Source organism: Roseiconus lacunae (assembly GCF_008312935.1).
Lineage (GTDB): Bacteria > Planctomycetota > Planctomycetia > Pirellulales > Pirellulaceae > Stieleria > Stieleria lacunae.
Window position 1 is genome coordinate 57,672 of the sequence record NZ_VSZO01000011.1, and the last position, 57,671, is coordinate 115,342.

Genomic DNA, 57,671 nt, shown 5'->3' on the forward strand with positions numbered 1-57,671 from the left:
AGCGGTTGTGACCGGGGAAGGGTCTGACGAATTGTTCGGCGGGTATCCGTTCTTTAAACAGGATTGGTTGGGCCGTGATGACGACGGGGGCGGGATCTTTGCCGGGGCGATTCTCGCCGAAGAGGATTTACAACATCCCGACTGGATGGATCTTTGTGGCTTTACACCGTCATGGATCCAGCCATGGATGTTGACTCTCAAACGTGTTCGTCCGCTGCTGTCGCAGGAATTGCAAGATTTGCTGGTCGAGTATGATCCGGTCGGTGAAGTCGCTCGGGCGATTGATGCCGATCAGGTTCGGGGGCGACATCGATTGGATATCTCCCAGTACACATGGAGCAAGACCATGTTGGAAGGTCAAATCCTGACTTGGGGCGGCGACCGAATGGACATGGCCAACAGCATGGAAGCACGTCCCGCGTTCCTCGATCATCATGTTGCCGAATACGCCGTGCAGATTCCGCCTGAGATCCGGATCCGCGATGGCGTTGAAAAGTGGGTGCTGCGTGAAGCGATGGTGAACGTCTTGCCTCGTGAGTTATACGAACGAAAGAAGTTTGCCTTTATGGCGCCTCCGGCACATACCGATCCGGTAAAACGCCAAGCGATCCAGGAGATGATCAGCCACTGGATGACACCCGAACGAGTGTCCAAACTGGGCGTTTTCGATGGCGACAAACTCAACCAGTTCATTGACGACGCGTGGAACGAAACCGATGGGACGATCGCTCGTCGAAACGACATCGTGATGAACCATGCCTTGCAGTTACACCTGCTGCATGGCCAGTATGTCGAAGGCCTTCCCTTGCCAGTGGTCGATTGATCGATGAGTGTAGACGTGACAGCGGACCTCCGAGTCAAGCTTGACCGGATCAAAACCGACATCCTTGAACTCGCCGAACTGGGCCGAGATCCCGCCGACAAAGGCATCTACCGGATGGCCTTTACCGATGCGGATATGCAAGGAAAGCAGTGGCTGAAAGACCGGATTGAAGATGCCGGTTTTGAGCCGCTGCAGGATGGCGCGCTCAATGTGTCCGCCGTCTTGGAATCTGGTAATGATCGACCGCGGATCCTGGTCGGATCGCATATCGATACCGTTCCCTGTGCCGGCGCGTTGGACGGGACGCTGGGCGTCGTCGTCGGCTTGGAATGTCTGCGATGCTTGAAAGAAAACGGCATCGTGCCCCAACGCGACGTCGAACTGATTGCGTTCAGTGACGAAGAGGGGCGATTCGGTGGCATGTTTGGCTCGCAGTCGGTGGCCGGGCAGATGAATCCGGGAGCCGTCGCGACGATGAAAGATCTCAACGGCATTCTGCTATCCGATGAGCTTAAACGGCATGGCTACGATGCTCGAGAAGCACTCGATGCCGCACGGGATCCGGAGTCGATCGCCGGATATCTTGAACTTCATATCGAGCAAGGTCCGGTCCTCGATCATGTCCAAAAGCCCGTGGGCATTGTCGACGAAATCACTGGTCTGTTCACCTGGGCGGTAAGACTGAGGGGCGAAGCAAACCATGCCGGGACGACTCCGATGGAACTGCGGAATGATGCCTTCATGGGACTCGCGGAGTTCGCCAATGAATTGCCGCGGATTCTCGAAGAGAATGGCAGTGATCGGAGTCGAGCGACGATCGGAAAAGCTCAGATTATGCCCGGTGCGGCCAACACGGTGCCCGGACTCGTCGAGTTTTCGCTCGATGTCCGTGACACCAGTGACGAAACGCTTGATGAGCTAGCGGCAGCGCTGCGGAAAGCCCTTTCGGCGATCGCACGGCGACGAAACCTGATGTTCGATTTCGAACAAATGAGCTACCTTCAGCCGGTCAAGTGCAGTGAGTTGATCGTCAATCAGTTGACGCAGCAAGCCAAACATCTTGGACTGGCCTATCAAACCATGCCCAGTGGCGCCGCCCATGACGCACAAATCATGGGCCGAATTGTCCCGGTTGGCATGGTCTTCGTTCCGAGTAAAAATGGGCAAAGCCATTCGCCCGCCGAATGGACCGCATGGTCGGACATCGAAGCGGGGGCGAATCTGCTTCTGCATGCAATCTTGTCGATGACCCGATAGGGGATCGGATTGCGGCTGCGGATCGACGAAAGTAGCCCGCATCGACCGAATCGAGCCTCGGTTTGCCAGACTTTCGGTCGGCCAATCAATGGGAATTGCCCTGATCGGGATTGCCGATGTGCCGGCAGGAGACTCCCAATCGGATCAACAAAGTCGGACCACACCACTACGACGAGCTCTTCGTCCTCCCATCATTGCTCTAGCGAGAAATCAAACATCGATGAATTCGGGCCAATCAAAGCCGGGTCATTTGGATCCGCTGAAAGACGTTTATCACGAAGCTTTCGTCGAGAACCCAGCCCAGGAAGCGTTTCTCAAGAAGGGCACGGTGGCGCTGTTGTGCATCGACTTGCAGTATCTCGATGCGGCCCGAGGTCACGGTGTTTTTCGTGATGCGACCCAACATGGCGTGTCGCCCGAAGCACAGGAGTACTACTTCAATCGACTCGAAACGATGGTGTTGCCTGGCGTTCGGCGAATGCAAGACGCGTTTCGAAAGCACCAACTGGAAGTGATCCATACACGAATCCAATCGTTGACGCGTGACGGCCGTGATCGAAGCAAGGGGCATCGACGTTTAGGCTTGCTAGCCCCTCCGGGATCACGTGACGCCGACTTCATCGAGTCGGTCGGTCCGGTCGAAGAACAAGATGAAATCGTCATCAACAAGACAGCCAGCGGTGTCTTCTCGTCAACCAACTTGCACTATGTTTTAAAGAACTTGGGGATCGAAGCCCTTTACGTGGTCGGCGTCTATACCAACGAGTGTGTCGAAACGACGGTTCGCGATGCGTGTGATCTTGGTTACTTGGTCACCGTGGTAGAAGACTGCTGTGCGACGGTCACACGCGAACTTCACAATGCCTCTTTGGCAACCCTGCGAGACCGCTACGCAAGAATTGTTCAGCTCGACGAGGCACTCGAAAATCTTTCCGAATATCACGAAGTCAATGCGTAAGCTCCGGTGTGCGAAGCCAAAAAATGATGGTTGTCCGTTCGCGCGATCGCCTGGAAATCGCCCTTGTCTTTGGCAACGATCAGTGTTCCAGAGCGAGGCATCCAATGAATGCGGCATCGATTAATCAGCAGTCAAACACGCGGCAGCGTTCGGGCACCGACCATCCGATGTCAGTCAATTGGTTTGACTCAGTGACTGCTTGCCTGACCGCGATCATCGTTTTACTGTCTTGCGGTACGTTGATCGTCTTGGTGCTTTGGCTTTGTACGAAGGCGTTACCAACGAGGATGACAACGGAAGTACGCTCTACGGTTTCTTCTGCGTCGATGGGCGTGAACGAATCCGAGTTTGAACTGCCCTCCATCGGCGAGGTAAGTTTTCTTTTGGAACCAAGTTTCGAACAAACTCTCCGGTCGGTTGCGGCAATCCCAACGTCTTCCGACAAACGAGATGCAACCATAGGTGACATCGACTTTGCACGTGTCATCAGCCGCAGCAGTGGCCCCGACGTAAATGCGTCTCCAGCGATCGAGCGTTGGCAACGCTGGGTACTGAGATTCGATAGCAAGAACAGAGACGATTACGCCAGGCAACTCGATTACTTCGGTATCGAGCTGGGCGTCTTCGGAGGCGGTCAGGCGGGAATTGAAAGTGTTGCTCAACTTTCGAAGATGCCCATTAGGAATTTCAACAGTCACCCCGAAAGCGAAACCCGATTGTACTTCTCTTGGGAACAGAAAAGCCCCTTCCAGGTCTTTGACCGTGACATTCTTAATCGCGCTGGCGTGTCCACTACGGGTCGAAACGTTGTTCGGTTTCTTCCAGCATCGCTCGAGGAAGAACTGCTCAAGCTCGAACGCAGCCACTGTCGGAAGCACTCTGCGCGAGTTCCCGATTCAATCGTAAAAACTGTCTTTGAGTGTCGTAAGTTCGGAAACACCTATCGGTTCGAAGTGATCGATCAGTTTTATCGTTGACGCAGGTGATCCTGAGACGTGGTAACTACGGTACGAATGTTTCGTCAATATTTTAGGTCAGTTAGGATTAGTCGATGGGCAATTACGCATGATTTCGGTGCGACAAAGAGGCGATTGCTGTTCGGCTGATGTGACGAACGCGAACATTCAATCTAAACGTGGCGACCAGTCGCGTCTGATCGTATTTAGCGACGTCACACCACGTTTGCGGGCATCGCTTCCTGAACGAAGAAAAGCTTCTAAGTTAGGGAGACACCGTCGCGGTGATGGGGTAGTGGTCTGAAGGGTAGCGATCATTGAATGAAGTCTGCACGATCGCAGCTTCCTTCACGACGGCATCTTTGGAGACAACGATCCAATCGATTCTCGGACCTTCCGACCTTCCTTTCCACGAATTGAAGGTCCCTTCATTCGGCCGAACATTGGGATTGGCGTCACGGTAACTGTCTTTAAGATCCGGTTGGCCAACCAAGGCATTGTAAGGTTCACTGTTTGCATCGCAATTAAAGTCGCCGGTCACGATGACGACAGGTGAGCTTGCGATGGAACGCAACCGGTTAATGCGTTCGGCCAACAAGCGTGCGGATTCAAGACGTGCCTGTCGACCTCGGTGATCAAAATGAGTGTTGACGAATAGAATGGGTTTGTCGGCACCTTTCTTGTCGTGAAGCAACACCCATGTCGCCATTCGCGGGAGCGAAGAATCCCAACTCTTTGATTCTGGAATTTCCGGTGATTCACTCAGCCAAAAGTGACCACCGGCCAACTTCGTAAACCGATCTGCCTTGTAGAAAATACCGCAATGCTCGTTAGGCGTATTCATACGAGAGCGACCGAAGTAATCGTATCCCTCAACCTGTTCGAGCAAAAAATCTTTTTGAAATGCGAGCGTCTCTTGGGTCCCCATCAAATCGGGAGCATAGTCGGAGACAACCGAGGCAACGTATGACTTGCGTTTGTCCCAATGGTTGTCACCATCATTCGCGGAACCGAAGCGTAGGTTAAAGCTCATCACACGCAGCGGTTCTTTTGCGGTCACGGGAAAAGTGATGGCGAGGCAGGCGATAGCAATCGCGGCTGAGATTCGTTTCATCGTTGGGTAGGATCGCGAGGTGGGGAATACCGATCGGCCGATTATAGCCGGTGCATCGTCCACATTGAATCAGTAGATTGAAGCGAACAGTCGCCGTGCATTTTCGCGGCGAAAACCGTTCCTCCGCCGCAGACGCCATGCGGTAAATCGTTGATCAAACCAAACGCTGTCTTAGTAGCCCGGCAGAAATCCGAAGCGGATCATGATCCCCAAGCCAATGCTTAGCGCCATCATCCCCCAGACAAAGGCAAGGCGATAAAACGGTACGGGGATCGACTGTGGTCGCGGGGGAAGCGTTGCCAGCAGATAAAGACACAACACTGACAGGAGTGGCGGAAAGATGATCAGCGTGCAAATCGACGCGAGGATCAGACGCCGCATCGCGTACTGATAGTTGGCGACCGATTCTTCCGTTTCTTCTCGGTTGATCACGGGATTCGCAAGCCCCGTCAAATCGGTCGCCTCGTACGGGTTCGCCGAATGTAAGATCGGTGAGCCTGATCGCTCGCTTGTGGAGAACGGTGCGAGTTCCTCATTGTTATTGACGCCGACGGTTGGCTGGCGAGCCGGAATTTGAGAACGTTCCGCGTCACAATTCCAACAGTACTCAAACGTGGGTTCATTCGGTTCGTCGCACCGTTCGCACTGCCACGCGGACTGGTGCTGTTTTTCTTCGTCATGAGCGCGAAGCAATGCCTGAGCCCGCGGGAGATCTTCCTCGGCGACTCGGACTCGAATCAAGCTATCAGTCGGGGCACCGCCCATACTTAGGGCTGTACTGGGGTCGGTACCGACCAAGTGCGATGAAATGTTCGCCGCGGACAACAAGCTTTGGATCGCAACGGCAGACCATTGATCGCCGAATTCGCGTAGGACACAAAACTGATTCTGAGTGGACATCGTGATTCACCAATAATGCTCTGTTGTTCCATGTTAATCACGTCGGTGGATAGATCTTCCGACGGGATTCGACCGCGTCCGACATCCCGTGTGGGCCAACTCGGGCTCCGGCGACCTTTGCGGTGATTTCTCGTTCGTTCCCAGTTTTTGCTGACGCAGGACCGGCTTTCTTGTATTTGGACCACCGGCTTCGAAGAGGCATTCGCCTAACCAGCATAGAGAGAGCGACAGGTTTCCGAGGCTCGAACGGATATGAATCAAGGCGCGAGTGACCGTTTTAAAGCGATTCTAACAAGCGGTGGGTTAGGGGATGCGGTCAATCAAACCTCACCGAGTCACGACTGGCAAGAAACAGCAACGATCTAGGACAAGTGCATCCGAAAGGATGCCGAGAACGTTCGCATCGCCTTCTGTTTCACCCTTTGAGTGCCACGCCATGTCGTTGGGCCACCCGATTTCTGTGGTTGTACTTGCGAAAAACGAAGCATCGATCCTCGGCACCTGTTTAGCTTCTTTGCGTTGGGCCGATGAAGTCGTCGTCGTCGATGATCAATCGACAGACAACACGGTCGCGGTGGCAGAACAATTCGGGGCTCGTATCGTGCAGCATTCGTTCGAATCATTCGCGACACAGCGGAATTGGGCACTCGCGAATGCTGAGTTGCAAAACGAATGGGTCTTGATGTTAGATGCCGATGAAGCCAGCACTCCTGCATTCGCCCAGCAGGTGCAGCGAAGTGCTGCCCGTGCAACTTCACAGACAGTCGCCTTTCGAACATGTCGCAAAACAATGTTCGCCGGACGTTGGCTCCGCTACAGCGATGGTTTTCCGGTGTGGATCATGCGCGTCGTACGAAACGGGTTCGTACAATTCACCGACCAAGGGCACGGGGAAGTTCCCGTGCCGAAGGTCAACGGGACGATCGGGGTGATTCCAGAAGCGTTTATCCACGCACCGTTCAGTCGTGGACTAGGTGATTGGTGGGGAAGGCATATTCGCTACGCCGAACGCGAAGCTTGGCTAGAGTGCCAAAAAGAAGCGAACCTAAATTGGCGACAATTGGTGTCGCAAGACGCAAGTCAACGAAGGGCCGCAGTGCGATCGCTCTCGCGTCGACTGCCGTTTCGAAGTGGCGCCAGATTCTTTTACCAGTACATCATCAAACGCGGCTTCTTGGATGGAACTGCCGGACTGCAGTTTTGCAGGATGATGGCCTGCTACGAGCAGATGATCGTGACCAAGAAGTGGGAGCGTCTGCGAACCCAGACACGAATCGCAACACCGGCGACTCAGACGGTTGCGATGCGGAAAGAACGACCTTCGGCTAAGTGGCCGACAGCGACGAGATAGCCTGGTGCTCCGGCTAGACCAAATGTTTCGGTTCGGCACATCAGCCGTTGGGTGTACGTCTCGGTTATTGCACCGAAGGCATGGCAAACGCCATGTGGCTAATCCCAATTCCAGATATTGACGAAACCTTAGTCAGATAAATCGGATTCGTCGTTGAGAACCGGACGCTGTTTAATCCAACGGGCAGGGTTTCCGCCGACAATCGTCCAAGGGACGACCGGGGAAACGGCGACCGCTCGCGCCGCGACGATTCCGCCGTTACCAACGGTGATTCCTGGGCCTATGAATGCGTCGGCACAGACCCAGGCGTCATCACCGATCACAATGGCTGATTTGATCAATGGCAAGCTGGTTTGGCGATAGTCGTGCGTTCCGCCACAAAGGTGCGAACGTTGCGAGATCGTCGTTCGCTTGCCGATTTCCAAGCGTCCCAGGTTGTAGATCAGGCAATCAAAACCGATGGACGACCAGTCGTCGATGGACAAGTTTCGTGGGAGAAAAATTTTGGCCGATGGGTGGATCCGAACATTTTTTCCGATCTTGGCTCCAAAGATCCGAAGCATACTTCGTCGCCAAGCCCAACATGGTTTAGGCGAAAAACGAAAAAGCGGCGAGGCGATCGACCACAGGACGCGGCCGATCTGTTCACGACGACTCCAATGACGAGTTTTGCGATTGGCGTCGATCCCGTTGACGGACTGTTTCATGTGTAGAAAGAAGGCTACGTCGTTGCCGAGCAGTTTATCCGGTGAAGATCAAGCCACACCCCAAGGCGTCGCCATGCCTGGCTTCGAATGTCGTATTGAGACTTGTGGTCGCCGGGGCGAGCGAAAGGTCAGCCGCGCCAGCGTGCCAATGCCAAGCGACATCCCCAGCAGAAGAAGAACGATGATGCCTGATGCCGGATCACCGCTGAATTGCTGGTGCGAAACGGTGAATGATGCCAAATTCGCGATCACGATGGCGACGAAACTAAGCTGTGACATCGCACCGTGCCAATTTCGCGGTACAACGGTCACCGCATCTGATACGCCGCGTAATAGATAGACGCCCGCGACGACAACGAACACCACGCCAAAGATTCCTAACTCCCGAAAGACTCGGCTGACTCCATCCTCTTGCCAACTTCCCATTCCCTTTTGGTTGACGAGGTGATAAGCGCCCTGCGTTGCTGTACCAATTCCGGCACCAATCACACCCGATTGGGCGACAGTCTGTTGGACAGAACCACCAACAAGTTCTTGGTAACGCGCGGCGCCACGAGTGAATAGTGTTCCCGCGAAGTTGGTGTATTCACTGCTGACGTATCGGTCGGTGGCCACCAAAAAGATCCCGCCCAGCAACATCGCCATCATCGCGACCGGTACGATCACGCGTTGAAAGCGAAGGATTTTTCGCCAGTAGCACAGTAGTACAAGCGACGCAGCATAGACCAGTGGCATTCCGAGCATCTTGCGGCGTCCGGAAAGCAGCAAACACAGGCAACCAAAGATCGCGAGCAGAATCCAGAAGGGAGATTTGTGTTTCTGCTGATGAAGTGCAAGTGTCAGTGAGAACATCACGACTTGGGCCGCATGCAATCCCATGATGTCCGGACTTCGGTACCATCCGGCAATCAGTTGAACGATTTCGCCGTCGCTGTAGCGAATCCAATGCATGCCACGCATTCCGCCAAACCCTGGCCAGCCCAACTGACAGTATTCACCGATGACGCTTACCAGGGCGATACCGTTCACGATGCAATAAAACTGGAAAATCTTGCCAAGTTCTTTCGGTCGTAGTGAAATGAGGTAGCCGAGCACGATCCCTGCGAAGGGAGCTAGGTAAGATACCACACCAAGAATCATCATCTTGTACCCACCTGGATACATGACCAGCGAAAGTACACAGCCAGGGATGATCGCGATCAAAAGCAGCCGAAATGCATACATGATCTTCGAATGTTCTCGCATTGCCCGACTGATTTCTTGATGCGATTGAGACCAAGCAGCGGCAGTGATGATGGCCCACAGACCAAGGACGCTGACGGTGATGAGTACCGGTTCGTCGGGAGTTAACTTACGTACCGGGTCGCGTAAGAAATCGAGCGCAATTGCCCAGTAAATCGCGCGTCGCCAGTCGGTAAGCGCGACCAAACATGCGATCCCCAGACAACCTAGGTAGGCGATCGGTATCATTGTGGTGACCTAGTCGAGACGTGGTTTAATGTGGCGCGATCGGATCGCCGACGGTGGCGTTTGAGGTCTTGGCCAACCTTTTCTTCGATTCGGGAACCGCAGCGGGCATCGGCGGAATCACAAATCTGCAACGCGCCGCGTGTCAATGAATCAACCGAAACACGTTTTCCAGAGCTTGCTCGGACCGCTTGTCGGTAAGCCTTTTCAAGTCGTTTCGCAAATTGATCAAGACTGAAGCGTTGGCTCCATTGATGTCCGCGTTGAATCAACGACGAACGATACGTATCGTCTGTCAACACCCTGAACAGCGAGTTTGCCATCGCCGAATGATCACCCACTCGGCAAACGCAAGCCGCAGTCCCGACTACTTCGGATAGCGAACCTCCGTCGCTACAGACCACAGGGCATCCTGACGCCATGGCTTCGATGGGAGGCCAACCAAATCCTTCATATATACTCGGGAAGATGAATGCGGACGCACAGCGATACAATGATCGAACCTGTTCGTCGGTCGGATCGTTATGGAACCGGACACGGTGAGAGATACCGAGTGTCTTCGCTAGCGAGATTAGATCCGCAGACGCCGGTGGGCCAGCCATTACCAATCGGTGTGGGATCTGATGACCGATTCTGGCAAAGACCCGCAATACGCCGGCCCGATTCTTGTAAAACCCATTGTTGCCTAGATGAAACACGAACGGCGCGTCGTTGTGCGGGATGGGCGATGACTGCGTCTGGATGAAACTTTCTTCGATCGGTGGATAGATAACCGATTCTGATGTTGGAAGGCCAACCGATAGCGAGTGACAATCGTTACGCGTGCAGTCGCTGTCAAAAATGAGATGATCGGCGTCGGGCAACCCGGAGATCGCTCTATCGATGATCATTCGTGACAGCAGACGCGGACGTGGGACATCAAAACGTCCCAAGCTCTGAAGCTTAGGAATGATATCGTGAACGGTGGCGATGATAGTTCGCTTTGTAAACGCTTGGGTGATGTATCCATGGCTACCATCGATCAAATGAAATAGGTCGATCGAATGGTCGCATGCCAATTGTTTCGCACCACACCAGGCGTACCAATGGTGAATCGGCGTACGAAGTTTTCGCGGCGTGGAGCTCGTGTCTTTGGTGATACAGCATCGTGAGATCGAAAACTCATCGTGGTTCCGCAACGACGATTCGACTAAATCTGCGTAACGGCGCATGCTGCCTCTCGTTCCCGGCATCGCGGTTTCAACTAGGCAGACGCGGATCACTAATTCGTGCTCCCGTGGGACAGCGCCCATCGCGCCGCGGAAACGATGCCATCGGCGGCTGATGAGGGAGAGTAGTCGCCGATCAAAGTTTGTGCGGCCTGTCCCAACTGACGTAATCGCGATCGGTCCGATGCGGCTTCAAGTATCACACGAGTCAACATGGGCCAGTCGCCAAAGTCAAAAACAAATCCCGTTTCGTGGTCACGAACTAGATCACTTTGGCATCCCACTTGAGAACTAACGATGGCCGGCATACCGCATGCCATCGCTTCATTGACGACCAGCCCCCACGTTTCCCCATGATCGGACGGCAGCACTAAGCAATCAGATGCGATGTAACTTGCGACGATTTCCGATTGATTCAGAAAACCGGTGAACGTGACTGGAAGCCGATATCGCTCCACGATTTGTTCGCATTCACTTCGTAATTCACCGTCGCCGACCATCAACAAATAGATGGGCCGATCGGAGTGATTTGAAAGGTACGCCTCGCGAAACGAATGGAGCAGTTCGATGGGGTGCTTCTTCGCCTCAAACTTTCCACAAAACAGAAAACAAGTTGCTCCGGGTGGAACCCCCCAAGATCGCCTTAGTTCAGCTCGCTGTCCCCGAAGAGATGCTGAAGCTTCAAAAAAACGTTCGTTCTCGACACAATAACGAGCGTCGAATAGGGACTGATCCGTCACGCCATAGCTCTGATAGAACTCGCGATTTGCGTTTCCGATGGAAAGATAGGCATCAAATTGGCGAACGAGTTTTCGTTGGGCAAGCCTTTTCCACCAAGGTCGAGGACGAAGATGATTCGACTCCCCACGAACGATGCAGGGGAGCTTGTTGCGACGGCAAGCACGAAGCGTTTGTAGGCAACTTTTGACAACCCATCCGTTAACGACGACCGCATCGATTTGTTGGTCGAGCAGTGTCTGAGCGATTCGCGGAGTGTCACATCCCGAGAAGTTGACCACACTGGGGCACTTCGAAACATTTTGAAGTACTTCGTAGTCGTAGCCTTCGAGAAGTGGAATGTCCCATTCGAAGTCAATTCCAAATCCAACGCCTTGACGACTCGCATCCGGCACCATCGCAAACATGGCGACAAATCTCATATCTTCGCGGGCAGCCAAGTGACGAAAGATCGGTACCTGGTACTGGATCGGGTGACTGGTCACGAATGCAATTTTCACGGATCAATCGCTAGGCGATGCGAGATGATGACCGAGGCGATCGGATGTCCGAGTCCGCATGTGGTGGCTTCGCGAGTGACCGCTGGACATCGATCGCGCGTGAATCTGAGGCCGGTGTCAGATGCTTTCGCTTTTGTCGCAGTAAACGCAACGCACCCAAAAAGGCTCGGCATTCACCGATAAGTTTGGCAGGGATCCACCACGGATGGCGTAGATGGAATTTGGTACGGATCTCTCTTAAAGTCCGCCGCGCACAATAAACATAGGCAGACAACGGGCTGGGCGAATGTAGTAGCGCGAAGTAGTGATCGCCGATCCCATGTCGAGGATCCATACTTGTCAGATGGCTGCCTTTGTCTCGCGTGCCACCATGATCGGCCCGCAAGTGGTCGATACCGGCGTCACCTAAAAAGCGGATTAGCCCACCGGCTTTGGTCAACCGATGGGCGAACTCGGTTTCGAAACGGAAGGCCGATCCGATAAAGTTTTCGTCAAAGCCGCCCAGGGCGATCGCGTGATGGCGTTTGACACATAGATTTCCAGCCATCACATTTTGCAAACTTGAATTGCGGCTGGAGTGAAATGGAAAGTCTTCGTCGACTCGGAGGCCACTCAGCTTTTTCGGGGCCGGTCGATCTTCGGGACTTTGCCATGGCTGGACAATTTGCCCGACGGTGGCCCAGAGATTTTCATCGGACACATGGGCGTCTCGATGAATTCGGACAAGTTCTGACCGGGGCTTGATATCATCGTCGAGAAATAGAACGAGCTTCGAACGCGCTTGACGCAATCCATCGTTCATCGCAGCCGTGATCGAAGGAGATCGACGTCGAATCCAGCGAATCGTCTGACCGTGTGCCCAGTCGGACAGTTGCCGCTCTGTCGGTTCGTCATGCGTCATCGATTGGTCAACGATCAGAATCTCATTCGCGGGATGTGCCAATTCCAACAACGAACAAATCGTCTGGATCAAGACAGCGTCGCGACCATAGGTAGGAATCACGATCGAAATCAGGCTCGAAAATTGATTTGCCACTTTGGTCGTCGTATCGATTGTTTAAATCTGGAAGACATGCGTCACTGCATCTGCAGGGCCGTCGTCTTTTCGTGTTCGCATTGCCGGAAAAACTGGACGAGCTGCCGCGCACAATTACGCCAGGTCAACGATCGACAGTATTGGATCGCATGGTTATTAAGTGGCGTCGACGAACGCGAATATTTCAAGATTTGACGACAGAAGGCGTCGACGTCGCCGATAGGGCAGCATCCATCGGGTTGGACACGCGAAAGATGGTCCCGCATGCCGCCGGTATCCGAGGCAACCACATTTAATCCGCGAGCGAGTGCTTCGATACAAGCTTTTCCCGCGCCCTCGAAAAATGAAGGGAATACGAAAATACCGTGTCGGTCGAATAGCGGAAGTAACCTCGATTGATCAACCCAACCATGCAACTTAACTCGATCGGAAACGGTATCCGATAGGCGATCCAAGATCCAACGATGAGCCTCTTCTGACGTCACCCATGTCATCGATAGGCCGGGAGACTCGGTGAGGACACGGTTCACGATTTCTACCAGTAGGTCAGGCCCTTTGATAAACGAATGCTGGCCGACAAACAGTAAACGCTGTCGGCGATCGTCGGTCATGTCTGGTCGTGGATGGTCCAAAAATAGATCGGGGACGCCATGATGAATCGTCGTCAAAACTTGGGGAAACCCGAGCAGGTGTTGTTCCAAGAAATCGCGATCGTCATGACTGGGAAGAACGACTCCGTCGAACCAACGAATTGATTCAGTCCATTGTCGTTTCAAAAACGGACGTAATGCCCGCGTCAACATCGGATGGCGAGACGCCGGGACTCCAAGTTGACGATGCCAAACCGGCAAGACCGAGTTGACTCGAAGTTCAAGGCCGTGGCTGCGATTGATGACGACGCCGGAAAAGCCACAATGACGCAGTGCCTTGGCAGCCAGATACCCCTGGGGCTGGCTGATCATGACGGCATCGTATGGTTTCTGTTCGGTCGCTCGGAGGACTGCTCGGCGATAGGCCAACGGTTGTTCGATAAGAGAGTGCAAATTTCCGTGGCGGATTCGTCGGGGACCGAGTTGGGCGTCCCATAGCTCGTCGACGTCATGCCCCAATTGACGTAATGCCACGTTGGTGTGATAGACCGTTCCTGCGGCACCGCTGTCGGGATCCGCCGGGACATTGGCTACCGTCAAGATACGCATTTTCGTATCCACGTTTGGTAGAGAAAGATTGACAGGTTGCTTCACGTTCTATCGTTGTGAACGATCGTTTGGCGGCCCAGACATCGGTTGGTGTACGATTGCAGTAATCGATACCAGGATCGTAAATGTGACGGATGTCGCCGCAGTACGCGTTTCAAGTAACACACCGCCCGCCCGTCACGATTGCGAACCAACTGTGATCCGATCAAGTAGTCGGTATTCACAGATTGAACATTCTTCCGCCAAGAGGACGCTGAAGCATCAAGCGTGAAGTCTCGTCGGACTTGAAGCGTTAACCGTTCTGCTTGCTCCAATATCGGTTGCTCGTCCTGCCCATTCTGCCGGGCCAAGCGACATTGTTGACCGAGGATACCAAAGCGTGCTTGGATGTCGCGACGGGTGCCGGTAATGCTCTCCGGACGGAAGGTGAAGCGGTACAAGACATCTTCGAGATAGCTGACGTGGGACACCTCCGCCATTCGTAGCCATAGGTCCGCGTCTTGCGCAAAGTAGAATGGGGCTCGATATCCACCGACATTAACGTAGGTTTGCCGGCGAAACATCACCGTCCCATGCGCCGGCGGCCCGACGCGGTCATTGAGCAACTGATGGGTCGCAACACAGTCGTCTTGCGGACGTCTCACACGACACATGAACTCGCCTTCTGGACCGACATAGTCGGTAAAACAGGAGACAAAACCGATTTTGGCATCACTCTGGATCCGATCGAGTTGTTGTTCGAGTCGTGCGGGGGCTGATTCGTCATCCGCGTCTTGCCTCGCGATAAACGGGGCCTGAGCCAGATCGCACCCGCGAATCAGGGCTCGGGTCAATCCAACGTTTGCTTGATGAACGACTCGTATACGCGCATCCAGGGAAGCCGCTTCGTCCAGGATCGTGCCACTTTGATCGGTCGATCCGTCATTGATCACGATGAGTTCCCAGTCCAGCAACGTTTGCCGTTGGATCGACCGTAACGATTTCTTGATCGTGGTTTCGTCGTTGAAGCAACTCATCACGACGGAAACACGGGGAGTTTTTATCTCGCAATTAGCAAGCATGGAAAAACGCTCGACTACCGTTTCTTCAAAGTTTCAGCGATCTTGACGGTCAATGTCCATCCAAACACTCGCCGTAGTTTTCGAAAGTACGTCGTCCGGCTCGGCTGTTGGTTGAGCGACGTCATTTGATCGGTGAGATCCAATGCTTCGTCGGCTTCCTCGGACAATTGGTGTCGACCACACATTCGCGCGATCCAAAACATCGTCCGGCTCAAGTCGCCTACATAGGACCAATCAGTCTTGCCGGCGTCTCGCATCAGGTTCCAAATCGATCGATGAGCAAGATAGAGGTCCAGGGTCCGTTCGCGAGTGAAACCGTCGTTCAATCCACTGGCACGATGTTCATCGTGATCGACAACCGTGCATAGTGCTTGTGGTACGCTGATGGCTTTGACGTTGCAGAGCCCAGCGCGGAGGTCATGTTCCCAGTCTTCCATCATTCGAAGTGGTTTCCATGGACCGATCAAATCACAAACGTGTCGTCTCCAAAGCGGAGTGAGCGTCGCCCAACCGCGTTTGGGGAGAAACGAAGGAAACAAGTTCTCGATCGTTTGGTTCGTTCTCGCCCAGGGACGCAACTGTCCTGACTTTGATTCACGCCGAAGAGTAACGCAGTAGCAAACATCGGCTTCGGAGACTGCCGTCAGGGCGCGGACTTGGACCTCAAACTTATCTGGATGCAACAAGTCATCGCTGTCGAGATACTGTATAAAATCGCCCTGTGCTAAACGAAGCCCTGCATTGCGTGCCACACCCGGTCCGGCATTGTCTTGTCGGATCCGGTGGACGACACCGGGATGATCGGATACCAGTCTTGACAACACTTCCGGGGTTTCGTCAGTGCTGCCATCGTCAACCAAGATCACTTCAGTCGATTGATAGGTTTGCGACAAGACTGATTCGACAGCCTTGGTGACCAGACGAGGCCGATTGAATACCGGAATGATCGTTGAAACCAGCGGAGGCGAAGTCGGGCTCAATGAATTAGTTCCGAGTCAGCAAGATTCTTTCGAACGGCTTCCACGCTTATCATCGAATTCGGAAACTTTTGCAGCGATGGAGTGCAGACTTTAATGTGAACAACATGTGTGCCGAATACTGAGCCGGGCGACTGAATTGCGGGCGGTAGCCGTTGACTTTCATCCATCGCCGAGATTGCCATTCCAATGCCGCAACAATCGGGGCAGAAAGTGTCTCACGATGACGTCCCATTCCGCCACCTTGGATATGATCGATGTGCAACAACGTTTCGGAATGAAACCGATTTCGACCCGATCCATCATCGGCCGCGTGTCGCCGAATCTTGGTTCGTTGTTGCTCCAGACAGTGCGCTTCAGCGATCGCTTGAGCTTGGGACTTCGACAGTCGAACTCCGAGAAACTTCGCGAGCCGGCTTGTTTCGGCAGGTAGGTCGGCAATCATCGCTTCGTATTTTGCGAGGTAGATCCCTTCGATAGAGGTCCAAGCCTCATATTCGTCCATCAATCGATCGAGGCCGCCATGGACAAAGGCAAACGCGGGGATCGAATACTTGGTGACAATCGAAGCAACGACATCGCGAAGGTCGCGGTAGGTGTAGACAATCTGGGCTTCTCCGGCGCGAGCGAGTTCAACAGCCTCTGGTAGGTACCGATGTGTCTTGGCGATGACGACGTGATCGGTGTTCCGATGGGTGCGTAGAAACCGTTGGACGGAGTCTTGTGAAACGAGCTGGACCGATGGTTGCCCAAGAATCGCGGCGACCAACTGCGACTGTAGCGTCGAGCCCCCACGACGCATTCCGACGCAAAAGACAAACCGGTGGCCTTTGTTGACGACTGCCTCCTTCACCGGAAGGGTAAATGAGCGATCGCACACATTGTGGAGATTGCGACCCGATGGATCGTGCAATTCGTGGAGTGTAGCGATCTGGGGCAGGCAGTCGCCTGATGGGGTCACGGCCGTTAGTTCGAGCGTGGAAATGAACGAGCTGCTAATGGACGGTTTGCCGATGCAGCAACGACTTGATTTTTCGCGAAAGTCGACGCATCGAGCTAACCTTTGTGACGACCGGTCGGGCACTGACGACACATTCCGGAAGTGCGGCGGCGACCCGGCGGAGTAAACCTCGATGAGAATGCCAATCTCGGGCGATCGCTTTTTGTTTATTCGCCAATAGATAGGGACGCATCGATTCGTACGTCGTGGGCGATAGGTGGGTGAGGCACTGCTGGAACGTCTTCTTGTTATCGAATCGCAACATGCCTCGTGGATCGAACAATAAGTCGATCGAGGGGCAGCCGAAGTAGATGGGAACGGTCTCTGACAAGAAACAGTCGATTAGCTTTTCGGAAAAGTAGAGATCCGAAGCGGTGTTTTCCATTGCGACCGAAAAACGATAGTCTCGAAGCGCTTCATCTTTACTCGTGATGGGATGAATGCCTTTACCAAAACAGTCGATCGCTTGATTGCGGATGCACTCCTCGGCTATCTGACGACGGAACTGGTACGCGCCGACATCGTGATGTTCGATGCTACCGATGAATGACGCTAGCTTGGTCTTTTTCGGATGATGCTGAAGGTTGGCGAATGCGTCTTCATCGTTTCGGACCCGAATCCAGTTAGTGCCAAAGTACAGCGGTTTGAAAACGGTGTCGCTGGCCAGCAAATCCGATTGATGCGTGTAGATCGTCGTAAATCGCTTCTTCAAGACTTCGACAGTTTCGAAACAAGGATTGATGGGACTTTCGACGAGGGCGCAGAAGCGTTGATCGATTGGGTAACGAAACACCGATTCGTTGTAGGCCGCTTGATTAAAAAAGAGACCGGCGTGGAATGCGGTCTTACGACGCCTTGAATCCGAAAGCACGAATTGGAACTTCAAGTCAGCTACCGACACCTCAATGGTCGTTTGGGGAAGTTTTAATCCCTGGCAATCGATTCGAATGACGTCGGAACTGATCATCGGCTAGTCCACACATGCTTCCAAGGCGGCGGAGCGGACATCCCAATGTTCATCCGATCGATAAATCGGCAAATCGAATTGGTTCCAAACATCGCGGATTCGGTCAACCGTTGATGGTGCGAGTTGCGATCGCCAACTATTCGCCATCGCAAGGCTGTTACGAGCGACGGCATGTGTTCGGTACAAGCGAGGATCTTTCGGGCCTTGGTGGCAGAGCGTCTCGTGTCGTTGCCGTGTCGCGTCGCTATAAGGCAAGCCAATCGCATCGAAAATCTCGCGAAATCGCTCCAATGGGTTGGCACATAGATCCTCGAAGAAATGGTAAGCGATCTTTGCATTCTTTTGAATTTGATTCCACATCACCGTGTTGAGTACACCGTGCAAAACAGTCGCTGCCGCCGCGTTGTCATCGTGCTGATGTTTTACCAGGAGTCCGCGATACGGCGATAGATGCTCAACTAGCAAAGACTCCCGAGAGGCAAAGTCCTGGAGAAATTTCCCTATCGGCCAGCGGAGGCGGAGGATGCTGGAGACAAAACCTGCGGGGTGTCGGAAGAGAACCAAAGGACACACGTCGAAGTTGGCGGCAAAGTATCCCGTCATCAAGCATGCTAAGGGATCTTTGATCATCATTCGCCGGATCGGTTGCCGAAAGAGTCGCAGTGGCATTAACGGATGATCGGTGTCGGTGTTTGCCGAAGTGTCGCGATGCTGGCCGGAAAGCAAACGCCGAAAGTAGGCGTCGACGTTTTGGTTTCGTTGATCAAACGCGAGCGACGTGAATTCTTCAGACCAATATCCCTTGTTGGGATTGAAGGGTTCGTGGACGTACCATAGTCCAGGTTCGGCTAGCATTTGGGCGAACCAAGTCGTGCCACTGCGATGTGTACCAGCGATGAAAATCGGTTTCCCAGGCGGGAACTGATACAGTTGACGCCGGACTTGGGGATATTTTGACCAGGCGTCACGCAGGCGACCGATCGTTAGTTTAAAGCCCACTGACGACCTCGTTGGAAGATTCGTATCTTTTGAGGCGAGTTATCTTTTGACTTTCCTTGGCGGCGAATTGTCCCGTCGTGCGTAGCTCGTGAATCCGTGTTTCAGCCGAACGCCGCATTTTGCGTTCATGAAGACTACGATTGCGATGTCCGGATACCTTTTTCCGGGCAGGCGGATGCCATAGATGAATGCCAAACGATGTTCCGCCTTCGATCACGTGGCCGGTACGCAGACGTGAGAGGAATTCGGTGTCCTCGCCACCCCACCCAGAGTAATCCTCGTCATGTCCACCGATTCTTTGGTAGGCGTTTGCCGTGACCGCAATCGGCGTCGGATTGTTCTCAACAATGGCTTCCAGCTCTAGGCAAGTCGACAACGATTGACGCTGGATAATTTGATCAGTCATCGATCGAGATGCGTGGAACAACAGTCGACAAGGCCGAATCCCGTCTGCATCACCGAGAAGGCCGAGGGTTTCGGCGAGATAGTTTTGTGGAACAAGATAGTCCGCATCATGGATAAACAGCACACGGCCTCGCGCAAGTTCGGCGGCACGATTAAGTGCCCGACTCTTATTGAATCCGTCCGTCGCGTTACGAGGTAGGTGGCAGTAGCGAATGCATTCAGGAAGCGAGTTTTGCAGGCTTGCCGTGGGGCCCGATTCGCAGACGACAATTTCGATTTCGGCGCGGACTTGCGATAACAAGGACCGCAGAACCATGCTCAGTAGTGGCAGTCGGTCGTCACCACCGATCGCAATGAGTACCGATGCTTCGAGATTGGATCCAGGCTTTCTCGCCGAAGTCTGCAGCGAAATCGGATTGAGCTTCAAACAGTGCTCTAGCAGACGGCTGGCGACTCTCGGGAAGACGCGCGCGATCGTAAACTTCGATGAATCTTGCCATTGGCAAATGCGTATTTCGGAATCCGGCAATCGAGTGAGGTGTTCTCGCCGATTGTGAAGATCCATCCAGGTCCAGCCCAGTCGCGCCGCCAAGTGAGGTGCCCGCAGAATCACTTCTGCACGCCAGCGTTCATGCAACCAGCAACCGAGCCGTTGTCGAAGACGATTCGGTGGTGTTGACGTCATCAATTGCTCGTGATGCTGGGCAGTCACAGCGATATCGGAATCTGTCGATGTCATCTGGAGGAGTGGCGATGGCTATTGACGCACGCCGATTTTTCTCGCTGGAACGCCGGCCCAAATTTCTTCCGCTGGCACATCGGAAACAACGACGGCTCCAGCTCCGATGACCGCCCCGGTTCGAATTTGAACCCCCGCCGTCACGGTGACTCCCGCACCAAGCCATACGTCGTCACCAAGGACAACGTCCCGTTTCTCTGCGGTCGGAGGTTGATTCCGAATCCATTGACCTTTCACGGTCGAATGATGGCTGGCTACCAAGGTGCAGAACTGGCTGATCAGACATCCAGATCCTATTTTGATTTCGCCGCCACCAGAACGCAGATTGTTGTAGGGGCCCAGCCAGGTTTGGGGGCCAATCGAGATTTTTCCGTGACCATTGTGAAGATCACCAAAGGAAAGCACGCATCCGTACCCGATTGAAACATCTTCATGTATCTGCAACGCGTCGGGCTGGTAGTGGTTGAGCACGATATCCGACGAGAGACGCAAGTTGATCGCTTTGGATCGAATCTCGTGGATGATGTTGAGGTGCGATTGACGCGATCCAAGGTCCGCAATCAGTTCCGGATGACGTAGTAAACGCAACCCGCGAGCCACATTCTTGAGTGCCTTAAGCATGGGAGATCACCTTTGTTCGCAATCGCGGGTGCGACCACTTTATCGGTGACTTACCCTGTACAAACCGTTTTTCGATCACATGGAAGAACGCCAAACCGCCGATGATCGATGTGCCTACAAACAGTATCAAACGCACAAGCCACTGCCATCCGATTGGTTGTAAAGTGACATACATCTCGAGGGTGTAGATGATCGGAATGTGGACCAAGTACACCGAATAGGAGACGCGACCAAGGTAAGCGAGGTACCGAGCCACACGATGTGTCGTCCAGCAACTACCTTCTTTTTCAATCAGCCAGTTCAAACCAATATAAAAGCCGAGTAGTGCAAACAATTCGCTCGTGGTGAATATCCATGGTTGCCACCAGCCCGCGATCAGAACTCCGTTAGAGATCGTTCCTTTCGTAGCGATGAAGAGTTCGACAAACTGACGGTTCAGCAACATTGCGATCAGCAAAGCGATACACGCGAGCGAAATCGAGGAACACCATCGTGGGACCGTTCGTATGCCCTCAGCCACTTCGACTGCGATCGCGCCGAGCGTCCAATGAAGCCAAAACATCAACGGCCATAGGTACCACTTACCCAGTTGAAATGGACCGAGGTTCAGGGGGCCGGCGACTGGCATCGACAGACGCCAACCAATGGTCACGATTCCGATGATGCACAGGAGCATCATCGTGGAGGATCGACGAAACAGCAGAATCAGTAGGACGTACCCGGCATACAATTGCTCCTCCATCCCTAACGACCACAACGATCCATTGCCCAGCGATGTGCCAAACTCTGTCAAGTTGTGAAGCATCGTGAGGTGTAGTAAAAGATCCCAGCCGATCTGCTCGTGGTTCACGACAAAACGTTGGTGAACCGTCGCGGCAACCAAACTGATAACAATCGCTACAACGTAGGGTGGGTAAAGACGCCAAATTCGACGTTTCCAAAACTTGCCCCAATCGAGTCGATACTCGCCAGTGTTCGCGACGCCAACCGCGGCTCGTCGGTGGATACAAAAACCTGAAATCAATACAAACAGATGGACACCCAAGTAGCCGTATCCGGCGAGGAAGCTTGGCAGGAACCAAATGTTTTCGCGAAACCCGCCGGGGGCATCGTGGGGACCATGTATCGCTAGGACTGCGAGAATTGCGAGTCCTCGTAGCATGTCGATACTTTGAAGGCGATCGTTCATGCAAATGTTGACGCAAACGCCTTCAAGTCACCGACTTCCCGTTCGCTCATCTGTCCGCTATTCGTTGGCCATTCGCTTCCCGGGCTTCGATGTTGAACGGGACGTCGGGCGAGTTTGCGTAATTGCGATTGAAGCGATATTGGGATTCCGAGTTTGGAGAGTCGGCCGGGGTGATGCTCTGGTGGAACGGTCACGTTTCCTCGCATTTTGGGTTGACGCAAACACTTCAGCAGCGTCTGGTGCCATCGCTCAATCGATCCATGAAACGAATAGTCGCCTTGTTGTGACACGGTCGCGCGTCGTGCCAACCGAGAATACAGCCGCGGATCAGCTAGCAGTCGCCGCACCCCGTCGACTGCCCGCAGCGGTTGCCCGACAGGGAATACGATTGAGTTCACTTCGTTTAGGAATTGGCCTTCGCAGGTGAGTCCCTCGAATCGTGAGATGATCGGGACGACGCCATGTGCCATCGCTTCGCGCGGCGCGATCGTCACACCTTCCCATGCCGCAAAGTGGATGAACAAATCAGCTCGCGGAAAGAACGATTGATAGAGTTCTTCACGATCGACCCAACCGTGAAAAGTGACTCGCCCGTCGACGACGTCCTGATGTAATCGCCGTCGTAGTTCTGATTCAACTGGCCCAGTTCCGACGAATCGCATTCGAAAGTCGATCGCTTCACGCTTTAGCTCAGCGAGGAATGGGAGGAAATCAAGGCAGCGTTTTTGTGATTGCTCCAATCGTCCCGCATAAATTAACTCCAACGGGCGATCGCGAAGACCTGATCTATTTCGATAGTTGTCAACTCTAGCGTCCAAGTCGATCGGGGGATGAATGCCGCCCGGAATACTACACACGCGAGCCGGATCAACGCCCGCCCATTGGGTACACGCGTTGGCGATCAGTTTCCCTGATGTGACACAGCAGTCGATTGCGTTTCGATAGCGCCGAGCATCGATCAGGTATCCGGGTTCGAAAGAGCGAATTCCCATGACGATTCGTGGACGGTACCGAGACCGTGATGCCGCGGTCAGGGCGTCGAACACCCGCATGATCAACACCAAGTCGGGTTTTTGAACATCGATCAATCGGTTGATTGCTTTCTGCCGATCGGAACGTGTACCAAGCGACCCATCAATTTCTTTGATCGGTAAACCCGGATGAACCTCGCGATAGGTTTCCGGTAGGTTATAGACACGACCTTTGGTGAGCCCCAGCGTTAGGTCCCAACCACGATTGGGAAGCTGCCGGCACAGGTCGGCGATGATTTGATCGGCACCACCGCGAGGCTGACTACATCGTGAAACGATTAGCAGTTTTGGCATACCGCTTCGACTTCCAGACGTCGGCTGGATTCAAGGATCTCGTCCAGACGGTCTTGAGTATGGTGTCGATGGAACAGCGGCCATTCTTGTCCGTCAATTCGCGTCGACTGTCCGACCTTCCTGCGGATTCTTCGGAACACATCGACCACGTTGGAAGGCAATGGCAAGCGGTCCAGTCGTCCGTTGTATTGCAATGGCGGATCTCCGAGATGGCTCGGCGGTTTTCGCGGCGCGACCGATTGCACACGAACGATCAACTCCCTCCAGGATGCGAGGCAGCGTTCCCACGTGTAGCACTTTCTCGCATGTTCCGCCGCATTGGTCGAAAGTCGGTGGAGCTGCTTCGGATCGACTGCCAATGCTTCAATGATCGCCGCCGCCGCTTCTGTATCGCCGACGGGGAACGACCGTCCATGGACACGATCAACGACCAATCGCTCGCTTTTAAATCCAAGATACCGCGCCGTCACCGGAACCACACCGTTCATCATTGCTTCGGCGAGAACGATGCCAAACGTTTCGGACGACGAAAATAGCACGAGAACGTCAAGATTGGGAAGCACTTCACGATCGATTTGCGCGGACGTTTGTGCTCCTAGCATCGTGACATTGGCAGAAAACGGCGTCAAACGCGAACGCAATTCCGCTTCGCACGGTCCACTTCCTGCAATGGTCATTTGAAAGTTCACACCACGACGAATCAAGGCGGCGCAGAAATCGGGAATATCCATGACCCGCTTATCGCCAGGCGTCAGACGACCGATGAAGCCCAAGCGAATGGGATGATCACCACGCGGAACCCGGTGCTCGCTAGCTGGGCGAGCTCCATTGGGAATGTGCGTGACTCTTTCCTTGTCAAATCCCGATTGCTCGATAAGAAAACGACGTGTCATCGCGCCGACGCAAACGACGTGATCGATGCCGTCTCGCAAATCCTGAAGGTCAGCCAACATCGGCGGCAAATTGCCCTGGGCTCGGCTAACAAGATAGATCGGTCGACGCCGTTTTTCACGGATCACCGCGGCGTTCGCGTCTATGACACCCAACGGTAAGGCCAACGTCGGTTGCGTCTTTCGGATCACACGCTGGCAAGCTCGGATACGAGATTCTCGAGTCAGCCCGCGGCCGTCGACGATCATCGACTCGATCCCCGGATGGTATTCCAAGTACCGGTCGGGGTCATGAGCCTGTTGTCCTTTCGCAAGTGCGATGATTAGATCGGCACCGTGATTCGCACAATCAGCAGCAAATTGGTCTAACCATGTCGCGACGCCACCAACCGGTGATGCGGTCGCCATGAATGCGATGATTCTCGGTCGAGGCATCAATCGACTTCCTCGATTCCGAGTAGCTGACGAGTTCCCGATGCGAATGCTTCGTAGGTTAAAACTTCCGTCGCAATGCGAACACTTGCTTGCGATTGATGTTCCACCTTCTGAGGATCTTGGACAAGCGGACGTAACGTTTCCAGAATGTCGTCGGGGGTCAATGATTGGCAAACCGTTCCGAATTGATTTCGCCGACAAAATCGTGCGACCGAACCATACGCTGGCGCATGCACAAACACAGGACGTCCGGTGGCGACGTAATCACTCAACTTGGTTGGAAACGAAAGTTCGGTAAGTTCTCTCGATCGACTCGAGAACGATTGGGGCAGGTACAGGCAATCGCACTCGGCAAGAAGAGAACGTAATTCGGTCTGATTGCACCAGCCACGAAAGGTGGCGGCGGCATTGGAGTTGGCCGAGAAAGTGATCTTATTTCCGGCGACGACCAGAACGATCCGGCGACCGTCGATGGTCCATTCAACTTGATCTAGGCTGCGTTGCAAGGCTTCCCAAGCATCGGTCGCGTACATCGATCCTGCCAACCCGATTCGAAATTCAGCTGGATCGTTACCTTGATCGCTGACATCTGGTGTCTGTTCTCCGGTGCCGTAACGCACGATCACTGCCGGTGCATTACTGAAAGGTCGATACGCCTTTTGAGCATCTTCACCGATCACACCAATGCGTGTGGAGCGATCTAGCAATCGCCGGAAACGTTTGTGTGTACGACTGCGGCTATAACGATCGACGTTCCTTTGCCGGCATAAGTGCGTCGGGTCGTCCCAGATCTGTGTGATGATATCACCTCTAAACGCGTTTGTTATTCGGTAGGCGACATCGATCGCTGCTAGGCTATTCAGAATCAACCAGAGTTGTTCAGGTTGTTGCGAGAGCATGTAGTGTTCGATCAGGTCGGCCTGATTTCGAACGTGCTGATCGTAATGCGTTCGGTGCACCAAGTAGCGTTTGATCAGGCCTGCGACTGAGTTGATTTGATCGGTGTACCATTCATTGTAAGGTGGGAAGATTTCAAAAGACTGAAGACGATCACGTTTTGATTCCGCGGCGGCCTTTTCGTTGATGATCCCTGCGAACGAGACTGGTTGAACGCCATCGACATTCAGCATCTGGTCAATCAGAAAACCTCCGACGCCTTGCAGCCCCGGAGCAGACGCAGCGACCAACAGAGTTTGTTTCACCGAACCGAAGCTCTTAGACGACCGGTTTTTCGAAACAGACCAACAAGTGATCTTTAAGGGAGATTGCCATCGGAGCTCGATCGCGATGTACTAACCCGTGCTGGCTGGGAAGACGCTGGATCAGACCAGCGACCGATTGCTTCCAGCCCTGGTGACGTCGTGCGGACCAGTGAACGGTTTCAACGCAATGACGAACTTTCTCACGCAGGCAGCGTCGCTTGTGGCTATGGCGAATAAGGCTCATGATTCTTAGGCCCTGTGTCTTTGCAATCCAGCGAAGGCTGCGCTGTGACGCAAAACACAAGTGCTGAAGTGTATGCAGATACCAATGTTGGCCACCGAGAAGACGCCAACTCCAGTGTCCGGAATTTCCAGTCGAAAGCAGTAACTTACCGCCCGGTCGCAGCAATCGAACCGCATCTCGAAGTGTTTCGGAGGGGGAGGGTAAGTGTTCAAATACATCGAATAGCGTTACGACATCAAATTGCTCGAAATGATCGGGAGGAACGTTTTCGACGAAGTCGGCGAGCCATTCGATTCGTCGCTCAGCTAACGATTGTCGAACGGACAGGCAGGGCTCGACTGCGGCTTTTGTCCATTGTTGCGGCAGCATTGATAGAAACTGGCCGTTGAAAGCACCGACGTCGACGATTCGGATTTGTGTCTGAGTTTGTGCTTGTCGCAGCAACAACTTCCGTGCAAGTCGCCAAGAAGTTATCTCATTGGGTCGGTAATTCCACGCATTCTCCGAAAGCTGTCGATAAACCTTATCGAGTATCATCCGGCTCGGCTGGGGAAACCGGTAACACGATCCACAATCCCGACATTCCATCAGTTCACACTGGTGAAAGCTGTTAATGGGCAGTTGTAAATCAGGTGTTGTCCCGGAACCGCGCAATTCGATCGGGAGCGAGCAATTGCCGAGTGACGTTCGATTTTCCGAACCACAAAGATTACAGGTCGGAGTCTCGAAAGTGGTACGGCTGGCTTCGATTTGTTGGCTGGCGTGTTGGATCACGAACGTTCGCAGATTTCAATGATCAAAAGGCGATGGAATTGTCTCTCGTTACGACTCGAAGACACTCGTCTGTGGCCGTGGGGTGTGACGAGTGCTTGGCAAAGGGCCCGCGAGCGGCGACATTTGGAAACTGTTTGCTGTCGCGGATCGTTGCAGTTCCGGCAAACGAATCGCCCCCCACCCGGCATTCCAGCCTCGAATATCTGATGCGGATAGTTCGACGCTAAACGGAAGGACTCCCGCGACGGAATCGTAGATCCGTTGGCCTTCTGAGTTTGCATCAGTGATCGAGATTGCGCAGTGATAACGTCCCGGAGCCAAATCGAATTTTGACTGGAAATGATACTCCTGGCTGGATCCAATTTTCGGCGGTGTGAGTTTTTCGGTAAACGTGCTCCCGATCGGTGTGTTGTCTTGTGCGTAGACCGTCAACCCAAGAAGGAAGTGCGAAGTCAATTCATTCGCACGAATGGTCGTATTGAGTTGAAAGTCGCGACCAACCTGGAGTGTGTCGCGGTCATGAAGTCCGCCGAGTTGCAGGCGTACGAATTCGAGATCCCGACTGAGCCCGGGAAACGATCGGGAAGCGTGCTCGACCGAATCGGTTTCATCGTTGGTTTGTAAATTCTCTTGAACGTAAACCTGTAGCGCTTCGTTGGTGTTTCCGTCAAAGGCCACCCGACCTTTGGAGAGCACGATACATCGAGTCGTCAAGTTGCGAATCGAAGTCAAGTTATGGCTGACGAACAGCACCGTTTTTCCAGATTCGGCGACATGTCGCATCTTGCCAAGACATCGCTTTTGGAACTCTACATCGCCAACGGCGAGTACTTCATCGATGATCAGAATTTCGGGATTCAAGTGTGCGGCGACGGCGAAACCGAGTCGAACTTTCATCCCGCTGCTATAACGTTTCACCGGGGTGTCGATGAACTTTTCGATGCCCGCGAAGGCGACGATCTCGGTCAACTGATGTCTGATTTCGGCTCGCGTCATCCCCAGAATGGTGCCGTTAAGAAAAATGTTTTCACGCCCCGTCAGTTCTGGATGAAAACCTGTGCCGACTTCGAGCAAGCTCGCCACACGGCCGTAGATTTCTGCCCTTCCGGAGGTTGGAGAGGTGATCCGGCTAAGCAGCTTTAGCAGCGTGCTTTTTCCGGCACCATTTTTTCCGATAATACCAACGACTTCGCCTTCACCAACTTGAAAGCTGACATCATTTAGGGCCCAGAAGTGATCGTCGCGCTTACGCCGTTGATCCTCACCAAGTTGTGCGACCTTGCGGTGGCGAGGGTTTGCGAACCGGGCGAAAAAACGATTGGCAAGTTCTCGAATACTGCCGTCATGTGTCAGTCCAAGCTTGTAGCGTTTGCAGAGTTGTTCGGCGTTGATCGAAAGGGACATCGTCGGTTCGGCTTCAAATTAAATGACGTCTGCAAACGTCGACTCGACTCGGCGGAAATAGAACAGCCCGCCGACTAGAACGACAAAGGTTGAGAAAAACGAGATGCCAATCATCGACCAATCGGGTGATGACGAATTGAGTAGACTCCACCTAAATCCTTCGATCACCCCGACCATGGGATTGAGTGAGTACAAGGCTTGGAATCGTTCGGGGACAAGAGAGATCGGATAGGCGATCGGGCAGAGATACATCCAAATTTGGACTAGGAATGGGACCGCCATCCCAATGTCACGGTACCTCACATTCAATGCCGTCAACCAAATGCCAAATGCCAAGGCCGTTACGATCGTGATCAAAACGAACATCGGAATGGCCAAGATGGAATACCCAGGCACAAATCGGTACCACACCATCAATCCGACGAGCACAAGGAACTGCAACATGAACTCGACGAGTCCGACTCCAACCTTGGCAAGCGGTAACACGAGTCGTGGGAAGTAAACTTTCGTCAGAAGCGCTGACCCACCGACAACACTTTGAGTGACTCCACTTAGCGATGTAGAGAAGTACAGCCATGGCATCAGGCCGGCAAAGGCAAAGATCGGATAGGGCACTGCGGTTTCGACTTTGACAAACACGCCGAAAACCAAAGTGAAGATCGCCGCGGTTAAGGCGGGTCTTAAGATCGCCCAGCCATATCCGATCACACTTTGACGAAAGCGAGCTGAAATGTCTCGCCAAAGAAGTAGCCACAAGAGGTCTCGGTACCTCCATAATTCGACCAGATTGAATGCTTGCCAGTGATTGGCCGGCTCAATCAACGTTCGATGGCGAGATGATTGCAGAACATGACCAGTGTCGTTGAGTGGTGTCATTGGACCAGCCATGTTCATTGTGATAGCTCGATCCAGTGTGGTTGTGTTTCTGCGAAGGCGGCGATTTCTTCAAGGATCTGCTCGGTGCGTTTTGCTGGTTTCCAATTCCAAACTTCGGTCGCCAATCGGGCATCCAGCACTACCCAAGGGAGATCGAATTGGCGTGGGGTTGGATCGCTCGTGACTGATCGTGGGCCCCACCGGTTTTCGCACCAACGGCTCAGGTTTTGAAGTGAGATTGCGGAATCGGGACCGCCCGAAACATTGACGATTCGAGGCTGATCGCCGTCGTTTGCTTTGAGCTGACGAATCAGCAATTCCGCCAAGTCGTGAGGGTGCAAACAATCACGAACTTGATGTCCTTGGCCGTCAAATCCGATGTAGCGCAGGGGCGTTTTTTCCTTCCAGCTGTGAAGCCAAAACGCAAAGATACCCTGATCACTTTTTCCAAACTGCCCGGCCCCCGCCATCACTCCACAGCGATTGATCCAGACCGGAAAGTCGAACGTGTAGCCGTACTCCAACGCCAATTGTTCGGAAGCCAATTTGGTCGCGCCGTAGAGCGAAATCGGGGCCGCAACTGAGAACCGTTCCGAGATCCCCATGTCGGTGACTCCGAGGGGGCAGTTGGTGGCGATCGGTTCGAAAGCGCCATCACATACGTTAACCGCAAGCCTAGCAAGCGGTGGAATCGAATAGACTCGGCTTGTGCTTAAATGAATGAATCCGGCGCGTTGGGATTTACAGTGTTCAAGTAGATTGATTGTTCCGGAAAGATTGGATTCCAAAAGCTGACGGCTACCTGATCGATGTCCCAGTCCGGCGACGACACTGGGATTGGCAGCCGCATCGATTACCCAATCGACTTTTCCGATCGTTTCGACGTCACTTTGCAACCGGATATCGCCATGGGAAACGTCGATGCCTCGTTGGGCAAGGCGTTCACGGTTTCTCCAACAACCTTTCCGCGAAAGGTTGTCGATGCCGCGAACGCGGAGGACGCTTTCGGGAAAGCGTTCGCGAAACGCGACAGCTAGTTCGCTGCCGACGAACCCGCAAATCCCGGTGATAAAAACTTCGGTACTCAACGGTCAGATTTTGGGGCGACGAGAGATTCGATCTCTAGCAGTGGCTTAAAACACTGATGCCAGGTTAGCTCGGAGGCTCGTTCACGACCGGCGAGACTCAGTTGATTCCAAAGGCCTCGATCGATCATCAAACGCTCGATCGCATCGGACATCCATCCCGGGTCGCCGACGGGGCCGAATAGGCCCGCCTGTTGGCAAACTTCAGAGATCGCACAAGATGACGTGCTAACGACGGGAGTACCGAATGCCATCGCTTCGGCGGCCGGTATTCCGAACGATTCGCACTGACTTGGTAATGCGAATAATTGATTCGTAGCATATTGCCGATGCAGTTCCTGATCGCTTACACGCCCCAGGATATCGACAGAATGGGTTAGTCCTAAAGCATGGATCTGTCGACGAACGGTGGCTTCGTAGTCGGAGTCAGGCCATGGTCCGACGAGTCGAAGCTTGGCCGGAATGTCGCGTTGATGCAACATCGCGACCGCAGAAACCAAGGTGTGGGCGCCTTTCCAATTCGCCATCGCCGAGACGGCTAGGATCGAATACGGATCACGAGGCAGGTGGGCTAACCGCTTGGCAGCCTCGTAGGTGGATTGGTTTAGGCCGACGAGGGCGACACGGTGACGACGCTCGGTCGAATTAGGATTGGCAGCGGTGTAGAGTTGGCGAAGGTGATTCGAAATGTAAATCATCAAGTCGGCGTCTCGAAATGCACTGCCATAACCGATCCGTTGAAGGCGGGCTTTGAATCGATCATGAGCATTGCGATGCACTGCCGGATGATAACACCATGGGTTTTGGCAAAGGACTGCTTGAGGAACCGGACAGCGAGGCATCAAAGCTCCCGAGACAGTTAGGGCGACGTCTACTCCATGCCGGCGAATCAAACCGGGGAGCCGCCATGCTTCCCAAAGCAGTCGTTTCAACCAGTGGCGAAAGCGGTCCGGAACCGCAATCGCTTTCACGCCTAGCCGCATCACGTCATCGGGTGGAGGGGCCGAGTCGTAATGCAAGACTGTCATCTGATGGTCGGGCAAAATCGCGTTGCCGAAAGGTTGCAGAAAGCCATAGACAACATGACGACCGCTCATCGACCCGATCGAGAGAGTATTGACCAATAGGTGCATGAGATCGTCGGCCAGCTAATTCAGTTGGCGCGATTGTAGATAGGCTTCCACAGCCGATCGCGTCTGTTCGTCGTCAGGGATAATCTGGTCGAGCGGTAGGTTGGCATAGCGTTTTGCCTTACCAAAAACCCAGCCAACTCGGTCGGGCGATAGCGTCAAGGCGCGTCGAAACGCGATGATTGCTTGGTCATAGTCACCGTGGTTGGCTAACGCCATCGCGGCTCGAAGCTGGAGTTCCGGAGTATTCTTGAAAAGCTGCGCCGATTGCTGCAACGCAAGTTTGCTTTGATCCGGGGATCGATGAACGAACTCGAGGGCAACGAGATGGAATCGGGGTTCGATGGCCAGTGGTCGATGACGCAATGATTGTTGGGTCAATCGCCATGCATTGCGATAGGCGGATTCGGCTTCGCTTGTTGGAGCGAGCGCCGGCAAGGGTTCAATCGCACGTCCACCGCGAGAGACATTAACGGAAGCACTGCGATCACTCCGCCATGCCAAGCGACGGTAGTTTTGCGAGGTATTCGCATAGCACATCTCGCGGCGCAGTTTGGGTAGACGCCCCGCTCCCCACATCTGTAGCTCCAACAATCTGCCTCGTTGGAATTCTAAATCGATATAGGCTTTTAGCAGTTCCGACGTGGGCGATTGATCGACGAGAGGCTTGGACTGTTGCGACAATTGTGAAAGCCGCGACAGATCGGTGGGGTATTCAACAAGGGCTTGGTTCATCGTTCGCGCTGCGGATTCGGAATTGCCGTCGTGGTAAAGCTTCGTCCGAGCGATCATCACGGTAGCTATGATCGCGGTCGTCGCTAAAACACCACGTGGGGCAACGCAGCTCCAACGGGTGACGCTTTGAATAACTCTGGTGGCCTGAGAATCAATTTTCGAATGGGAAAGAATTGTCGGACACGAACGTGACCAAACCGCTGTCAGAAGAAGCACCGCAACGATCGAGTTCGCAGGCAGGATTAGCCCAAAGTCCAAGGTCTGGCTGACGACTAGACAAGGAACTAAGAAAACGCCTGTTGCCGCATAAGCTTGATCGAGTGGACTCGCTCCGGTCTGCAATCGACGGGATGCGTTGACGAGCATCCACAGACACACCAAGATCGCCAGGAAGCCGAAAACAGATGTTTCAGCGATTACTTCTAACCAAAGATTTTCAGCGTGAGTAAACCACCGCCAAGAACTTGATTCTTGCCAAGGCAGGTAAGCGTATCCATAGGTCCCGACTCCGCTGCCGAACGGGAAGAACGCGATTGCCGTTCGCATCGCATCCGGCCAGTGTTGCAGGCGAGCGTCGCTGTTCAGTCGGTCGGTGATCGATGCGGACGTTGTCGGCAGACCCCAGCGTGAGCTCAACGAATCATGCGAAAAAAAGTAATCGAAGGCGATCATCCCGATCAGACCAACGAAAGCGATTGATGCCGGGAACGTTAGCGGCTTGATTGCCGAGCGGAACGTAATCGCTACTATTAAGATGGACAGTGCCATCGCGATCAAGCCTCCACGTGAACCGCAATAGACGAGTCCGCAAAGACAGAGAGTTGCTACGGCAAGCGATGCTACGGCGAGTGGATCACGGACCTTATCGCGGGAGGGATGAACGTTTCGCGGGGCCGTGTTGAGGGTTGTAATATGCCGCCGCGAGAGAAAGATCGCCACACAGCTTGCCAGTCCCAGATTAATTCCAAGAGCTGCGTTGTTCCGGTTGAAGAACGTGCCGAACGGGCTGCCTTCACCGCCTTCATGAAAGCTCCACAACGTGAAGTTGGGACACCATTGGCGGGCAATTCCGATCGCGGAAATCACGCCGCCATAGAACGCGACGGAAATCAGTAGCCAAATCGATCGACGGGGGTTGCGATAAATCGTCGGGACAACAAACGCGACGGCCGCGAGAATGGCCAACCATGCTGCCGCATGAAGCGAATCGAGGGGAGCGACCGAGATCGGAATCCATTCCGGGGAGTTTGACCGGAGGAGTGCTCCGCCCCAGTCCACATGGCTTGACGCATTGGCCGGACTGATGAGTGACACGATTGAGTTGGGAAGTGGAACACATTGCAGGGTCGCATAAGCGGCAATCGCGAAGAGAACCAATGACGGCAGAAGTTGCCGGACGTGATTGTCGGGCGGTATTGGATCACTTCGATCAACACGTTTCGCGACCAACGCGATCACGACTGCAACGGTGATCGCAGAGGCGGCCACGGATTGAGTCCACGCAAGGACGCCCCCATAGTCCATCGCGACCAAGATCGGAAGGACGGTGAGGATCACAGCGACTAGCCATTGCATCTGATGCGCCAAGCGAGTCGATCGGCTGACAGGCGTCATCGTTGGAGCGTTGGCGACGACGATTGGGCTAGGTTGCTAAACACGCGAGTGTTCAAAACGCGGGCTTTGTTTCCGAAGCATCAATGCGCTGTAAGTCTGCTTCGACCATCAATTCGGCAAGCTTGGGGAGTGTCGTCTCCGCTTTCCAACCGAGTTCACGTTCGGCTTTACTGGCGTCCCCTACCAATCGTGTTCCTTCGGAAGGTCGCATGTATCGGGGGTCTTGTTTTACGAAGTCCTGCCAATCCAAATCAACGGCTTTGAAAGATGCGTCCAGGAAATCTTTAACGCTGTGGTGTGTTCCCGTGGCCAAGACGAAGTCATCGGCATGGTCGTGTTGAAGCATCCGCCACATGGCATCGACGTATTCAGCAGCGAATCCCCAGTCGCGGCGTCCGTCGAGAGAACCGAGCGATACGGATTCTTGATGTTTACGTGCGATCGCGGCGGCAGCTCGAGTGATCTTTCGCGTCACAAACGATTCGCCTCGCAACGGAGATTCGTGGTTGTAACAGATCGCATTGCAGGCGAACAAACCGAACGACTCACGGTAAAGCGTCACCATTTGAGTCGCGAATGCTTTGGCGATTCCGTATGGTGTGACCGGTCGCATGGGAGTCATCTCGTTCTGGGGTGACTGGTCCGGACGGCCAAAAATTTCGCTACTACTGATGTGAAGGAACTTTGGTTTTTGTTCCAAATCACGAATGATTTCCAACAGCTTCAGCGTTCCCATCGCGGTAAATTCACACGTCGTTTCTGGGATGTCGAAACTGGCACCGACATGACTCTGGCCGGCAAGATGATAAAGTTCATCGGGGGTGCACTTCAGCATGATTCGACGAATCGTCGTCGTATCTGCCAAGTCCGCGTAGTGAAGGAACAGACGTTTGTTGTAGATGTCTTCGCGATGAAAGAGATGATCGAGCCGCGCCCGAACCGTCGTACTACTGCGGCGAACAATTCCGTGAACCGAGTAGCCCTTAGAAATCAACAGTTCGGTGAGGTACGAACCGTCTTGCCCGGTGATGCCGGTAATCAGAGCTGTTTTCATGGTCAAGGTAAGAGGGCGATGTCAGAGTTAGCCGTAGGCCCAACCGGAAGGATCGGGGCCATGGGGGTGGCATGGGCGGGATGTATCTTGGTCGATTGTTGGACCATGTCATGCAAGAGGCAAGAAAATCGTTCGGCGATGACTGGGCGATCGTATTCCGTCAGGGCGATGTTTCTCGCCGCCTGCTGGCGACTTTTCTCGATGTGAGGAAGAGCGAATAAACGGGTCGACTCTGCCTCGGCCTGCGCGACAGTTCGTGCGATTTGTTTTGATTGGCCAGGGCGGACACACCAACCAAGATTTTTCTCCGCAACGAGACGACTAAGATCGGTTGCCTGATCGGCGATCGCGATCACTGGGCGTCCGACTGACAATATCCCGTAAAGTTTGCTGGGGCATAAGCAACCCGCAATCTGTTCGTGCATGGACACGACGTGAACATCGGCCGCAGACAAGCTTTCGGCAAGATTCTCGCGTCTCTGATACGGCATGAACTCGATTCTGTCTTCCGTGAGACCGAGTTGGTCTGCAAACGCGATTAAGCGGTCTCGCGAAGCTCCGTCGCCCACTAGAAGCAGTTTGGCACGCGTTGGCCATTCTGGTTCGGCGGCAGCTCGGATTAGAACTTCCAAGCGTTGTGTCAGACCCATGTTACCGGAATGCATGACCACAAAGCGGTCGTGGACGCGATGACGGAGACGGAAGTGGTTGTCGTAAGGTTCGATGGGTTCGAGGTGAGAACAGTCTGCCCAATTGGGAAGAATCGCGATCTTCTGCGGATCGATCGCCCATCGGCGTCCTGTCAAACGCTGACGCATGCAGCGTCCGAGAACAATGATCTTGTCGGCCGACTGATACGCTTGCCGAAGTTGACGGCGAATCGATCGCCCCAGTAGCGGCATGCGAAGTTTGCCGATCGCTTCGGCGACATCCGGGTAAATATCCTGAAGGTAGACGCAGTGGCGTGCACCCGTTCGACGCGCGTGCTGTGCCCCAGCGAGCGGCAGTAAAAACGGATCGGTCTGGCTGACAATGACATCGGCTGAGAGGTTCGCTTGTCTTAGGTACCGACAAGCGGCCCTGTAAAACGAGATCATACTCATCACGCGGCCGAACGGATTCCTACTGTTCTTTTGGTAGGTGCGATGGCTCAGGCGATGAATCGTGACGTTGCGACGAACTTCGATCCCGGACCGAATAAAAGAGCGATCGGGTTCCGGGAAATTCGGTTGCCCACAAACGACATGAATGTCCAATTGCCGTGCAAGATCGACGCTAAGGTCGGTCAGCAATTGTCCCGTCGCTTCGATGTCCGGCCAGTAAGACCGGTTCAGAAAAACAATTTGTGGTCGTTTAAGCAACGTGATTGGCAGAGGTCAGAATCGTCGATCAAAGCAAGGAATGGCTGCGCGACCGGTCTCGGGATCGCGTGTCTTATTCGATCGAGATAGCGTTACCAGTGAGCGAGGCTCGTCTCGGTGGGGCTGCTGAAGAACTAAGGCAACGGAATCTGTGCGGTCCACGGTTTGTTCTGTTGATACCACTCAACCGATGCGTCCAGTCCTTCGGCGAGACTGACTTCAGGGGTCCAGCCAAGTAGTTCCTTCGCCTTCGTGATGTCAGCGCTCGTCGATTTCATGTCGGCTTGATGGAACGGCTTGTAGTCGATCTTGGCTTTTTTTCCGAGTCGTTCTTCAAGCATGGCGATCAACTGGTTGATTGAAACCGGGGTGCCCCCGCCCCCGAGGTTGATGATCTCGTAACCGAGTGGTTTCCCGGCGAGGATTGTTCCGCGGGCAATGTCATCGACATAGGTGAAATCGCGAGATTGTTCACCGTCACCGAAAAGTTCGATCGGTGTGCCTTCATCGATCCAGCGTGTGAATCGCAAAATTGACATGTCGGGGCGGCTTGCCGGGCCATAAACGGTGAAGTATCGGCAAATGGATACGTCGATGTCGTATAGGTGGTGATAGCTGTATGCCATCACTTCGGCGCCTTTTTTACTTGCCGCATAGGGAGAAATCGGTGTGTTGACCGGCAACGATTCCACGAATGGCATCGGTTGCCCAGCGTAAAGCGACGAAGTGGATGCCAACACAAACTTGGTGACACCGGTTCGCTGCATCTCGTCCAAGAGGTTTAGCGTGCCAACCGTGTTGGTAGAAAGGTACACATGCGGATTTTCCATGCTGTAGCGGACACCGGCGCGGGCGGCCAGGTTGAAGACCGCCGAAAATTTGTTCTGATCGAACAATGGCTTCAACTGGTCACCTTGTTCGATATCCATTTTGTGAAATGTGAATCGGTCGGTCCCGAGTTGTTCGATTCGGTGACGTTTCAGTTGAGGGTCATAGTAATCGTTAAGGTTATCGAGTCCGACTACGCGGTGCCCGTCACGCAACAGTTGGTGGCAAACTCGTGAAGCGATGAAGCCTCCGCATCCGGTAACGAGATAGGTTTGATCGGTCACTTGCTAATTCGTGTTAGGGCGATGGGCGAAAGTCACGTTGCAAATTGGAGTAGCCGATTTTAGTCCGCGTCGTGGTTTGTGGTAGGCAACGTAACTTTGGAAATCGGCGTTGACCGCCGGCGCGGACTTCGTCCACGTGGGTGACCATTCCGTTCAACGGACACCGCATCGCCTTGTCGGTTTGTGACCCTTCCAAAACTCCCGCCGCAACCGGGGCTTGGGCTCGCCCAAAGGCGAATGAAGGTCTGGTCGCTGGTATCGCCGTTTGCCTACTTTCTCAGCCAATGTCTTCATCAGAGTGTCCGACCAATTAGGGCAAGCGGTGTCGGTTGTAGCGAAAATCGGACTTGAATTCGGAAGACGAAGGTCCGCAAGTTTTTCAAATGAGGGGGGCGACAAGCGAAGACATCGAGAACTTGGCCGGCAAACCCATCAACGTAAACCAATCGATGACGTATAAATCACCGCGGAAGAGCCGCGAGCGATTTGCACACGGTGATTGGCAACCCGCTACAGTAGAGTGGTGCGGTGACGTTCACCACGCCGCCTAAGACAAGATTGGAAGTCATTTGCCCAGCCATCGAAACACTACCCAATGAGCGATTTGGAAGATCTCACTCGTTTGCCGGACGATTTCGACGGCCATGTGCGGTTGTTTCCTTTGCCGTCGTTGGTGTTGTTTCCCCACGCCGTTCAGCCCTTGCATATTTTCGAGCCCCGGTACTGCGAAATGCTGTCCGAGGCACTCGCCACGGACGAACTGATCGCGATGGCGACCCTCCGGAACGATGAGTCGGGTACCGTCGGGCAGCCTCCGATTGCTTCGACTGTTTGCATCGGCAAGATCGTGTCACACGTTCCCTGTGATGACGAACGGCACAATATCCTTTTGGTCGGGATCAAGCGGGCCAAGATCGCGACGGAGGTCGACGCGAAACGTTGTTTTCGAATCGCAAAATCGAACGTGCTAGACGATTTGTATCCACCCGCCGGGAAGAGCCAGCGCAGTCAATTGAGGGCGGATTTGCTTGGGGCGTTCGGCGAGGTCATCCCTGCGACAAAGTCCGCAAAACAGGAACTCTCCGAGTTGTTGACCGGATCGATGGGACTCGGGCCGATCACTGACATTATCTCCCACACCCTGCCGCTGACCGTTTCGATGAAATTACGGCTTTTGGCCGAGCACAACGTGGACACTCGTGCCAAACAACTGATTCGCTTTTTGAAGTCAGGTGCGGTCGAGTTGCCGCAAGCGTCTGGAAAAGAATCGAACCCACAGCCTTTCGAAACTGTTGGCCAAGACGCGGCCGAGGCAACCGAGGACGGCGGGCAACAATTCCCACCGCCCTTCAGTTTGAACTGACATTTGGCTCAAGCGGGCGCCTAGTTCTCAGACCAGTCGGGGCGGCTGTGTCCTGCCGATTGGATCTCTTCGAGCTGTGAAAGCAGTTCCTTCAGTTTTTCGGGCTTTGATTTCGCCAAGTTGTTGGTTTCGCTCGGGTCATCGGAAAGGTTGTAAAGCTCGTGCTTGCCCGGTCCTTTCTCGTACGTCAGATGCTTTTTGGGTTTTGCATCGGCATAGGAAAGGACCTTCCAGTCGCCCACCCGAAGCGCGAGCGTTGGTCCTTTGTTCGGTTGCTGTAACAAGTGGTCGCGACCTTGAGCGTCATCTTTTCCCAGCAGTGCATCGAGGACATTGAAGCTGTCGGGGCAGGCGCCAGCGGGCAGCGATTGTCCGGCAAGCTTGGCGAGGCTTGCGGGAAGGTCGACGGTGCAGACGATTTTATCGGACCGGCCAGGTTTGATGGTGCCTGGCCAAGACGTGATGAAAGGCGTGCGAGTGCCGCCTTCGTAGATGCTGTACTTTCCGCCGCGATAGATTCCCGACGGTGTGTGCTCGTGCAATTTCTCGATCGCCCCGTCTTGATAGCCATCATCAAGGACGGGACCGTTGTCGCTGCAAAATACGATCAAGGTGTTCTCTCGTAGACCCAATCGGTCAAGTGTTTTAGTGAGTTCACCGACACACCAGTCGAGTTGGACGATCGCGTCGCCACGGTATCCCAGTTTGGTTGTTCCTTGAAAGCGTTCGTGCGGCATGCGTGGGACATGCAAATCATGAGACGCGAAAAACAGGAAGAACGGATCAGACTGGTGTTTCTCGATGAAGGCGACCGACTTCTCGACCCAGGCGTCGGCGAGATCTTCGTCACGCCAGCGGGCTTTCTCGCCACCGGTGAAGAAGCCGATGCGACCGATTCCGTTATGGACCGTTTGGTTGTGCCCGTGACTCCAGTCCATCTTCAATGTTTTGCGAACTTCTGGGTCGCTTCCGACGGGGTGGTCGGGGCTTGGACGCTTCTTCCCGACCCAGAGAGGATCGGCGGGGTCGAGGTCAACGACTCGGTGGTTTTCAACATAAACGCTGGGGACACGATCGTTGGTCGTCGGCATGAGGAAACAGTAGTCAAAGCCAATTTCCAGAGGTCCCGGTTTTAGCTTCCCGTTCCAGTCGGGGGCGTCGCCTTCGCCAAGGCCCAGGTGCCACTTGCCGACAACGCCTGTTTTGTAGCCCGCAGTCTTCAGCAGGGAAGCGACCGTCTCGGTGCCCGGCTTAATCAAACTGGTCGCATTCGGGGGGGCGATGCCGGCGCCTGGTTGTCGAAATGCATACATGCCGGTCAGGAAAGAGAACCGGGTGGGCGTACAGGTCGAAGCGCTGCAATAGCCCTGGTTAAACTGCAGTCCGTCTTGGGCGAGTCGATCGATATTGGGAGTTTTCAGTTCGGTGGCGCCGTAGCAGCTCAGGTCGCCGTATCCCAAGTCATCCGCCATGATGACGATGATGTTAGGCGTGTCCTTTGCGACGGCCGGCGGTGTCGGTGCGACTCCGGCGAGGGCGGCGAGTGCGAACGCACCGAAGGTGGTAAGGTGGCGCAAGTGCTTCATCGAGATAGATAGGGGCGTGTGGGATTGCGCGGGGGGGGTGCGCGGAAGGAATTTGTTGAGATCTAGGCCACACTGTACACGATCTTCTGCCCGTCGAAGATTGTCGCGATGGAGGGAAGTTGACCAGAAATTCCCTGTTTTTTGTTCCCGACACGACTTCCGAGAAGTCGGTGAGGGCGGCAAATGCGCTCCGTGTGATGCTAAGCCGTTTCTGTGGAAAGGTTTACGGCAGTTTTTTCGGCTACAGCACAATTCGGGCCAGTTTTTCGCGATGGGGTTTTCCAGCTCAGCGGGTTTTGATATTCTTCCTAGAGAGCCGAGGTTCCATCCGTACTTGATCGCTGTGACAACCCCGTCGATCTATTCGTACCCGATCGTTGTGCCCCAAAATCCGGGCAACACCTGCAGACGGTACGATTGATTGGACGTGAACGGTGATCGGGACATGTATTTGGTCACGATAGTTTTGACGATTACGTCTTTCACATCCTTATGTGCACATCCCCGCGGTCGATCGGAACGCCGCGACGGGAGTGGTGCGAGCGTTGCAGCCAGCCGAGGTCTGCGGTGCGCGCTATCTGGCACTTCGCTGGCCAAATCGATCGGTGCGAACGCTTTCCATTCATGGAGTCTCTTGAAACAAAGTGGGTCATGTCAATTGGAAAGTTGTCGCGTCAAAGCCTCCGTCGCATCCGCCCAAATCCACGATTGGGCTGAGCATGAGTTGTCGGCAGTCGCTTGCCGCAGTTCTGTAGCCCTTTCCTAAATCGCCGTCCGAGATCACGCATCTCAAGTCCAGCAGGAGCTTTCTCTACCGATGGCAGTTACGTCCAAGCGTCGTCTGATTCCTACTACCGTCCGTTACTTTGGAAGCGATCAGGGTGAGTTTGACCTCCCCGATCTCACCGCATTGCAAACCGCATCCTACAAGGAATTCTTGCAGGAAGAGGTTGGCATCGATCAGCGCGTCGATAGAGGGCTTGAGAGCGTCTTGCGCGAGATTTTTCCGATCTCCAGCTACGACGGCAATATCACGCTCGATTACCTGCGCTACGAACTAGGTAAGCCGCGTTATACCAGTCAGGAATGTCGCCAGTTGCGTCTAACCTACGGGATGCCGCTGCGGATTTGGTTGCGTTTGAATCGCGAGGAGCCGCACGAGGAAGAGGTTTATCTCGGTGACATGCCGATCATGATGGGCGGCGGTGAGTTCATCATCAATGGTGCCGAACGCGTGGTCGTGAGCCAGTTGCACCGTTCGCCCGGTGTGGACTTTGTTTGGGATACCGATACGACGACCGATCGCAAGTTGCCTTCGTGCCGGGTTATCCCCGAACGCGGTAGCTGGGTCGAGTTTAACGTGACTAAGAAGGACTCGTTGACGGTGCGGATTGACCAAAGCGGTAAATTCGCGGCGACGACCCTGCTTCGCGCGATGGATCCAAAATTTTCGACCGACGCCGACATCCTGCAGGCGTTCTATCCGACTCGCACCGAAGCCCTTTCGGGAATCGAAAGTGCACCGGCGATCGAAGGCAAGATCGCCGTCGATGATATTGTGTATCCGGCGAGTAGCGAACGTGCCGGAGAAATCATCATCGAAGCGGCACACCGCATCTCGAAAGAGGTCGCCGAAACGATCTGCACCGCCGGTGTCGAAAGCGCCGAGATCATGGACGCGCCCAAAGTGCCGGTGATCTTCAACACCCTCGTCGAAGACAACACCGCCAGCCATGAAGAAGCCCTGCTGCGGATCTACCAGCGTTTACGCCCGGGGAACCCGCCGCAGCTCGAAAAGGCTCGCGTGTTGTTCGAAGAGAAATTCTACGACGACAACCGGTACCGCTTGGGTAAGGTTGGCCGCTTCCGTTTGAATCGAAAGCTCGGTCTCGGTGTCAGTGAATCGGTAATGACGCTTCGTCCCGAAGACATTATCGAATCGATCCGTTACCTGATCGACTTGTTTGATCCCGACAGCAACGCGGAGATCGACGACATTGACCACTTGGGTAACCGTCGTTTGCGAACGATTGATGAGTTGGCTTGTGAAGAGCTGCGCAAGGGCTTTCTGAAGCTACGCCGTACCGTTCAGGAACGGATGAGCGTCAAGGACGCGCAGGACATGACCCCGCGTTCGTTGATCAATCCAAAGAGCGTTTCCGCCGCGATCGACTATTTCTTCGGCCGTGGTGAACTCTCCCAGGTCGTTGACCAGACCAACCCGCTTAGTCAATTGACTCACGAACGTCGTTTGTCGGCGCTCGGCCCAGGCGGTTTGAACCGAAAACGAGCCGGTTTCGAAGTGCGTGACGTTCACATTTCGCACTACGGTCGGATCTGTCCGATTGAGACGCCTGAAGGAACGAACATCGGTCTGATTAGTTCCTTGGCGATCTATGCCGGTGTCGACGACTATGGATTTTTGATCACGCCGTATCGGACGGTCAGCGAAGGCAAGGTGACTGACGAAGTTGTCTGGTTGCGAGCTGACGAAGAAAACGAGGCGTACATCGCGCCGGCGGATACCGAGCTAAACGAAGGGGCTCTCGTGCCCGGGCCGAACATGATCGCCCGGTTCCGTAGCGATTTCCAGATCGTTCAGCCACGCCAGGTGAACTACATGGACGTCGCGCCAAGCCAAATGGTCGGCGTCTCGGCCGGTTTGATTCCCTTCCTCGAGCACGACGATGCAAACCGTGCGTTGATGGGGTCGAACATGCAGCGTCAAGCGGTGCCGTTGTTGGTCGCCGAACCGCCGATCGTCGGGACCGGGATGGAGCGCGAAGTTGCACGCAACAGTGCGATGGTCGTTCGCGCCCGCCGTGCCGGTAAAGTGACCTATGTTGACTCCTGCCGCATTGAAATCGGCAGTGATCACTACGAACTGAAAAAGTACCAAGGTCTGAACGAGCGAACTTGCCAAAACCAAAAGCCGCTCGTCCGTCTAGGCGATGATGTGACCGAAGGTCAAATCATCGCCGATGGGGCAGCGACCCGTGATGGCGAGTTGGCTCTCGGGCGGAACGTCTTGGTTGGCTTTATGTCGTTCGACGGGTTCAACTACGAAGATGCGATCATCATCAGTGAAGAACTGGTGCGGAATGATACGTACACCTCGATTCATATCGAAGATTTCGATGTCGAGATTCGGGAAACCAAGCTCGGTCGTGAAGAGTTCACTCGTGACATTCCCAATGTCAGCGAGAAAGCGCTTCGTAACCTGGACGAGAACGGGATCGTCCGCGTCGGTACATACGTCAAACCAGGCGATATCTTGGTCGGAAAGGTCAGCCCGAAAAGCAAGACCGAGCTGACTCCGGAAGAGAAGCTACTACACGCGATCTTCGGACGCGCCGGTGAAGACGTGAAAAACGATTCACTGGAAGTTCCCTCGGGCATCGAAGGGATCGTGATCGACACGCACAAGTTCTCGCGTCGGATGAGCTTGAGCGAAGATGAGCGAAAGGAATTCGAGCGTGAACTGAAAGAGGTTGAAGCGACCGGCAATACCGAGATCGCAAGCACCTTCGAATCGCTCGTTCGTGACCTGGAAGAAGCTGCCGGAACCAAACTTAAGGACTCGACCGGAACGCCCTTGGCCGACGGTCAGGATCCGAAGTTCGTTGCCGAGCGTGCGATCGCTTTCCGTCTTGATCACGTCCTGGGACAGGTGAAGGGTGAGGAACAGACCGCCGCAGTCGAGAAGGTCTTCAAGTCGCAGTGGCGAAACGTCGAGACCGCAATCGATCAGCGTGACCGCAAGCTCAATAGCATGAAACGCGGCGACGAACTTCGCAGCGGTGTCTTGCAAATGGCCAAGGTCTACATCGCGACCAAGCGTGTGATCAGTGTCGGTGACAAGATGGCCGGTCGTCACGGAAACAAGGGGGTGATCGCGAAGATCCTTCCAATCGCTGACATGCCGTTCCTACCCGATGGGACACCTTTGCAAATTATGCTCAACCCGCTGGGCGTTCCCAGCCGGATGAATGTGGGGCAGATTTTGGAAACCCACCTCGGTTGGGCCGGTGCCAAGCTCGGCTTCCAGTCGATCACGCCGGTCTTTAACGGGGCCAGCGAAGAGGACATCAACGATGCACTCGACGAAGCCGGTTTGCCACGGCACGGTAAGGTTCGCCTGACCGATGGTCGTACCGGTGAGCCAATGGAACAGGAAACCACCGTCGGTTACATCTACATGCTTAAGCTGCACCACTTGGTCGATGACAAGGTGCACGCCCGAAGTACCGGACCGTACTCGTTGATCACCCAGCAACCGCTCGGCGGTAAGGCTCGTTTCGGAGGTCAGCGTTTCGGGGAAATGGAAGTTTGGGCACTCGAAGCATACGGTGCGGCGTACATTTTGCAGGAGCTATTGACTGTCAAAAGCGACGACGTCGAGGGCCGAACCAAGATTTACGAGTCGATGGTCAAGGGAGAAAACACCCTGGAAGCCGGCACGCCAGCCAGCTTCGACGTTTTGACCAACGAGATCCGAGGACTCGCGTTGAACATGCAACTGGAGAAGCGGCCGATCTAGTCGGGCAGCTCGGTGATCACCTGGTTCAGCCAGCGGTGTTCCTCTGCCGATGGAGGGTGATCGAAAGCAAGTGGTCGCGGCGCAGACAGCCGCCGCGACTTCGGGACTGGCATCAGTTCCACGACATCATCGAACGTTCGCGTGCCGACGAAGGAATTCGGCTGGCGAACTTCATTTCAACCGAAAACCAATAGCTAACCGCTCACTGCTAAAGGCTCACATATCATGTCGATTGGCGAAACCAGCAACTACGATCGCATCAACGACTACGCTTCGGTTCGAATTTCGTTGGCGCGGCCGCAGGACATCAAGAGTTGGTCGTTCGGCGAGGTCAAGAAACCCGAAACCATTAACTACCGTACCTACCGTCCTGAAAAAGACGGTTTGTTCTGCGAACGGATCTTTGGCCCCGAAAAAGACTGGGAATGCGCCTGCGGTAAATATCGCGGGATGAAGTACAAGGGGATGATCTGTGACCGCTGTGGCGTGAAAGTCACACACAGCCGCGTCCGCCGGAAACGCATGGGGCACATCGACCTCGCCGCGCCGGTCGTTCACATCTGGTTCTTCAAAGCGATGCCCTCGCGTTTGGGGAACCTGCTGAATATGAAGACCAGTTCGCTCGAAAAGGTCATCTATTTCCAGGACTACGTGGTCATCGATCCAGGTCAGACCGATCTGGAGCATCAGCAACTTCTGACCGAAGAAGAATTCCGCGCGGCCCGCGCCCAATACGGCGCCGGGACGTTCGAAGCCGACATGGGCGCCGAAGCGGTTCGCAAGCTGCTCAACCAATTGGACTTGGTTCAATTGTCTGAAAAGCTGCGTGTCGAGCTGGAAGAAACCGGCAGCAAGCAGAAGAAAAAAGACCTGACCAATCGTCTGAAAATCGTCGAAGCAATCCGCGATAGCGACAACCGTCCCGAGTGGATGGTTCTCGATGTGATCCCGGTCATTCCGCCCGATTTGCGCCCCTTGGTTCTTCTCGATAGCGGTAATTTCGCGACCAGCGATTTGAACGATTTGTATCGCCGGATCATCAACCGTAACAACCGACTTCGCAAACTGGTCGACTTGAACGCTCCGGAAGTGATTATCCGGAACGAGAAACGAATGTTGCAGCAATCGGTCGACGCGTTGTTCGACAACAACCGCTGCAAACGCCCTGTTCTGGGATCGTCAAACCGTCCGCTGAAATCGCTGACGGACATGATCAAGGGTAAGCAGGGGCGTTTCCGTGAGAACTTGCTCGGTAAACGAGTCGACTACTCGGCCCGATCGGTGATCGTTGTCGGTCCCCGCTTGAAGTTGCACCAGTGTGGTCTTCCGAAGAAGATCGCGTTGGAACTGTATCAACCGTTCATCATTCGGCGACTCAAAGAACTCGGCCACGCCGATACGATCAAGTCGGCCAAGAAGATGCTCGAACGAAAGGACGAGGAAGTCTGGGACATTCTCGAGCAAGTGATCACCAATCACCCCGTTCTTCTCAACCGGGCTCCGACGTTGCACCGGATGGGGATCCAGGCGTTCGAGCCGACCTTGGTCGAAGGGAACGCGATCAACCTCCACCCGCTGGTTTGCAAAGGCTTCAATGCCGACTTCGACGGTGACCAGATGGCGGTCCACTTGCCGCTTTCGATCGAAGCTCAGGTCGAAGCGCATACGTTGATGATGAGTACCAACAACGTCTTCGCACCGTCCAACGGTAAGCCAATTATGAGTCCTTCTCAGGACATCGTGATGGGTTGCTACTACATGACGTGTGAACTTCCCAATCGTCGCGGCGAAGGGATGACCTTTAGCGGTTACCAGGAAGTCGAGTTTGCTTACGCACAAGGCACGGTCGACTTGCACGCCCGGATCAAAATGCGTTTGCCGCGTCACCAACGACTGAAGACCGAAAACAACGACGGCAAATACGGCGAGATTATCGAGACCACCCCGGGACGCGTTCGCTTCAACGAAATGCTTCCCGACGGAATGGATTATTACAACCGCGCGATGCGTAGTGGTGACTTGGCCGGTGTGATTAGCGACTGTTATCAGCGACTAGGACGCCGCCAAACGATTCACCTGCTTGACGACATGATGCAGATGGGCTTCCGCGAGTCCACTCGCAGCGGATTGTCGTTCGGTACCGATGACTTGGTGACCCCCGATTCGAAGACGAACTACATCACCGATGCCGAAAAAGAGGTCATGCGTCTGAAGAAGGACTATGACCGCGGTTTGATGGGTAACGACGAACGTTACCAGATGGTGCTCGATGAATGGACTAAAGCTCGTGAATTGATCACCACCGACATGATGACGGCGATGGAGAACGACACCCGAAAGGGTGCTTGGTACATCAACCCCGTCTTCTTGATGAGTCACTCGGGTGCTCGGGGCGGTATCGCCCAGATTCGTCAGTTGGCCGGGATGCGTGGTCTGATGGCTAAGCCTACCGGTGAAATCATCGAGACACCGATCAAGGCGAACTTCCGTGAGGGATTGTCGGTACTGGAATACTTCAGTTCGACGCACGGGGCTCGAAAGGGTCTGGCCGATACGGCACTGAAGACGGCTGACAGTGGTTACTTGACCCGAAAACTTGCCGACGTCGCACAGAACGTGGTCATCACCATGGATGATTGTGAAACGACGCAAGGGATTACCAAGGGCGTTGTCTACCGCGGGGAAAAGGTCGAAGTTCGTTTGGTGGACTCGATCAACGGTCGGGTCAGTCGCAAGTCGATCGTCAACCCGGTGACCGACGAAGTGATCGTTTCGGAGAACGAAATGATCACTCCCGAAATCGCTCGCAAGATCGAGCAGATGGGCTTGGAAAAACTGCAGGTTCGTTCGCCGATGACCTGCGACGCACCCCTCGGTGTTTGCCGCCGTTGTTACGGCATGGACATGTCGACCGGTGCGATGGTCGAAGAAGGCATGGCCGTCGGTATCATCGCCGCCCAGTCGATCGGGGAACCTGGAACGCAGCTGACGATGCGGACCTTCCACATCGGTGGTTCGGTCAGTAAAGAAATGCAGCAGTCGGACATCAAGAGTAAGAAGGCCGGTGAGGTCCGTCTGACTCGGATTCGTGCGGTTGAAAACAAGGACGGACGCCTGGTCGTTCTGACTCGAAACGGCGAAATCGCCCTCGTCGACGATCGTGGCCGTGAGTTCGAAAGCTACCCGATCCCGACCGGTTCGATCCTGCTGGTCGAAGACGGCCAACAGGTCAAGCCTGGCGAGACCCTTTGCGAATGGAACCCCTATTCGGTGCCGATCCTTTCGGAAGTTTCCGGTAAGGTCCGCTTCGAAGACATCGTCGAAGGCGAAACCGTCCGAAGTGAACGGGAAGCTTCCGGTAAAAACCGTTTGGTCGTCGTCGATCACAAAGGTGATTTGCACCCACAAATCGTCGTCGAGGACAACACCGGAAAAGCACTCAATGTGCAGTTCCTTCCCGAACGTGCGACTATCTCGGTCACCGATGGCCAAGAGATCAAACCCGGTACGGTCCTCGCCGAAATCCCGCGTGACAGCGGTGGTGTCTCGGATATCACCGGTGGTCTGCCGCGAGTCACGGAGATCTTCGAAGCTCGAAAGCCTAAGGATCCTGCGATCATCGCCGAAATCGACGGCGAAGTTGAAATCCTGCCAGAGAAGAAGCGTGGTAAGACGACCGTCCTCGTCCGTAGCGAATCGGGGATCGAACGTGAGCACATGATCCCAACCGGGAAGCACTTTTTGGTGCATACCGGCGATATCGTCCGAGCCGGACAGTCGCTCGTCGACGGACCATTGGTTCCCCACGACATCTTGCGAGTCTCCGGTGAAGAAGCGGTCCAGCAATACCTGCTTCATGAAATTCAGCAGGTCTATCAGGCCCAGAAGGTTGAGATCAACGATAAGCATTGTGAAATCATCATCGCGCGTATGTTGCGGAAGGTGAAAGTCGAATCGCCCGGCGATACAAACTTGTTGCCTGGGTTAGTCATCGACCGCTTCCAGTTCCGTCATGCCAACCAAGAGTTGACCAAGTGCATGAAGGTGGCAGAGGCTGGTGATAGTGATTACACCGAAGGCGTGATCATTCCGAAGGACTTGTTCGAAGAAACGAACGCCAAGATCGAAGCCGAAGGTGGAACCCCGATGAAGGGCAAACGCCCGAAGAAGGCGACCGCCAGTACCCAATTGCTGGGGATCACCAAGGCGGCCGTTCAATCGAACTCGTTTATCTCTGCGGCGTCTTTCCAAGAAACCACCAAGGTTTTGACCGAAGCTGCACTTGCCGGCAAAGTCGACAAGTTGGTCGGTTTGAAGGAAAACGTTATTCTGGGACACCTGATTCCAGCCGGTACCGGTTTCCGCGTCTTCCAAGAATCGGAAGTCAACTACCGAACCGAAATCGGGCTCGAAGGCGAAGCGATTGCGGCGAGCACGTTGGACGAAGAGTTCCCGTTGCTTCGCAATGACGGTGGGGCTGGCGCCGCGGCACCTGTCGAAGCGACCCGGCCGATGGAAGCACCCGGAGCGATGGAGTCTCCCAGCCAAGCCGATCAGGAAATGACGCGGCTGCTTGGCGGAGCGAACCCGACGCTTGCCGATACCGGCGAGCAGCCTCCGACGATCGGTGGTGATTCCGGCCCGCTGGGCGAATAAATCGATTTCCCTTTGAATCGACGATGAACCAAGCAATTCCCGTTTGTGCACCGCACAGCGGGAATTGTTTTTTTACCAAGGTCGCCGCATCGGTCGGTCTATGTGAACTGACTTTGCCATCGATGGTTCTTGATCCTTGTTGACGACCGCTACAATGAAGGGTGTATCCCCGCCTTCTTACAGGACACTTCCGTGAGTTTGTCTTCGCTGCCAACCGCCGCCAAAGATCCCTACGCAAACGCCAAGCACGCGCTGGCCGATTACAAGTCGATGCCGTCTGAGTTGTTGATCCAACGAATCACGGCGGTGCGCGAAGAAATGGGTGATTCGCTGTTAATCCTCGGTCACCACTACCAGCAGGATGAGGTCGTCGAGCATACGGATTTGCGGGGAGACAGCTATCAACTTTCGCAAATGGCTGCCGAAAGTGATTCCTGTCGATCGATCGTGTTCTGCGGTGTGCACTTTATGGCAGAAACAGCAGACATCTTGGCCAATCGACCGGAAAAACTGCAACAGCGTGGTGAGCGGGTCCGCGTCGTGCTTCCCGACATGGCGGCGGGTTGTTCGATGGCTGATATGGCCGCGATCAATCAAGTCGAAGCGGCCTGGCAAGACATGTCCGAGATCATCGACACCGATCGTGTGATTCCGGTGACCTACATCAATAGTGCCGCCAGCCTAAAAGCGTTTTGTGGACGCAACGGAGGCATTGTCTGCACCAGCAGCAATGCCCAAGCGGTACTGGAATGGGCATTCGAACGCGGTGATCGCGTCTTCTTTTTTCCCGACCAACACCTTGGGCGAAACACTTCGCTCAAGATGGGCATCACCGAAGAGCAAATGCCGGTTTGGGATCCGTATGAACTTGATCTGGGCGGTAATGACGAAGCCGCGATTGAAAACAGCAAAGTGATTCTCTGGAAAGGACACTGCAGTGTCCACCAAATGTTTCGCCCGGAACATGTTGATCTGTTCCGCAAGCAGCACCCGGGAATCAAGATCTTGGTTCACCCGGAATGTCCACGTGATGTCAATGACATTGCCGATCTAAGCGGAAGCACCGGCTTCATCATCAAAGCGGTTCGTGAAGCAGAGCCGGGGACCAAGTGGGCGATCGGGACTGAACTGCATCTGGTCAATCGGTTGAAGGCTGAGCACCCCGAACAGGAGATCCACTTTTTAAGCCCTGTTGTTTGCATGTGCGCGACGATGTATCGGATCGACCTGCCACACCTTTGCTGGTCACTGGAGAACCTACGTGATGGGACGCCGGTGAATACCATTTCGGTCGACGAGGAAGTCTCGAAGTGGAGCTTGGTTGCGCTCGAACGGATGTTGGCGGTCAAATAAAAGACCTCAAAGTTCGTCCGTGTTCGCGTTGCTACCTTGCCTATCACAAAACCGTGTCGACTACGAAAACCAAACGACGAACCCCTTCAGCAACGGCAAAGATTTCGATCCGAGGTTGCCGTGTTCACAACCTCAAGGGTGTCGACGTCGATCTGCCCCGTGGAAAGCTGATTGCGTTTTGCGGTTTGTCAGGCAGCGGCAAAACTTCATTAGCGCTCGACACGCTCTACGCCGAAGGCCAACGAAGTTACATCGAGAGCTTTTCGGCTTACACGCGACAGTTCCTCCAGCGTCTCGATAAGCCGGATTGCGATTCGATTGATGGGATCCCTCCCGCGGTCGCGGTGACTCGTGCCGGTGGATCGAAAACGAATCGTAGCACGGTCGCAACCGCCACCGAAATCGCCGATCACCTGCGTCTACTGTTCGCAAAAAGCGCGACACTGTACTGCACCGGTTGTGGTAAGCCCGTCACCGCTGATGACCCCGCAAGTGCTGCCGAAGAGTTACACGGTAAGGGCGTTCGCGCGATGATCGGTTTTCCAATCTGGCTTCCCGATCGAACGTCCGGCGGCGAGATTTTGCTCGGGCTTCAGCAAGACGGCTTCGTGCGGATCATTGTCGACGGGGAGTCATTCCATCTGTCGGATTCTGATCGATCGTCTCTGGCAAAAAAAATCCCACGTAAAGGCACTGAGTGCATCGTCATCGTCGATCGGGTTTCTGCGGACAGCGATCTCGAACGGCTGACCGAATCAATCGAAACGGCGATGGGGGAAGGTCATGGTCGCGCGGTGATTTTGACTGAGTTCGGCGAAGCGGGCGAAGACAGCGCGACGCAATCCGACGGCGCTGATGTTGTTCGTGAAAGGCCGAGCGGATTTGGCAGGTTTCTCGTCGTCGATGGACGACCATTTCAGCGATCGATCATCAGTGATCAACGTCGATGTGATGATTGCGATCTCGACTACCCCGATCCTGTCCCGCGTTTGTTCAATTTCAACAATCCACTTGGGGCTTGTGAGAAATGCGAGGGTTTCGGGGAACTCGTCGACTTTGATATGGACTTGGTCGTCCCGGACAAATCGGTCTCAATCGCCGACGGGGCGATCGCTCCTTGGAATACTCCGGCTTATTCGCACGAACTTGACGAACTGCTTGCCTTGGCAGACGACTATGGCATCCCGGTAGATGTTCCATTTTCAAAGCTCAAGAAGAAGCAACTTCGGTTAATAAAGCAAGGCGTTCCGGAGCGAAAGTTTGGTGGGCTTGAAGGCTTCTTCGCGTGGCTCGAACGCAAGAAGTACAAAATGCACGTCCGCGTTTTTGCATCTCGGTACCGTAGCTATCGCCTCTGCGATCAGTGCGACGGAAAACGCTTCAAGCCGACGGCGTTGGCGTATCGGATTGGCGATCGATCGATCGCCGACATGTTGTCGATGTGTGCGAGCGAAGTGGCCGAGTTCTTTCAGTCGACGCCTCTGCCGCCAAAACAGCAGGCGATCGCCAAAGAACCGATGCGTCAAATCGATGATCGAATCGGCTACTTGCGATCAGTCGGTCTGGGCTATTTAGAGCTCGACCGCCCGCTTCGAACTTTGTCGGGCGGAGAAACGCAGCGAGTGGCGTTGACGAGTGCGCTTGGTGGCGATTTGGTCAATATGTTGTATGTGCTCGATGAACCCACCGCCGGGTTACATCCGGTTGATGTGGAGGCATTGGTCGATTGTGTGCGGCAGTTGTGCGATCGCGGTAACACTGTGATCGTCGTTGAGCACAACGACGTCATGATTCGGCAGGCTGATCATGTCGTCGAAATCGGGCCCGGTGCGGGGGCAAGAGGTGGTGAGATTGTCTTTGAAGGTTCGCCAAAGCAGTTGCTCAAATCAGACAGCTTGACCGGCGAATATCTCGTGGGAGCACGTGGCGCGACACTCAGGACACACCAACCGCGAGAACCACAGGGGCAGATACTCTTGAAGGGGGCATCGGGACACAACCTTCGCGATGTTGATGTCGAGATTCCTCTGGGGGTGCTCTGTGTCGTCACCGGCGTCTCTGGCAGCGGTAAAAGCTCGCTCGTTCAAGACACATTGCTGGCCGCAGTGCAGCAGCGGAAACTCGGACAGGCGGTCAAGCCGCTACCTTATCAATCCATCACTGGCCTAGGGCAAATCCAAGATTGTGTCGCCGTCGATCAATCGCCGATCAGTCGGTCACCGAGAAGCTGTCCGGTCACATTTTTGAAGGCCTTTGATCCGATTCGAAAGGTCTTTGCCGAAAGCCCAGAAGCAATAGCACGCGGCCTGACGCCAAGCCATTTCACATTCAATAGTGCCAAGGGACAGTGTCCCGCGTGTGAGGGCGCCGGTGTTCAGCAGATTGACATGCAGTTCTTGGCGGACGTTTCGATGCAATGTCCAGAGTGCCGTGGCACACGCTACCGAGATGATATTTTGAAAGTCCGTTATCGAGATCGCACGATCGCGGACGTCTTGGCGATGACGGCGCTCGAGGCCTACGAATTCTTTCGTGGTGCGGCCAAAGTGCAGGCAAAGTTGAAACGCATGATCGACGTCGGCATCGGGTATCTGCCACTTGGACAAGCCGCGACGACGTTGTCAAGCGGCGAAGGTCAACGGTTGAAGCTCGCCGCGTTTTTAGCTTCGGCCAGCCGTAAACGCACGCTGTTTATCATGGACGAACCGACCACAGGCCTGCACTTTGACGATTTGGTTCGTTTAGTCGACTGCTTTGACGCACTCATTGCCGACGGGCATTCGCTATTGGTCGTTGAACATAATCCGCTCTTGATGTTGTCGGCGGATTACCTGATCGATATGGGACCGGGGGCAGGCAAAGACGGCGGCCAAGTGGTCGCCGTCGGTACTCCCGATCAATTGAAGCAGAACCCCGATAGCCAGACGGGACGAGTCCTCGCATCGTCCGAATTCGCTTCTTCACCTCAGTGAATTGAAGCGTCCGCCGATCGTCGCTCGGCTCTCCGAGCCGTCAGCGGTTCGGGCGACGCGTTTAACTTAGAATACAGGATCAGTATCCGCTGGGGTTGGCTGTGTCGCCGACGTTGATTTCAGGTAGGCCGAGGTTTTTGCGGACTTCGTCCATCATCGATTTGGTCCGGCTGGCCCCGACACGCGAGATTCCCAATTCGCGAACTTTGACCAATGTTTCGGCGTCGCGAACGCCGCCGGCAGCTTTCACTTGTACATGCTCGGCGGCATGTTTTCGCATGAGCGTGAGATCTTCGATCGTCGCGCCACCGGTTCCGTATCCGGTCGACGTTTTGACCCAGTCCGCATTAAGGTCGCTGCAGATTTCGCACAATTTGATTTTGTGACGATCTTCGAGGTAGCAATTCTCGAAGATCACTTTGACTTTCTGCCCCGCCGCGTGCACCGGCTCGATCACTGCCTTGATATCGGCGGTGACGTAGTCCCAGTCTTCGCTAAGTACTTTGGAAATGTTAACCACCATGTCGAATTCTTGGCAGCCATCTTTGATCGCTTGTTCGGTTTCGGCGACCTTGATCGCGGTGGTGTGTCCGCCGTGGGGAAATCCGATCGTGGTTGAGGCTTGGACGGTGCTGCCGTCTAACAGTTCGGCACAGCGTTTCAAGTAGTAAGGCATGATGCAGACGCTTGCGACGTCGTAGGCCCGTGCCAATGCAATGCCTTCTTCGAGTGTTTGGTCGGTCATTGTTGGGTGCAACAATGAATGGTCGATCATCTTTGCTAGGTCTTCGTAGCTATGTGCCATCGGCTTGATCTCTCGATAAATTGAAAGAGGGGCGACTTGGGGGACAGCGACAAGTTTACCCGAGATCGCGTCTATCGCAGAGCGGGCAATTCCGGACGTTAGCATCCATCGACTCTCTTGCCGGACGATCGAGTCCGACGTCGGGACTCGATACTGAACTAGCGTGACCGTGGTGGCTGGCTGGAGAGGGTCCGTTGGGCTTCGATCACGCGAATCGCCTGCCGCGGTGTCATTGTCAACAATCGATCTCGGCCATTTCCATCGGGCGCAAATTCGGTGAAGCCTTCTTCATCGACCGAGACGCGGCCTGGTTGTGACAGCCCAAAGTACTGGTCTTCAGGCCGAACCGCATGCAGCACGCTCGTTAAATCCCAAGTCGGGCGGTCATGGTTGGGGCCACTGTGCAGCAAGTAGGCTTCGCGCACGATGTGGTGTGGCACATAAGCGAAATCGCGCGCGATGCTCTCCCGCGGGTATGGGGCTTCTAAACCGATTCGGAATTCACTCCAGACCACCGGGACTTCGTCCGGTGAAAGCTTCGCAAAACGCTGCATCGCATCGATTCCGTTGATCACGTTTGCTTCGGGATGTCGATCTTTATTCATCACCGGTCCAAAACTGCCGGCCATGACGGAAATCAGTTTGCATTTCTTTCGAATCAAATCGACGCCGGACAGTGAACTGAATTCGTCGCCATCGGTTTCCAACAGATCGGCAAGGTTGGTTGCCAAGCCGACTTGAATAATGACGACGCTGTGGTCTTCGCTAGCCGCCAGTACTTCGCGAAGCACATCAACGGCGGGAGGGACGTCATCGCTGGATTCGACGTCATGGGGATAGCGAAGTTTTTGGCCGTCGGTTGCTTTACAAACCTTTAAATAGGCGCTCTTTCGACGTTGAGCATCGCGAGTCGCACCGATCGACAGGTCGCCTCGCCCGTAAAACGTATTGACCGCATCGACGAAAGGTGCGGCGAGCGGATTGACCTTGGAAATCGTCACGGCCTTCAATTCGCATTCACCGCGATCTTGCAATGCATGGAGCATCGCGAGCGCCAGGACGTCGTCACAATCGCCAGTGATGTCCGTATCGAAGATCACCGGGACCGGAGTTGTTGATTGTGGTGCGAACAGCCCCTCTCGCAGATCTCGGTTGTCTTGTGCACTCCCGGTCACTGGCAACAAGACGATCGAACACAGAAATACGGCGACGAACGGAGCGACGAGGCGTTGATACATCAGTGGGTTTCTTTGGAGAGACGTTGTCGAAGTGAATCGAGTAGGACGGCTAGGATGATCACGCCGCCGGTGATTAGTTGCTTAATTGCATCGTCGACACCCATCTGTGCCAAACCCGATTGCAGAACCGCGATGATGAGAACACCGATGAATGAAGCGATCACGCTACCACGACCGCCCATCAGACTCGTGCCGCCGATGACACACGCGGCGATCGCGGATAATTCGAGTCCACGTGCCGCATTGGGGTCGGAAGTTAACAACCGACCGGTATGCGAAATTGATGCAAGTCCGCAGAGCAGGCCGCTGATCGCAAACGTCGCCACAAAAATCGGTGCCGTACGAATGCCGCTCATCTTGACCGCTTCCTTGTTCGTTCCGATCGCGATGCAATACCGGCCGTAAACCGTTTGGGTCAGAAGAAATTGGGCGATCAACACGGTCGCAATGGCGAACAAGAACGAGGGGGAAAGCGACAAGCCTTCGATCGGTTCTCCAAACCATTCAAATTTGCTGCCGATATAGATCGACTGATTGTCGGTAACAAGTTTGGTGCCCCCGCGGGCCATCTCCAGCATGCCCAGCGTCACGATAAAGGAAGGGATTGCGAACCAAGCGGATACGAATCCGCTAAGAAATCCGCAGCAAGTCGTCGTCAACACGCATAACGCAATGGCCGGAATGACACCGAGATCGTATTCGGTCATCGCAACTCCGATGACGGCCGCGCCGAGTGCGAGTAGTGATCCGACCGACAAATCAATTCCGGCGACGATCAATACCAACGTCATCCCGACCGATACAAATATCAAATCGGGGCTACTGTTGGCGATTGTTAATGCGGTTTGAATGCGAAAAAAATTGTCTGTCAAACTGGCGAATAAGATGATCAATATGATGAGCACGCCGAGCAGCCCGGCGTACTCGATGACTGCCGAAAAGATTCGGCGACGGAGGACGACGCCTCCGGAGGGAAGACGATCGGCACTGTTCATGCTCGCACCTCCGCAGGCATTTCGAAACTCGCTTGCAGGATCAAGTCTTCACTCCACTGGTCTCTTGAAAAGGTACGGATCAGGTGACCGTGATTCATCACCGCGATCGTATCGCAGGTTTCAAATAATTCATCCAAATCGCTGCTGACGATCACGATCCCTTTCCCCGACGCAGCGATTTCGTCAAGCAACTGATAGATCCGTCGACGAGCGCCGACGTCGATTCCACGAGTCGGTTCGTCAAACAGAAACACGTCGGCATCGTTGGCAAGCCATTTCGAGATGACGACTTTTTGTTGGTTACCGCCACTCAATGTACCGACAGGCTGTTCGATACTTGTGCACTTGGTTTGGAGCCGAACGCAGAGGTCTTCGCTCGTGTGTTCTTCGGCACGGCGGCGGATCAGCGAGAAATTCGAAAAACGCTTGCGAAGCGATGCCAGAGTGATGTTACTGCGGATCGGTTGTGGCAACAGCAAACCGTTATCCTTGCGATCTTCGGTCACCATTGCCAAACCGGATGCAATGGCTTGACGGGGGTGTTCGAATCGTTGCGGAGGACGATCGGCCACTTTTACGGTCCCGCTACTAGCTACGTCCGCACCAAAGATTGCTCGCAGTAGCTCGGTTCGTCCACTTCCAACCAATCCCGTGATGCCGAACTTTTCACCCGCTTTTACTTCGAATGAAAAGTGACGGACCGGTCCACAATGGATCTGATCGACTCGCAGCACCGGTGGTTTGTTCTGA

Annotated in this window: 43 protein-coding genes (2 of these 43 cut by a window edge); 10 read left to right on the top strand and 33 right to left on the bottom strand. The window is 54.4% G+C overall.

From position 1 onward, the window contains the following. From asnB to FYC48_RS16140, 4 genes are all read left to right on the top strand, one after another. Positions 1 to 823, top strand: partial view of an asparagine synthase (glutamine-hydrolyzing) gene (gene asnB, locus FYC48_RS16125; protein WP_149497762.1) — the end only. It extends 1,100 nt beyond the left edge of the window; 823 of the gene's 1,923 nt are visible here — the last part of the coding sequence; its start codon lies beyond the left edge, outside the window; it ends in the stop codon at positions 821 to 823. A gap of 3 nt (positions 824 to 826) precedes the next feature. Then, positions 827 to 2,080, top strand: a complete 1,254-nt coding sequence (locus FYC48_RS16130) for a Zn-dependent hydrolase (protein WP_149497763.1) — start codon at positions 827 to 829, stop codon at positions 2,078 to 2,080. A gap of 220 nt (positions 2,081 to 2,300) precedes the next feature. Then, positions 2,301 to 3,038: a cysteine hydrolase family protein gene (locus FYC48_RS16135; protein WP_149497764.1), complete on the top strand. Its 738-nt coding sequence runs from the start codon at positions 2,301 to 2,303 to the stop codon at positions 3,036 to 3,038. A gap of 104 nt (positions 3,039 to 3,142) precedes the next feature. Next, positions 3,143 to 4,015 (top strand): hypothetical protein, encoded by an 873-nt coding sequence (locus tag FYC48_RS16140; RefSeq protein WP_149497765.1) that lies wholly within the window; start codon positions 3,143 to 3,145, stop codon positions 4,013 to 4,015. A 244-nt stretch (positions 4,016 to 4,259) separates the two neighbouring features. On the opposite strand, the gene FYC48_RS16145 is transcribed toward FYC48_RS16140, so the two are convergent. Then, positions 4,260 to 5,108 (bottom strand): endonuclease/exonuclease/phosphatase family protein, encoded by an 849-nt coding sequence (locus FYC48_RS16145; RefSeq protein WP_149497766.1) that lies wholly within the window; start codon positions 5,106 to 5,108, stop codon positions 4,260 to 4,262. Positions 5,109 to 5,279: 171 nt separating this feature from the next. Next, positions 5,280 to 6,008: a putative signal transducing protein gene (locus FYC48_RS16150; RefSeq protein WP_149497767.1), complete on the bottom strand. Its 729-nt coding sequence runs from the start codon at positions 6,006 to 6,008 to the stop codon at positions 5,280 to 5,282. A 436-nt stretch (positions 6,009 to 6,444) separates the two neighbouring features. Here FYC48_RS16150 and FYC48_RS16155 point away from each other — a divergent pair, with 436 nt between their 5' ends. After that, positions 6,445 to 7,359, top strand: coding sequence for a glycosyltransferase family 2 protein (locus tag FYC48_RS16155; RefSeq protein ID WP_160149569.1), 915 nt, complete (start codon positions 6,445 to 6,447; stop codon positions 7,357 to 7,359). 128 nt (positions 7,360 to 7,487) lie between these two features. Here the strand turns inward: FYC48_RS16155 and FYC48_RS16160 are convergent, their stop codons facing one another. The 26 genes from FYC48_RS16160 to FYC48_RS16285 all read right to left on the bottom strand — a co-directional run bounded on the left by FYC48_RS16160 (position 7,488) and on the right by FYC48_RS16285 (position 37,413). After that, the gene (locus tag FYC48_RS16160; RefSeq protein ID WP_149497769.1) at positions 7,488 to 8,066 is read right to left on the bottom strand and encodes an LbetaH domain-containing protein; all 579 of its coding nucleotides are present in this window, start codon (positions 8,064 to 8,066) and stop codon (positions 7,488 to 7,490) included. Positions 8,067 to 8,114: 48 nt separating this feature from the next. Then, complete coding sequence (locus FYC48_RS16165; RefSeq protein WP_149497770.1) at positions 8,115 to 9,536, bottom strand: hypothetical protein; 1,422 nt, start codon at positions 9,534 to 9,536, stop codon at positions 8,115 to 8,117. Continuing rightward, entirely contained in the window at positions 9,533 to 10,744 is a 1,212-nt protein-coding gene (locus FYC48_RS16170) for a glycosyltransferase family 4 protein (RefSeq protein WP_160149570.1), read from the bottom strand. Before FYC48_RS16170 ends, FYC48_RS16165 begins: the two co-directional genes overlap by 4 nt. A gap of 50 nt (positions 10,745 to 10,794) precedes the next feature. Beyond that, positions 10,795 to 11,979 carry a glycosyltransferase family 4 protein gene (locus FYC48_RS16175; RefSeq protein WP_149497772.1) on the bottom strand — a complete coding sequence of 395 codons (1,185 nt, stop codon included), beginning with the start codon at positions 11,977 to 11,979 and terminating at the stop codon, positions 10,795 to 10,797. Between the two features lie 10 nt (positions 11,980 to 11,989). Beyond that, entirely contained in the window at positions 11,990 to 13,015 is a 1,026-nt protein-coding gene (locus FYC48_RS16180) for a glycosyltransferase family 2 protein (RefSeq protein WP_160149571.1), read from the bottom strand. A 41-nt stretch (positions 13,016 to 13,056) separates the two neighbouring features. Further along, the gene (locus FYC48_RS16185; protein ID WP_149497774.1) at positions 13,057 to 14,214 is read right to left on the bottom strand and encodes a glycosyltransferase family 4 protein; all 1,158 of its coding nucleotides are present in this window, start codon (positions 14,212 to 14,214) and stop codon (positions 13,057 to 13,059) included. A 41-nt stretch (positions 14,215 to 14,255) separates the two neighbouring features. Beyond that, on the bottom strand, positions 14,256 to 15,275 hold the full coding sequence (locus FYC48_RS16190; protein WP_149497775.1) for a glycosyltransferase family 2 protein: 1,020 nt from the start codon (positions 15,273 to 15,275) through the stop codon (positions 14,256 to 14,258). 14 nt (positions 15,276 to 15,289) lie between these two features. Then, on the bottom strand, positions 15,290 to 16,255 hold the full coding sequence (locus tag FYC48_RS16195) for a glycosyltransferase family 2 protein (RefSeq protein ID WP_149497776.1): 966 nt from the start codon (positions 16,253 to 16,255) through the stop codon (positions 15,290 to 15,292). Between the two features lie 49 nt (positions 16,256 to 16,304). Beyond that, complete coding sequence (locus tag FYC48_RS16200; RefSeq protein WP_160149573.1) at positions 16,305 to 17,105, bottom strand: sulfotransferase family protein; 801 nt, start codon at positions 17,103 to 17,105, stop codon at positions 16,305 to 16,307. 142 nt (positions 17,106 to 17,247) lie between these two features. After that, positions 17,248 to 18,219: a glycosyltransferase family 10 domain-containing protein gene (locus tag FYC48_RS16205; protein WP_149497778.1), complete on the bottom strand. Its 972-nt coding sequence runs from the start codon at positions 18,217 to 18,219 to the stop codon at positions 17,248 to 17,250. Between the two features lie 3 nt (positions 18,220 to 18,222). After that, entirely contained in the window at positions 18,223 to 19,218 is a 996-nt protein-coding gene (locus tag FYC48_RS16210; protein ID WP_149497779.1) for a sulfotransferase, read from the bottom strand. Then, the gene (locus FYC48_RS16215) at positions 19,208 to 20,362 is read right to left on the bottom strand and encodes a glycosyltransferase (protein ID WP_149497780.1); all 1,155 of its coding nucleotides are present in this window, start codon (positions 20,360 to 20,362) and stop codon (positions 19,208 to 19,210) included. The genes FYC48_RS16210 and FYC48_RS16215 overlap by 11 nt, the downstream gene beginning before the upstream one ends. Before the next feature lie 18 nt (positions 20,363 to 20,380). Then, a complete protein-coding gene (locus tag FYC48_RS16220) occupies positions 20,381 to 20,983 on the bottom strand; it encodes an acyltransferase (RefSeq protein ID WP_149497781.1) in 603 nt (200 codons plus the stop codon). Then, positions 20,976 to 22,172: an acyltransferase family protein gene (locus FYC48_RS16225; RefSeq protein ID WP_149497782.1), complete on the bottom strand. Its 1,197-nt coding sequence runs from the start codon at positions 22,170 to 22,172 to the stop codon at positions 20,976 to 20,978. Before FYC48_RS16225 ends, FYC48_RS16220 begins: the two co-directional genes overlap by 8 nt. Further along, complete coding sequence (locus FYC48_RS16230; RefSeq protein ID WP_149497783.1) at positions 22,169 to 23,497, bottom strand: glycosyltransferase family 4 protein; 1,329 nt, start codon at positions 23,495 to 23,497, stop codon at positions 22,169 to 22,171. The genes FYC48_RS16225 and FYC48_RS16230 overlap by 4 nt, the downstream gene beginning before the upstream one ends. Further along, positions 23,482 to 24,822: a glycosyltransferase family 4 protein gene (locus tag FYC48_RS16235; RefSeq protein WP_149497784.1), complete on the bottom strand. Its 1,341-nt coding sequence runs from the start codon at positions 24,820 to 24,822 to the stop codon at positions 23,482 to 23,484. The genes FYC48_RS16230 and FYC48_RS16235 overlap by 16 nt, the downstream gene beginning before the upstream one ends. Further along, positions 24,822 to 26,024, bottom strand: a complete 1,203-nt coding sequence (locus FYC48_RS16240; RefSeq protein WP_149497785.1) for a glycosyltransferase family protein — start codon at positions 26,022 to 26,024, stop codon at positions 24,822 to 24,824. The genes FYC48_RS16235 and FYC48_RS16240 overlap by 1 nt, the downstream gene beginning before the upstream one ends. A 13-nt stretch (positions 26,025 to 26,037) precedes the next feature. Then, positions 26,038 to 26,805 (bottom strand): class I SAM-dependent methyltransferase, encoded by a 768-nt coding sequence (locus FYC48_RS16245; protein WP_160149574.1) that lies wholly within the window; start codon positions 26,803 to 26,805, stop codon positions 26,038 to 26,040. A 285-nt stretch (positions 26,806 to 27,090) separates the two neighbouring features. Continuing rightward, a complete protein-coding gene (locus tag FYC48_RS16250; RefSeq protein ID WP_149497787.1) occupies positions 27,091 to 28,446 on the bottom strand; it encodes an ABC transporter ATP-binding protein in 1,356 nt (451 codons plus the stop codon). Positions 28,447 to 28,464: 18 nt separating this feature from the next. After that, on the bottom strand, positions 28,465 to 29,322 hold the full coding sequence (locus tag FYC48_RS16255; protein ID WP_149497788.1) for an ABC transporter permease: 858 nt from the start codon (positions 29,320 to 29,322) through the stop codon (positions 28,465 to 28,467). Between the two features lie 14 nt (positions 29,323 to 29,336). Beyond that, positions 29,337 to 30,410, bottom strand: coding sequence for an NAD-dependent epimerase/dehydratase family protein (locus tag FYC48_RS16260; protein ID WP_149497789.1), 1,074 nt, complete (start codon positions 30,408 to 30,410; stop codon positions 29,337 to 29,339). After that, positions 30,407 to 31,504, bottom strand: coding sequence for a glycosyltransferase family 4 protein (locus FYC48_RS16265; protein WP_160149575.1), 1,098 nt, complete (start codon positions 31,502 to 31,504; stop codon positions 30,407 to 30,409). The genes FYC48_RS16260 and FYC48_RS16265 overlap by 4 nt, the downstream gene beginning before the upstream one ends. A gap of 51 nt (positions 31,505 to 31,555) precedes the next feature. Next, entirely contained in the window at positions 31,556 to 33,886 is a 2,331-nt protein-coding gene (locus FYC48_RS16270) for an O-antigen ligase family protein (protein WP_149497791.1), read from the bottom strand. 52 nt (positions 33,887 to 33,938) lie between these two features. Further along, positions 33,939 to 34,940 (bottom strand): GDP-mannose 4,6-dehydratase, encoded by a 1,002-nt coding sequence (locus tag FYC48_RS16275; RefSeq protein ID WP_149497792.1) that lies wholly within the window; start codon positions 34,938 to 34,940, stop codon positions 33,939 to 33,941. A 2-nt stretch (positions 34,941 to 34,942) separates the two neighbouring features. After that, a complete protein-coding gene (locus FYC48_RS16280) occupies positions 34,943 to 36,301 on the bottom strand; it encodes a glycosyltransferase family 4 protein (RefSeq protein ID WP_149497793.1) in 1,359 nt (452 codons plus the stop codon). Positions 36,302 to 36,435: 134 nt separating this feature from the next. Beyond that, complete coding sequence (locus tag FYC48_RS16285; protein WP_149497794.1) at positions 36,436 to 37,413, bottom strand: GDP-mannose 4,6-dehydratase; 978 nt, start codon at positions 37,411 to 37,413, stop codon at positions 36,436 to 36,438. Positions 37,414 to 38,008: 595 nt separating this feature from the next. On the opposite strand from FYC48_RS16285, the gene FYC48_RS16290 reads away from it, so the two are divergent. Further along, the gene (locus FYC48_RS16290) at positions 38,009 to 38,776 is read left to right on the top strand and encodes an LON peptidase substrate-binding domain-containing protein (RefSeq protein ID WP_149497795.1); all 768 of its coding nucleotides are present in this window, start codon (positions 38,009 to 38,011) and stop codon (positions 38,774 to 38,776) included. Positions 38,777 to 38,796: 20 nt separating this feature from the next. Here FYC48_RS16290 and FYC48_RS16295 read toward each other — a convergent pair whose 3' ends face one another. Continuing rightward, entirely contained in the window at positions 38,797 to 40,362 is a 1,566-nt protein-coding gene (locus FYC48_RS16295) for a sulfatase family protein (protein ID WP_149497796.1), read from the bottom strand. Positions 40,363 to 41,179: 817 nt separating this feature from the next. Between FYC48_RS16295 and rpoB the strand changes: the two genes are divergently transcribed. From rpoB to uvrA, 4 genes are all read left to right on the top strand, one after another. Continuing rightward, entirely contained in the window at positions 41,180 to 44,902 is a 3,723-nt protein-coding gene (rpoB, locus tag FYC48_RS16300) for a DNA-directed RNA polymerase subunit beta (RefSeq protein ID WP_149497797.1), read from the top strand. 225 nt (positions 44,903 to 45,127) lie between these two features. After that, positions 45,128 to 49,558 (top strand): DNA-directed RNA polymerase subunit beta', encoded by a 4,431-nt coding sequence (gene rpoC, locus FYC48_RS16305; protein WP_149497798.1) that lies wholly within the window; start codon positions 45,128 to 45,130, stop codon positions 49,556 to 49,558. 270 nt (positions 49,559 to 49,828) lie between these two features. Continuing rightward, on the top strand, positions 49,829 to 50,911 hold the full coding sequence (gene nadA, locus FYC48_RS16310; RefSeq protein WP_149497809.1) for a quinolinate synthase NadA: 1,083 nt from the start codon (positions 49,829 to 49,831) through the stop codon (positions 50,909 to 50,911). Positions 50,912 to 50,964: 53 nt separating this feature from the next. Continuing rightward, the gene (gene uvrA, locus FYC48_RS16315) at positions 50,965 to 53,883 is read left to right on the top strand and encodes an excinuclease ABC subunit UvrA (RefSeq protein ID WP_149497799.1); all 2,919 of its coding nucleotides are present in this window, start codon (positions 50,965 to 50,967) and stop codon (positions 53,881 to 53,883) included. A gap of 79 nt (positions 53,884 to 53,962) precedes the next feature. Here the strand turns inward: uvrA and deoC are convergent, their stop codons facing one another. From deoC to FYC48_RS16335, 4 genes are all read right to left on the bottom strand, one after another. Further along, a complete protein-coding gene (gene deoC, locus FYC48_RS16320) occupies positions 53,963 to 54,688 on the bottom strand; it encodes a deoxyribose-phosphate aldolase (RefSeq protein ID WP_149497810.1) in 726 nt (241 codons plus the stop codon). 158 nt (positions 54,689 to 54,846) lie between these two features. Further along, positions 54,847 to 55,926, bottom strand: coding sequence for a nucleoside hydrolase (locus FYC48_RS16325; protein ID WP_149497800.1), 1,080 nt, complete (start codon positions 55,924 to 55,926; stop codon positions 54,847 to 54,849). Next, positions 55,926 to 56,921: an ABC transporter permease gene (locus FYC48_RS16330; protein ID WP_149497801.1), complete on the bottom strand. Its 996-nt coding sequence runs from the start codon at positions 56,919 to 56,921 to the stop codon at positions 55,926 to 55,928. Before FYC48_RS16330 ends, FYC48_RS16325 begins: the two co-directional genes overlap by 1 nt. Then, positions 56,918 to 57,671 carry the 3' end of a sugar ABC transporter ATP-binding protein gene (locus FYC48_RS16335; protein WP_235034283.1) on the bottom strand. It continues 770 nt past the right edge of the window, so 754 of the gene's 1,524 nt are visible here — the last part of the coding sequence; the start codon falls outside the window, past its right edge; it ends in the stop codon at positions 56,918 to 56,920. The genes FYC48_RS16330 and FYC48_RS16335 overlap by 4 nt, the downstream gene beginning before the upstream one ends.

Excerpts from the sequence above, each read along its gene's own strand:
- FYC48_RS16130 (WP_149497763.1), top strand. The coding sequence starts at position 827 with ATGAGTGTAGACGTGACAGCGGACCTCCGAGTCAAGCTTGACCGGATC.
- rpoC (WP_149497798.1), top strand. The coding sequence starts at position 45,128 with ATGTCGATTGGCGAAACCAGCAACTACGATCGCATCAACGACTACGCT.
- FYC48_RS16275 (WP_149497792.1), bottom strand. The coding sequence starts at position 34,940 with ATGAAAACAGCTCTGATTACCGGCATCACCGGGCAAGACGGTTCGTAC.
- FYC48_RS16185 (WP_149497774.1), bottom strand. The coding sequence starts at position 14,214 with ATGCGTATCTTGACGGTAGCCAATGTCCCGGCGGATCCCGACAGCGGT.
- FYC48_RS16230 (WP_149497783.1), bottom strand. The coding sequence starts at position 23,497 with ATGCCAAAACTGCTAATCGTTTCACGATGTAGTCAGCCTCGCGGTGGT.
- FYC48_RS16220 (WP_149497781.1), bottom strand. The coding sequence starts at position 20,983 with ATGCTTAAGGCACTCAAGAATGTGGCTCGCGGGTTGCGTTTACTACGT.
- FYC48_RS16205 (WP_149497778.1), bottom strand. The coding sequence starts at position 18,219 with ATGATCAGTTCCGACGTCATTCGAATCGATTGCCAGGGATTAAAACTT.
- FYC48_RS16215 (WP_149497780.1), bottom strand. The coding sequence starts at position 20,362 with ATGACATCGACAGATTCCGATATCGCTGTGACTGCCCAGCATCACGAG.
- FYC48_RS16245 (WP_160149574.1), bottom strand. The coding sequence starts at position 26,805 with ATGATACTCGATAAGGTTTATCGACAGCTTTCGGAGAATGCGTGGAAT.
- FYC48_RS16165 (WP_149497770.1), bottom strand. The coding sequence starts at position 9,536 with ATGATACCGATCGCCTACCTAGGTTGTCTGGGGATCGCATGTTTGGTC.
- FYC48_RS16265 (WP_160149575.1), bottom strand. The coding sequence starts at position 31,504 with ATGAGCGGTCGTCATGTTGTCTATGGCTTTCTGCAACCTTTCGGCAAC.
- FYC48_RS16155 (WP_160149569.1), top strand. The coding sequence starts at position 6,445 with ATGTCGTTGGGCCACCCGATTTCTGTGGTTGTACTTGCGAAAAACGAA.
- FYC48_RS16135 (WP_149497764.1), top strand. The coding sequence starts at position 2,301 with ATGAATTCGGGCCAATCAAAGCCGGGTCATTTGGATCCGCTGAAAGAC.
- FYC48_RS16255 (WP_149497788.1), bottom strand. The coding sequence starts at position 29,322 with ATGACACCACTCAACGACACTGGTCATGTTCTGCAATCATCTCGCCAT.
- FYC48_RS16225 (WP_149497782.1), bottom strand. The coding sequence starts at position 22,172 with ATGAACGATCGCCTTCAAAGTATCGACATGCTACGAGGACTCGCAATT.
- FYC48_RS16170 (WP_160149570.1), bottom strand. The coding sequence starts at position 10,744 with ATGCGCCGTTACGCAGATTTAGTCGAATCGTCGTTGCGGAACCACGAT.
- FYC48_RS16330 (WP_149497801.1), bottom strand. The coding sequence starts at position 56,921 with ATGAACAGTGCCGATCGTCTTCCCTCCGGAGGCGTCGTCCTCCGTCGC.
- FYC48_RS16150 (WP_149497767.1), bottom strand. The coding sequence starts at position 6,008 with ATGTCCACTCAGAATCAGTTTTGTGTCCTACGCGAATTCGGCGATCAA.
- FYC48_RS16190 (WP_149497775.1), bottom strand. The coding sequence starts at position 15,275 with ATGCTTGCTAATTGCGAGATAAAAACTCCCCGTGTTTCCGTCGTGATG.
- FYC48_RS16295 (WP_149497796.1), bottom strand. The coding sequence starts at position 40,362 with ATGAAGCACTTGCGCCACCTTACCACCTTCGGTGCGTTCGCACTCGCC.
- nadA (WP_149497809.1), top strand. The coding sequence starts at position 49,829 with ATGCCGTCTGAGTTGTTGATCCAACGAATCACGGCGGTGCGCGAAGAA.
- FYC48_RS16250 (WP_149497787.1), bottom strand. The coding sequence starts at position 28,446 with ATGTCCCTTTCGATCAACGCCGAACAACTCTGCAAACGCTACAAGCTT.
- FYC48_RS16270 (WP_149497791.1), bottom strand. The coding sequence starts at position 33,886 with ATGACGCCTGTCAGCCGATCGACTCGCTTGGCGCATCAGATGCAATGG.
- FYC48_RS16235 (WP_149497784.1), bottom strand. The coding sequence starts at position 24,822 with ATGCCTCGACCGAGAATCATCGCATTCATGGCGACCGCATCACCGGTT.
- deoC (WP_149497810.1), bottom strand. The coding sequence starts at position 54,688 with ATGGCACATAGCTACGAAGACCTAGCAAAGATGATCGACCATTCATTG.
- FYC48_RS16325 (WP_149497800.1), bottom strand. The coding sequence starts at position 55,926 with ATGTATCAACGCCTCGTCGCTCCGTTCGTCGCCGTATTTCTGTGTTCG.
- FYC48_RS16140 (WP_149497765.1), top strand. The coding sequence starts at position 3,143 with ATGAATGCGGCATCGATTAATCAGCAGTCAAACACGCGGCAGCGTTCG.
- FYC48_RS16145 (WP_149497766.1), bottom strand. The coding sequence starts at position 5,108 with ATGAAACGAATCTCAGCCGCGATTGCTATCGCCTGCCTCGCCATCACT.
- FYC48_RS16290 (WP_149497795.1), top strand. The coding sequence starts at position 38,009 with ATGAGCGATTTGGAAGATCTCACTCGTTTGCCGGACGATTTCGACGGC.
- FYC48_RS16160 (WP_149497769.1), bottom strand. The coding sequence starts at position 8,066 with ATGAAACAGTCCGTCAACGGGATCGACGCCAATCGCAAAACTCGTCAT.
- rpoB (WP_149497797.1), top strand. The coding sequence starts at position 41,180 with ATGGCAGTTACGTCCAAGCGTCGTCTGATTCCTACTACCGTCCGTTAC.